The following is a 55,895-nucleotide window of genomic DNA, read 5'->3' on the forward strand; positions in this document are numbered from 1 at the left end:
CGATACTTGCACAAGGTGGTCCAAAGAGCAAATATCGGATGCGTTCAGCCAGACGCTTTCGGTTATATGAACGGTCATGATCAGCCTCCTGCATTCATCTGCGCCCATGGCTTGTAGGCCGACGCACTGGCGAGCTGCGAAAACAGCTCGCGCTCATGGGGGGTCAGGGTCTTGGGCACATCGATGCGCACAACCGCATATTGATCGCCCTGGGCGCCGTTGGCGGAGGGCAGGCCCCGCTTGCTCAGGCGCAGTTTGCGGCCCGACGTGGTGCCGGGTGGGATGGTCATTTCCACCGGCCCGCCCAAGGTGGGCACCTGCACGGTGGCGCCCAATGCCGCTTCCCAAGGCGCCAGGGGCAAATCGATGTACAGGTCGCCGCCACTTACCCGATAGAGCTTATGGGGCTGTATGTTCATGACGAGATAAAGATCGCCGGGCCTTCCGCCGCGCACACCGGTGCCGCCTTTCCCGGGCAAGCGCAAGCGTTGCCCTTCGGTTGCGCCCTTGGGAATGCGAACGCGAAATGTCTTGGGAACATGATGCAACAGACCCTGGGCGTCATGCTCGGGGATAGACACGCTGATCTCGGTTTCGGCGCCACTGTATAGTTGATCCAGGGTAACGGGGACCGGTACTTCAAAGTCGGGTCCATGCATAGGTGACTGGGTCCGTCCGCGGCGATCCGGGTGTTGGGCGGCGGCGAATGCCGCCAATATGTCCGCCAAATCGACATCGGCGAAATTGCTGTTGCCTTCCTGGAAATGCTCCTGCCACTGATGGGGTGGAACAAAGTCCTCGCCAGGACGGTGACTGCCCAATTCGTCGTATGCCGCGCGTTTTTCAGGGTCTTTAAGGGTGGAGTAGGCGACGGAGATGTCCTTGAATTTCTCTTCGTTTTCCGTGCCGTTGGACATATCGGGATGATACTTGTGGGCGAGCTTGCGGTAAGCTTTCTTTATGTCGGCGAGCGTGGCATCGCGTTCGACGCCCAGCACCTTATAGTAGTCAACGTATTTCATCAAACCCCCGAAATGCCCCACGAACGGCTGGATTACAGCACAGCTTGGTGCCGCAGCAACTGATATGCCTATTCTAACGACGAAAAATTTCCTGGCAAGGAGGCAAAGCTGTCCAGGATGTCTTCGCGCAGTGCCTGTTCGGCGGCACGCACGTCGCGTGCGTTAAAAGCGTCCAGGATCCTGCGGTGGATCGGTAAGGTGAGATGCAGCTGGCGTTGTTCCTGCTCGCTCAGTTTGATGGCGGGTCCCAGTCGCAGCCACAACGGTTCGATAATGCCGGTCAGTACCGGGGATTCAGCCATGCGCACAATATGTAGGTGGAAATGCGCGTTAGCCTTCAAGAAGTGGTGCAGGTCATTGTTTCGAGCTGCGGCTTCCATCTGGCGATAATGACTGGACAGCGTTGCCAGTCCTTCGCTGTCTGCCTGTTTCACCGCCCGCACCACCGCCAGACCTTCGAGGGTCTGGCGGATGTCACGGATGTCCGCAAGTTCCCGTGGCGAGAGGGTGGGTACGCAAAGCGTGCGCTTGCCGACCAGGACACCCTGTGCGGCAAGGCGCTGGAGTGCGTCGCGCACAGGCATGGGACTCGTGCCCATGGCCGTCGATAACTGGCGTAGAACCAGTTGGTCGCCAGGACGCAATTCGCCGGTGATCAACTTCTCGGTGATCTGGCGGTACACCTGCTCCTGGAGTAGAGCGGGTGACGCGAGGTTTTCAAACTGGTTTTGGCGAGTCTCCGGGAGCACGCCGTCAGGCCGAGAGGGAGGCTTGGACTTCATCGAGCGTCTTTGCGAACCGTGCCACCATGTCGGTGACCTGCTCGGGAGTGATGATCAGTGGTGGGCAAAACGCGATGGTGTCTTGAATGGCCCGGACGATCAGGCCGTTCTCGTGGGCACGCCCGTAAACGGCGGCGCCGGCCTTGCCAAGTGGATCGAAGGGGCGCCGGCTTTCTTTGTCGGCCACGAGTTCCACGGCGGCAATCAGGCCTATCCCGCGTACTTCGCCAACCAGCGGATGTCCGGATAGCTCACGCAATGCGGCCTGCATGATGGCTCCTGTTGTCGCCGCATTTTCGACAAGTTTTCGCTCTTCGATGATGTTCAGGTTCTCGATGCCCACCGCGGTGGCGACCGGGTGGCCACTTGCCGTGTAACCGTGCCCGAAGCTTCCCAGCTTGCCGCTGTGGTCCGAAATGACCGACGCAACGGTATCGTTGAGCATGACGGCGGCCAGCGGCTGATACGAAGATGTAATCTGCTTGGACAGCACCATGATGTCAGGTTCGATTCCAAAGGCATCGGAACCGAAACGCTTGCCCAGGCGCCCAAAGCCGGTAATGACTTCGTCGGCGATGATGAGCAGGTCATACTTGCGGCAGACCGCCTGAATCTTTTCCCAGTAGGTATCGGGCGGCACGATGACGCCGCCGGCGCCCATGACGGGCTCTCCGATGAACGCCGCTACGGTTTCAGGGCCTTCCTCGATAATCAGGGCTTCCAGGTCGGCGGCCATGCGGCTTGCAAAGTCGATTTCGGATTCGCCGGGCCGACCTTCCCGATAAAAGTGTGGGCAGCTGGTGTGCTTCATTTGCGGCAAGGGAAGGTCGAAATCGCGATGGTTGCCAACCAGCCCTGTCATGCTGGCTGACGCCACGGTAACGCCGTGATAACCACGCTGGCGTGAAATGATTTTCTTCTTATTAGTCCGTCCCAGTGCATTGTTGTAGTACCACACCATCTTGACCACAGTGTCGTTGGCCTCGGAGCCTGAGTTGGTGAAGAACACCCGGGACATACGGCCTTGGGTGTAGTTCACCAGCTTTTCGGCCAGCTCGATGGAAGGTGTGTGGGATTTGTGGGTGAAGGTATGGTAATAGGGCAGCTTTTGCAGTTGCCGGGTGGCGGCATCGACCAGCCGCGGTTCCCCGAAGCCCACCGCCACACTCCATAAGCCGGCCATGGCTTCAAGGAATTTATTTCCCTGGTCGTCATAGACGTAGATGCCTTCGCCGCGTTCAATGATGCGGGGCCCGATGGTTTTATGGGCGACGTCATTGGTATAGGGGTGCATCTGGTGTTTGATGTCGCGGCTCTGGGCGGGGGAAAACGAAGGCATGGCGGCTCCTGACGGGTGAAATAACGTTTGATATATCATATATTAATTCATCATCTTTTTTCTTTAGTGAGTTGCTTGCGTGAAGATTATTTTTGCCTCCGCCCATGATGTGGACCCCGATACCTGGATAAATCCATTGAAAGCGTTGATTCCGGATGCGGAAATTCACCCATGGGTCGACAACGGCCCGACGATCGATGCGCAACTTGCCATCGTATGGAATCCTCCTGCCGATATTTTCTTGCGTGAGCCGGCACTTAAGGCGGTGTTCAATCTCGGCGCCGGGGTAGACGCCATCATCAAGCGGCCGGGTTTGCGAGACGATGTCGCGGTAGTCCGGCTGGAAGATGCGGGAATGTCCGCCCAGATGGCGGAGTATGCGGTGTATGCACTTGTACGCGCCTCGCGCCAGTTTGACCAGTACGAGAAACAGCAGGAACAGCAGGTCTGGCAACCTTTACCCGATATCCAAAGGCAGAAATGGACGGTAGGCGTGATGGGCTTGGGTGTCATGGGAACCCGGGTAGCGCAGACGTTGGCCGGACTCGATTATCCGGTCGCAGGATGGTCGCGCAGCGCTAAAGAGATAGCGGGAGTGGAGAGCTTTTCCGGAACGGACCAATTGCCTGCGTTCCTTGCCCGGACCCGCGTATTGATCAATACGCTGCCGCTCACCGCTGAAACGACAGGCATCCTGTGCCTCGACACACTACGGCAACTGCGTCCAGGAGCCTATCTTGTCAACGTTGGCCGAGGTGAACATCTGGTCGAGGCGGACCTGCTGGCCTTGCTGGATGCCGGACATATCAGCGGTGCGACCCTGGATGTGTTTCGCGAGGAACCTTTGCCGCAAGGACATCCGTTCTGGCAAGACCCTCGCATTACCATCACCCCTCATACTGCAGCGGCAAGCCTGCGCGAAGAGACGATCGCCCAGGTCGCCGGCAATATCAGGCGCTATATGCGCGGCGAACCCCTGACGGGAGTCGTGGTTCGGGATCGGGGCTACTGACCTCGATCCGGGATCCGGGCACGTGTTTTGCTGTGGTGAGCTCGCCCGCACGCAGTGATCGCATCATCTGGTTCTTGCGCGGGCCATGAAACCAGCCAAGCCCGAGGTATCGAGGAGTCGACCATGCAACGAGAACACACTGAACCTTTGCCCTACCAAGTAGCCCGCGGTCCCGCGGTACCTGCCCATGCTTCCGCCACCTCGTGGCCGGCAATCTTCGCCGGGGCGGCAGCGGCTGCCGCGCTTTCCCTGATCCTGGTGCTGTTGGGCATGGGCTTGGGCCTGTCTTCCATATCGCCGTGGTCATCGGAAGGCGCCAGTGCCACCACAATCGGCATTTCCACAGCGATATGGCTGGCTCTCACACAAATCATCGCATCCGGGATGGGAGGCTATCTCTCGGGGCGGCTGCGCGTACGTTGGGCTGATGCAGATCGCGACGAAGTGTATTTTCGTGATACGGCGCACGGCATGCTTAGTTGGGCGGTCGCCACCTTGGTGACGGCTGCCTTCCTCGGCTCAGCCATCGGGGGACTGGTCAGTGGCGGCGCCAAAGCCGTCGGGTCAGTCGCATCCGGAACCATGACTGCCGTAGCTACCGGCGGGTCCGCTGCGATGGCCGGCGGACAAGAAGGAGGCGGCGCCGGGGGTGGCCAGCTGGACTATTTCGTCGACAGTCTTTTCCGTTCCGACACGCCTGCGGGCGATGCAACTGGTAACCAGGGCCGCAACGAGGCGCTGACTATTCTTGTTAAAAGCGTAGGTAGCGGTGAGTTGACTCCAGAAGACAAAAGCTACCTCGCACGTCTCGTGGCGCAACGAACGAACCTGAGCGCACAAGAGGCGGAGGCCCGTGTTGATGAGATATATGCCAATGCTGTCCAAACACTCGAGAGTGCCGAGACAACGGCTCGGGAAGCCGCCGATACGGCGCGCAAGGCCGCAGCGGGTACAGCGCTGTGGACATTCGTTGCTTTATTGTGCGGTGCATTCTTTGCCAGCTTATTTGCTGTCTGGGGTGGCCGGCGGCGCGATGCGATAGACGGCTGATCAATCACGTTCAAACCAAGGAGTCTGATATGCGTTCATTGCTTCTGTTTTTCCTGGGTATACCTATCCCCATCATTATCCTGATTGCACTGCTGACGTAGCGCTATCGCAAAGGAAGCTGCAGCCCACTCTGAGGAGAGCGAAATGCATAAAAGAGAGTTTCTGGCCCAAGGGGCCTTACTGCTCGGCGGGGCTGCATTATTGATGTCGGGTTGCACCACAACGCCGATGTCGAGCCAACCTAAAAACGCCGCGGCTCGACGGCAAGAGATTGACGACGGCGTCAATGCAACGCTGGACCGCCTCTACAGCGTCGTTCAAGGCTCTCACGAATTGGTCAATAAAGCGGATGGCGTCTTGATTTTTCCGTCCGTACTGGCTGGCGGCTTTGTAGTTGGCGGCGAATACGGAGAAGGGGCCTTGCGGGTAAATGGCAAGACCGTCGATTATTACAGTACCGTCACCGGTTCGTTCGGCCTGCAGATCGGGGCGCAGTCCAAGGCAATCATTTTTTTATTCATGGCGCAGGAAGCGCTTAATAAATTCATTCAGAGCAAAGGGTGGACGGCGGGCGTCGATGCCTCCGTCGCCATCATCAAAGTTGGCGCCAACGGACAACTGGATCTACGCACGGCCACCGAGCCGGTAAGTGCGATCATACTGACGAACGCTGGCTTGATGGCGAACCTTAGCGTGGAAGGCACCAAAGTTACGAAGCTGCAGGACTAGCCCTTTCTGGACTGTTATTGACCTGCGTCATGGTTTTTCGCAAGATCCGGCCTGCCGCGGGGCAGAAAAGGCTTATAGTTGGTTTGGTATAAACGTCCAGCGCCAAGGTCGTTGCCAACAAGCCAAGGTAGTCCTACGTGAAAGAAGTCATCAGTCAGTCCCCGGTCGCCGACTGGGATCCCAGGGCGGACGCCGTCCTGAACGATCAAATTGCCGTTTATGATCAAATGCGCCGCACATGTCCCGTGGCGCATAGCGAATTTCTTCAGTGGTCTGTGTTCCGACATGCCGATGTGGTGGCAATACTGAATGATCACGAGACGTTCAGTAGCGAGGTATCGGCGCATATGTCGGTCCCCAACGGCATGGACCCGCCGACACATACCGAGTACCGCCGTATTGTCGACGCCTACTTCACGCCGGCCTATATCGATACCTATGCGCCGATTTGTCGCGACATCGCTTCCACGCTTGCCAGCACGCTGCCCCGTGGAGAAGTCGAACTCATGGGCGATTTCGCACAAACATTCGCACTTCAAATGCAAAGCGCCTATCTGGGATGGCCGCAAGACTTGCACGAACCTCTGCGAGCCTGGATACAGAAGAACCGCCAAGCCACGCTTGCCGGCGATAGGCCGGCGATGGCCGCCATTGCCTTCGAATTTGACGGCTACATCAGGGATATGCTGGATGTCCGCCGACGGGCCGGCGTCGACGCACCCGCCGACATCACCACCAGCCTTCTCAGCGACAAGGTGCATGGCAGGCCCCTTACCGACGATGAAATTGTGAGCATCCTGCGCAATTGGACGGTCGGAGAACTGAGCACCATGGCATCCTGCGTGGGCATCATTGCCTACTATCTTGCATCGAATCCTTCCGTCCAGGCGCAATTACGGGAACAGCCTTCGCTGTTGCCGGCTGCCATTGACGAAATACTGCGCATGCAGGCGCCGCTGATCGCCAATCGCCGAATTGCCACCAAACCGGTGAATGTAGGGGGCCGTCAATTGGACAAGGGAGACCGGCTTTCGCTGATCTGGGCATCCGCGAACCGCGATGAGGCAGTCTTCGGCGACCCTGATGAATTCAGGCTGGACCGGGACCCCGACGAGAATTTACTGTACGGCAGGGGAATACATGTGTGTCCCGGCGCGCCGCTCGCGCGGCTGGAACTGCACCATATTACCGAGCAATTGCTGCTTCATACGGACCACCTCAGCCTGGTGCCGGGAAAGCCGGCCCAGCTGGCGGTTTATCCGGGCGGAGGCTTTTCAGTGCTGCCCTTGTGCATAGCCTGAGGCCGGAAATCCTGATCATCGACGGCTTGGCTCATCCATGTTTCCCAGCCATTCAAGCCAAGTTGCCGTAGCGTTTCCTGGTTGCGCTCATAGATGACGGCCGCATCGGGAAACGCCGATATGCCGTTGGCGATGCTGGATTCCCGCAGCAGATGCAGAATGGGATAAGGGGCGCGGTTGGTGTAGTTCTCGATGTCGTCGGGTGCGCTGTCGGCGAAGCAATACTGAGGATGGAAGCTGGCGATTTGCAGCACGCCGGTCAGGCGCGTCCGTTTCAGGGCGCGATCGGCACGCGGCAGGAAACTGTTGTAGTCGTCGAAATCCCTGAAGGCATCAGGGACGACGAGCAAGGTGGTATCAAGTTGTGCCGGATCGGCGGCGTCAAGATACCGAAGTTCTGTTACAAGGAGGTCCAGTATGTCGGTATCTTCGCGGGCACGGCTCACCACGTAACGAATCTGGTTCTTGGCATAAACGCTTTTCGCGAATGGACAGAGATTCAGGCCGATAACGGCGCGTAGAAGCCAGTGCCTGGTGGCGTCTAGAATAGTCTTGTCGTCTGCTGAGCTGGGCATGGCTTATGTCAGTGAAAATCGTCGACTTTGGCGCGCATGCGCTTGACTTCGCCATGCAAGGTCTTGCGCTGGACACGTCGGCGTTGGGATGCACGGGTTGGACGGGTAGGTTTGCGTGCTGCCTGTTGTTGCAGTGCGCCACGTATCAGGGACAACAGGCGTTCGATGGCATCGGCGCGGTTCTTTTCCTGGCTCCGAAAAGACTGCGCCTTGATAATGATGACCCCTTCTTTGGACAAGCGTCGGTCGGACAGCGCATGCAACATCGCCTTGCTTTCATCGGGCAGGGAAGAGCGGTCGATATCGAAACGCAGGTGCACGGCGCTGGACACCTTATTTACGTTCTGCCCACCGGAGCCCTGGGCACGAATCATCGTGAACTCGATATCGCGTTCGTCAATGAATATATTGTCTTGTACATGCAGCATAAGCGTTTGTCAGCGGTATTCGCGATAACGCCGATCAGGGCGTTGGTTGAGCTGTCGTGTTCAAGCGCCGGTTCCCGGGCGCTTTCGAGTTCGGGAATGGGGCTCGATATGATAGTCCACTTTGGCGACAGGGCGCTTGTTCATGGCGTGCCTTCTTTCATGTCGCGACTTGATCTGCAAAAGGCATGCCGATTGCTGAATTGATGGTCTTGTGGGCCGCTGCATCGGTGGTGATGCAGTGATGACAGGAGATTCAACATGCATTTCAACAGCGTTGAAGAACTGGCAAGCCGTGTGCGTGGAGCGGCCTTGCCGCTGGATACACCTGACGACCTCGACCCGCTGATCCATGCCGTCGGTGACGCGCGCTACCTGCTTTTAGGCGAAGCCTCGCATGGAACGCATGAGTTCTATACATGGCGGGCCGAGATCACCAAGCGACTGATACTGGAGAAACAGTGTTCTTTTATTGCCGTCGAAGGCGACTGGCCCGATTGCTATCGGCTGAACCGATATGTGAAAGGCTTGGCAGAGTCGGGAGATAGTGCCGAACAAGTCCTGCGCACATTCGACAGATGGCCCACGTGGATGTGGGCAAATCGCGAGGTGGCTGCACTGGCGGAGTGGTTACGCGCACATAACGAGGCGCTGCCCGCCGACGACCGCGTGGGGTTCTATGGGCTCGATGTGTATTCCTTGTGGGATTCAATGACGGCGGTGGTTGAGTATCTGGAAACGGTGGATCCTGCGCTCGCCGGCTCGGCAAAGGCCGCCTATCTCTGTTTCGAACCCTATGGAGAAGACGCACAAGCTTATGCCCGTGCGACGGTGCTCGTACCGACCTCTTGTGAAGAGGAAGCGGTGGCGGTATTGCGCGCCTTGCAGGACAGGGAGCCGGAATACGGGAGGGACGGGCGGGAGGCCTATTACAACGCCGAACAGAACGCATTGATTGCGCGGGGAGCTGAAGAATATTATCGGGCGATGGTTCGTGGCGGTGCAATGTCATGGAACGTGAGGGATCGCCACATGGTCGAGACGTTGGAGCGGCTGATGAGCCATCATGGCGAAAAGTCGAAGGCGATCGTGTGGGAACACAATACCCATATAGGCGATGCACGCTATACGGATATGGCAGGCGCCGGCATGGTGAATGTCGGTCAGTTGCTACGGGAAAAACACGCGCAGGACGCAGAGGTTTTCCTGGTCGGGTTTGGCACCTACAGCGGCACGGTTCTCGCCGCGTCGGAATGGGGTGCGCCTATGCAGAAAATGCGGATGCCCGACGCCCGGGCGCACAGCCTGAAAGAGTTGCTTCATCGTGCGGGGCAAACGAGCACTGCAGACGCCAGGCGACGGAGCGCGAACATGATGTTGCTGTTTGACGGCGGCCCGGATGGCGGGATTGCCGGATTGGATGACCCGATACACCACAGGGCGATAGGGGTGGTCTACGACCCGCGGGCCGAGCGCCGGGGAAACTATGTTCCGTCCCGAGTCCCGCAGCGGTACGATGCCTTCCTGTTCGTGCACACTACGAGAGCACTCGATGCGCTCCATATGCCGGCTTCGAACGCGGCGGACATGCCCGAAACCTATCCCAGCGGGAAGTAGCCCGATTACTTCTTCTTTTCCTGTTCTCCTGAGCGATTGTCCACGGGTGCCGTCCCGGGGATCGCATTACCCGGATCGGCCGCCTCTTCCGGAGTAATTCCCGGTGGAAAATTGCCTTTATTCGGCCACGCATTGGGATCGACGGGGTGGTTGCCCAGCGTCCTTCGGTCCTTCTCTTTAGCGTCCTGGTCTTTCTGTGAAGACGAGGTGGCGGATTCTTGACCGGGACGGTGATCGGCTACATTCGAAACCTCTTTTTTTTGCCGATCTGTGGTCGGTACGGACGAATTGGCAGGAGTTTCGGGGAGTTCGGACATTTGAGATCCTCATTGAAGCAACATTAACGATAGGGTATTAACAGCCAGCAAAATCAATGCCTGCCTGACAAGATGGTGCCGCGGCATACGGGTTGCTTGCATGTCTCGTCCACCCCGTGTTCGCATTTAACAGAGGAGTCCAACGATGCGCTTTGATCCTAGTGAAGGAATAAATGCCCATGTACCCGCTGAACCGCCCGACATGCCGCCTTCAATGCCGCCGGAGCGTCCTCCGGAAATAGAGCCGCCAGGACCCGACGATGTGCCTCCGCCTGGGGATCCGAATGACATACCTCCTGGCGAACCGGATCGCGGAATAGAGCTTCCACCGCGGGAAATACCGCCGGATGAGCGGGTGGCCTAGCCGCTATATAAATCCCCTTTCATCAAGCTATCAGATAGCTTTCAATTTGCTTTCACCGATTAATGGCTGTCGTCGGAAATAGCATCAATTTTGTAAAAAAAAATATAGATTTAGGGGGAAAACCCTGGGGAACCAAGGGGAAACCAGGGTTTTTTGTCGCGCTCGAGACTATTACCATTCTGGTCTCACGATGCTCTTGCTTGTTGATCAGGCCACGAGCATTGTCTTTATTGTGCGCGTGGTTATGTCGCGGACACCCGTTACCTAAAATTGAGGAGGAGATTTCATCCCTATGCGGCTTCAAAACAAACAGGACTTCTGGTCCGGAATCATGTTCATCGCGTTAGGCGTGGGATTTGCAGTAGGAGCAACCAGCTACTCCATGGGTACGGCTGCCCGCATGGGCCCCGGCTATTTTCCCTTTTGGCTAGGTGTCTGCCTCGCCGTATTAGGCGCAGCCGTCATGCTCGGCTCCATGTCCAAAAAGGCGGAAGAGAATGAAGTCGAGAAATTCGACTGGAAAATTACCTTCGTGGTCATTGGATCGGTTGCGCTGTGTGGCAGCGTACTGGACTTCCTTGGTGTCTATATCTCGGTTTTCCTGCTGGTGTTCCTCAGCAGCTACGCCAGCCACGTATTCAATTGGAAAGTCGCGGCGATCAACGGACTTTGCATAGTCCTGTTCGTCTGGGGGGCGTTTATCAAGGGTCTAGGTTTGATCTTCCCCTTGTGGCCTAGTTTTCTAGGCAATTAAAGGGGATTTGAAAAATGGAACTCATTGAACATTTATCGTTGGGCTTTTCCGTCGCGCTCTCGTTCGAGAACCTGGCGTATTGCCTCCTGGGCTGCCTGTTGGGCACATTGATCGGCGTGTTGCCGGGTATCGGCCCTGTGCCTACCATCGCGATGCTGCTGCCCATTACGTACGTGCTACCCCCCGTGGCCGGCTTGATCATGCTGGCCGGTATTTATTACGGCGCCGCCTATGGCGGATCGACCACCGCAATTTTGGTGGCGCTGCCGGGAGAAACGGCCGCGGTGGTAACCGTGCTGGATGGCCACCAGATGGCGCGCAATGGGCGTGCCGGCGCGGCCCTGGCCATTGCCGCACTGGGCTCCTTCTTTGCCGGTTGCGTGGCCACCCTGGTTATCGCCGCTTTCGCGCCGCCCTTGGCCGAAGTCGCATTCAAGTTTGGCCCTGCGGAATACTTTTCGCTGATGGTATTGGGTCTGATCGGTGCGGTCGTGCTGGCATCCGGTTCGCTGCCCAAGGCCATCTGCATGATATTGCTGGGCCTGTTGCTGGGCATGGTCGGCACCGACGTGAACTCGGGCGTTGCCCGTTACGACTTCGGCATTCCTGAACTGCAGGATGGCATCGACTTTGCCGTGGTCGCCATGGGTGTGTTCGGTTTCTCCGAGATCATGAACAACCTGGAACTTAAAGACCAGCGGGTAGACCTGACCGGTAAAGTCGGTAGCCTGTATCCCAACAAGCAGGAGTTCAAGGAATCCTGGCCCGCCGTCGTACGCGGTACGGCCGTCGGGTGCTCGCTGGGCATCCTGCCCGGCGGCGGCGCGGTGCTTTCGTCCTTTGCCTCCTACACCTTGGAGAAAAAGCTGTCGAAAAACCCTGAGCGCTTCGGCAAGGGACACCCCGCTGGTCTTGCCGGCCCGGAATCCGCCAACAACGCCGGTTCGCAAGCGTCTTTCATTCCGTTGCTGACCCTGGGTATTCCAGGTAATGCGGTCACGGCCCTGATGATTGGCGCCATGACGATCCACAACATCCAGCCTGGCCCCCAGGTCATGACCAGCCACCCCGACTTGTTCTGGGGCCTGATCGTGTCGATGTGGCTCGGCAACCTGATGCTGGTGGTTCTCAACCTGCCGCTGGTGGGCTTGTGGGTCAAGCTGCTGAACGTGCCTTACCGCATCCTGTTCCCGGCCATCCTGGTGTTCTGCACGATCGGTGTGTATTCGCTGAACTACAACGTCTTTGACATCTGGATGACGGCGGCCTTCGGCCTGATCGGATATATCTGGAGCAAGCTCAAATGCGAAGGCGCACCTTTGCTGCTGGGCCTGGTGCTCGGACCCATGATGGAAGAGAACTTCCGGCGGGCCTTGCTGTTGGCCCGGGGTGACTACACCACGTTCGTGACCCGGCCCCTGTCGATGTCCTTGCTGATTGCCGCAGCAATCCTCGTGGTGCTGGTGGCCCTTCCTTCCATCAGGAAGAAGCGCGCCGAAGCCTTCGTTGAAGAGGACTGATATGTAGCCGGTGAACCCGCCACGCTAGCGGTAAGCCCGCCCCAAAGCCTGGAAGTCCATTCCGGTCTTTGGGGCTTTTTTATCGCTGGCCCGACTCAATTAAAAAAGCGCCCGCCTCCGGGGGGCAGGCATATCGATTGCTCGTTGTCACGACACGGAATAATGTTACGGAGAGAATGATGAGAGCACTCAGATGGCATGGCAAACACGATATCCAATGCGATACTGTCCCGGATCCCATTATTGAGCACCCTCGCGACGCGGTGATCAAGGTGTCGGCGTGTGCCATCTGGGGATCGGATCTCCATTTGTTCGATGGTTTCATGCCGGGCATGAAATCGGGCGACATCATGGGCCATGAATTCATGGGCGAGGTCGTTGAAGTCGGTAAAGACAATCGTGCGCTGGCGGTGGGCGACCGGGTGGTCATACCGTTCACCATCTTTTGCGGCGAGTGCGAGCAATGCAGGCGCGGCAACTATTCGGTGTGCGAGCGGAGCAATCGAAACCAGGATGCCGCGGCGAAAGTCTTTGGCCACTCTACCGCCGGCCTGTTCGGCTATACCCATCTGACAGGCGGCTATCCCGGCGGCCAGGCCGAGTATGTGCGGGTGCCGTTCGCTGATACGACGCACGTAAAAGTTCCGGATGGGCTGACCGATGAACAGGTGCTGTTTCTTGGAGATATTCTTCCCACGGGCTGGCAGGCCGCTGTGCAATGCGATATTGAGCCTACCGATACGGTAGCCATATGGGGCGCCGGACCCGTGGGGCAAATGACCATACGCAGTGCGGTATTGCTGGGAGCCAAACAGGTGATCGCCATAGACCGCGTTCCGGAGAGACTTGCGATGGCCAAGGCGGGGGGCGCGATTCCGATCAACTTCGACGAGGAAAGCGTCCTGGACCGCTTGAAAGAACTGACGGGAGGGAAGGGGCCTGAAAAGTGCATTGACGCCGTCGGCATGGAGTCGCATGCCACGCGTTCGGTAGACGCCGTTTATGACCGCGTCAAGCAAGCCGTCATGCTTGAATCCGATCGGCCTCATGTACTGCGGGAAATGATTTATGTGTGCAGGCCGGGCGGCACGCTTTCAATACCGGGCGTCTACGGCGGCCTGATCGACAAAATACCGTTCGGCGCCTCCATGAACAAGGGACTGACCTGGCGCATGGGACAGACTCACGTCAATCGCTGGACCGACGACTTGCTGAACCGGATAGTGCAAGGCCAGATAGACCCCTCCTTTGTCATCACGCATAGCGTGGGCCTGGAGGAGGGGCCGGAAATGTACAAGACGTTCCGCGACAAGAAAGATGGCTGCATAAAGGTGGTCCTCAAACCCGCTTTGGGCTAGAGCTTGCGGCTGGCCACTCCTGAGTTCCCGACCAGGCCGTTGGCGCCGCGCAGCGGCATGCGGGGCGGCCGGACGGCCTCATGGCCGGCCTGGATGCGCCAGAGTGCGCTGTAAAGTCCATCTCGCCCGCGTAGTTCCGCGGGACTGCCATCTTCGACAATCGTGCCGGCGCTTAACATGATGATGCGGTCGAAACCATCCAGCGTGGACAAGCGGTGTGCCACAGCGATGACCGTCCTGGCTTCCATGAGGCTCCGGAGAGCCTGCTGGACATCGCGTTCGGACCGGCTGTCCAGCGAGGCAGTGGCTTCGTCAAGAATCAGTATCGCTGCGTCTTTCAGAAAGGCTCGTGCAATGCCCAGGCGCTGGCGCTGTCCACCCGAGAGTGTCGCACCGCGTTCGCCCACGATGGTTTCGTAGCCGTGCTCCAGATTGCGCACGAATCCGTCGCAATGCGCATTGCGCGCCGCGGCATATACCTGTTCGTCTGTCGCGCCGGGCCGCCCGTATCGGATGTTCTCCATGATGGAGCGTCGAAACAGGCTAATTTCCTGCGGTACGACGGCAATACCTGCACGCAAATGGTCCTGGGCGAACTCCCCGACCGGGCGGCCGTCGATAAAAACGCAGCCTTGCTGTACATCATCCAGCCGCTGTATCAATCCAATAAGCGTAGACTTGCCGCCACCCGAAGGACCCGCTATGCCCAGGCGCTGGCCCGCCGGGATAGTGAGCGTGAAGTGGTCGAACACTTGGCTTGCGTCCGGGTATGTGTACGAGACGTCGCGAAATTCGATGCGGCCGTGTCGCGGCGCCAAGGGCACAGCATCGGCGCGATCATGCAGATCGTGCTTCTGACCGATGATGCGCAGCATCTCGGTAATCACGCCGAATTCCTGGGCTGTTCCAACCAGCGCCAGTGCCAGGTCGCGCGAGCCATGCAGAATGCGGAATGTGAGGGCGCTGATCAGTACGACATCGCCGGCCGAAAGGCTTCCGTGCTGCCAGGCTTGTAGCGCCCAGGTCAGCATGGATCCTGCCATCAGCCACAGGCACACGTCATGGATGACCCTGGCCTTTTCAAGATACATCCAGCTTCTGCGCTGAGCATACGCCTCTTCGCCAAAGGCGGCATTCAATCGTGCCCGCTCCCGCCAACGCGCGGAGAAGGCCTTGATGGCCCATACGTTGGACACAGTGTCCACCAGTTCGCCGCCCACTTGTGCTGCCTGCCGACCGTATGCCTGGTGAAGGGAACGCCCCCGTATGCCGAAAACGACAATAATCGTGGCGACCACGGCGACGAATCCGACCAACGCGATCGCCATCCGGTAGTCGATGATGGTCAGTACGACGACCGCGCCAATGAAATCCACACAGGGCGGCATGACGTTCCAGATGAAGGTGCTGAATATGGCACCGGAAGATCCCGCCGTGGCGGTGATACGACTTCCCAGCGAACCGGACAGCTGCTTGCTGAAATAGTGCATCGGGTGGCCGATCAGGTGATCGAACAAGTCGGTCCGGATGTCGACGCCGGTGGCGACCACCGTACGGCAGCCTAGCCAGCCGGATAGCCTCCAAAGCACATTCTCGACGGCAATAAGCGCGACGAACATCAGCAGCGGCGACCACACGTCGGCCGTTGCCCTTTCTGTGGCGGCCATGGCGTCCACGATCAGTTTCATCCCGTATTGCACCGCGACAGCACATGACCCTGCACCAATGACAAGGCCTGCTAGCGCCCCAAAATGCCAGGGCCTGGCTTTTACATAGACAAGCAGGAACGCCAAAGGGCTGTGCGCCCCGGACAGCGGCGTCATGGTCGGCACCTCCTGTTCTGTTATCCGCTCAGGCTGCGGCGACGATGGACTTGTATGGACGCTGTTGCTTTGTTTCCCGCTCGGCGATTCGAGCATAGACCGTGAGCGCCTGGGCCACGACCTGGTCCATGTTGTAGTAGCGGTAGGTTGCAAGCCTACCCACGAACGTTACGCTCGACGATGCATCGCCCAGCTCCTGGTACTTGCGGAAACGCTCGAAGTTCTCTGGGCGAGGTACCGGATAGTAGGGGTCGCCTTCCGAACTGGGGATCTCATAGGTAATGCTGGTTTTCCGATGTTGTTGTCCGGTGAGATATTTATATTCGGTTATACGAGTATGCGGGACATCTTCGCCCGGATAGTTCACGACTGCGGCGGGTTGGAATTGGGACTGGTCCAGTGTCACGTGGCGGAAATCAAGCGAGCGGTAGGGCAGCTTTCCATAGCGGTAATCAAAAAATTCGTCGATGGGTCCGCAGTAGATCAAGTGATCGTACTTTACCGAAGCGGGAATGTCCTTGAACGCCGTGCCGGTCGCCACTGTAATGTTAGGGTGATCGAGCATGCTGTCGAACATGCGCGTGTAACCGTGCAACGGCATGCACTGGATGCTGTCGGTGAAGTAGCGGTCATCGATCGACGTTCTGGCAGGCACGCGAGCAGTCACCGACTTGTCCAGTTCCGAAGGATCCAATCCCCATTGCTTGCGTGTATAGCCACGGAAAAATTTTTCGTATAGTTCGCGGCCGACCGTGCTGACCACAACGTCCTCCGAGGTATGAATCTCGGGAAGCTGCTCGGCGCGTGCCGCCAGAAACCGGACTGCCTCATCCTCGCTGAACTCGCCTCCGTACAACATCCGCAGCGTCGTCAGGTTGATCGGCATCGGTACCAGCATTCCATCCACCTGCGCCAGGACGCGATGCTCATAGGGCCGCCAGCTGGTGAAATGGGAAAGATACTGGAACACTTTTTCCGAGTTCGTATGAAAAATGTGCGGCCCGTATTTGTGGACCAGCAAGCCGTCGTCGTTATGGAAGTCGTAGGCGTTGCCCCCAATATGCGGGCGTCGGTCAATGATCAGTACTCGTTTGCCCAGCCCGCGCGCAAGCCGCTCTGCGAGAACGCTGCCGGCGAAGCCTGCGCCCACTATAAGATAATCGTACTCGGCGGATTTGGTTCCAGGCGTACCATATCGGGTCTGCGATGTCGACACGCTTTACTCCATGAGGCGTCGCATCTGATGCCATGTGCGATCCCACGACATCCCGTCAAGGATCAAGTCGGCTTCGTGCAGAAGGTTTGTGCGGTCGCCGGCTTTCTGCAGGGCTTGCTGGATGGCGTCGGTAAAGTCGTGCGCAGTTCGTGCAATACTTACCATCGAACTGCCGCCATAGCTGCGCACCACATCGCTGATTAGCGTTGATACTACCGCTCGGCCACCGGCCAAGTATTCCGGAGTTTTTGTCGGGCTGATGAATCGGGTAGCTTCATTCAGCGCAAACGGCATCAACGCGACATCCCATCCTGCCAGATAGTGAGGCAGCTCGTCGTAGGTTTTAGCCCCAAGGTAATGAATATTCGGCCCCCGAGGCAAGCTGTCGGAGTCGATTTTTACTACCGGCCCTACTAGGACCAAATGCCAGTCCGGCCGTAGTGCTGCCAACTCATCGATAAGGACAATATCCAGCCGTTCGTCCAGGACACCGTAAAAACCCAGGCGAAGTCGGGGTATGTCGGCCTGATCGATGGGGTCGGGAAGTTGTCCGCGCGCCCGGGCGAAGTGCGCGACATCGACACTGCTCGGAAAGGCGTGGGCATTGCCGTGCAACAGACGCTTGGCTTCATACAAGCTGTGGCCGCCCGTAAATACGATATCGGCGCGCTCCATCAGGCGCCGCTCGAGTTCGACCAGACGGGGAGGGGCTCCGCGAAAGGCTGATAGTTCGTCCATGCAGTCATAGACAACGAGGCGTGCATGCAAGTGCTCCGAGAACGTAAGGCTCATCGGCGTGTAATACCACAGGATGATGTTACTGCCGGTTCCCAGGCCGAGATGCTGATCCAACAGCCGGCGCTGCTCCTGCTCGGGGTGTGCTTTTGCGTCAATGCCCAACTGTGGGACGAGCACCTGGATACCTTCTGCTACGTGGCGAACCTCAAGCCATGAATCCGCCTCATCCGTATAGATAGGCTCTTCAACGTACTGCACGTTGAACTCTTTTGCGTAGCGGGACATCAGGTGTTGGGGACGTTGGTAGACGAAATCCCAACGTAGATGGGAGAAGCATATGAGCGTCGGCTGATCGCCAGCGTACGCCGGAGAGATAGCGGAGGGGAACATGTCAAGAGCCTTATTAGCGCTGCGAAGGAGGAGAACAACAACCCATGAGCTTGGGAGCAGCATCGGCCTGCAGATAGCAACTGGCGTGCCGATAAGCGCGCCATGCGGCGTATAAATTGCTGGCGCGCAAGATCACAGCACTGTTATAGGATCGGTCTCGGACACCGTCCCGGTGGCGTACCCGATAGCTGAAAGGAGGCGTATTCAATGAACCGCAACACTTTGCCGATAAGCCTACAAGGCGTACGCATCATGGCTGTTACCACCTTGATTGGCTTTGCAATTTTTACGACAGCCGTGGCACAAACGGTCGATAAGGCGGTTCCGCCGGGATCCGATGAGACCGCGAAGACCAAATTGCTTGAAGCGGGCGCCAAGGTGCTACAGGGAAACCAGCCACTGGACTCGATGGACGTTTACCTGGTGGGTTTCCATCCCATGAAGGACGATCCGGAACATCAGATGGAGGCTCATCACTTCTGCAACCAGGTGAATCAGGACTTCGCGCAGTGTGTACTTTTCGATGGCAACGAGGCCGGCTCCAACTTGAACGGTGTCGAGTACATCATTTCGCAAAGTCTGTTCGATGAATTGCCCGACGACGAGAAGAAGTACTGGCATCCCCATAATGGAGAAATATTGTCTGGCCAGCTGATCGCGCCGGGCATACCGGACGTCGCCGAGAAACAGCTGATGAAGGACAAGATGAACAGCTATGGCAAGACCTGGCACTTCTGGCAAAGTGCTGCGTTCGGCATGACCGCCGATAAACTACCTCTGGGAGAGCCCATGCTCGCATGGTCGTTCAACCGCGATGGGGAAGCGATCCAGGCATTGATCGAGCAACGTGACCAACGTCTGGGCGTGCGCACGGATGAAACCCGCGACAAGCGTCGCGATCTGGTCGAACTGGCAAAGCCGCAATCGGGCGTGGATGCGTTAAAAGATGCATTCTCGCATCCTACGTCGGCTATTCCCGGTGTGACCGACCAGGATCACGGTACGAGTCCTTGACTCGCCGTTTGGATTTTGGCAAAAGCCCGTGATTCTTCAAAGCGGGCCGTCTGAATGAGCAATTCTGTCGCCAGCGGCTCGTAAATGGGCCGCTGGCCACGCTCGTCGGCATAGCCCAGCAAGCCGGTGGGGCAATGACGGTTATTTGACCAGCCGGGGTAGTCCGTGACGGGATACAGGCAAATGCCACCTACTGGCACACCGCTCTCCCTTGCGGCGTTCACTTCATCGCATACATAGCGCAGCCACGGTACCCGGTGCTCGGCTTCTGCTCCGGTTTCAGCAATGAATAATGGTCGGCCGTATCGTTGCCAGTTCTCTCCCAGAATATCCTGTAAGGGGCGGTACAAGGGTTCGCCGCGCTTGATGCCGGCACCATTGAGAAACCACTGATTGTGGGGGTAATAGTTGATACCCAAAATATCCAGATAGTCGGGCTTGCCGCCGAGTTCTGGCATCAGGTGGCCGGCGACCATATCGAAGGCCTGGTACTGTGCCAGGCGGGCGTTTTCGGCATGAACGCGCTGGCGAGGTCCTTTGGGCAATATGTGTATGGCCGGGTCCACGCTGACGAACCGGGCGCGCGAATCCACTGCCCGTATCGCTTCGATTGCCGCGATGGTTGCCCTGACCAATTGTCGCTTCAACTCCATGCCGCGCCGACGCGCAAACGGACCGATCTGGCCAGTGTCGCCGCCCGCCCAGGCCCAAAATGAAATCTCATTGACCGGGCAGTAATACGGCACTTCGCGGCATTCGTCACGCACGACCGCAGCCAAGGCGCCGGCAAACCGGGCGAACCGGTCAACAAAAGCAGACGACCAAATATTGATATCGTCAGGCCACCCATAGTGGCAGACATCCCAGATCGGCTGCACGCCGGCGACCTTCGCCGCCCGCAATTGCGGAAGAAAGCTGGACCAGTCATACAGACCTGCGGATTGTTCGACCAGATGCCATCGCAGGCCGTCGCGTACCGTGGTGATCTTGTGCCGAGCCATGGACTGGTAGTCGTTTTCGGCGAATCTGTCATGGCGGGTGCCGCGCAGCAAGTCCAGGCGGCGACCGTCAGCTCGCCGATGCGTGGAGCATTCAAATCCGCCTATAAAATAGCTGCTGAATAATTGCGCCATGCCGTCGATTTGTTCTTGCATAGGGCTCCGTCCTGTGCCGCCGGCGCAAGCGGGTACGATTATCGATCAGTGTTTCGCAGTCGTGTCCGGAGCGGCGTCACGGGCCAGGAACTGTCGGGTAATCTCGGCAAGGTGGTCGCTTAACCATTGTGCCATCGCTTCTTCCTGCGGCAGAATAATTTCGCAGACACGCTTGGTTTCGGTGTCGCCGGCCAGTTCGGCCGCGACGATCAGCGACTTGTAGGATGCGATCTCCATATGCTCGAAGGTATAGCTGGCCATGGTTGCCTTGACCACTTCGTCTGACACGAACATCCCGCTCAGTCCTTGGGCTGTCGCCATGGCCTTGGCAGCCATGTCTTTCATCGTGGAGCTATCGTCGCCGAGGCGATCCAGGCATTCCCGTATCATGATCGCCTGCTGCCGTGTTTCCTCACAATGAGCCTGAAGTTTTGCACGCAGCTGCGGGTAGTTTTCCAGCCGCTCGGCCGTTTTTGTCAGCATGGTTTCAGCCTGCTTTTCCATGGCATGGGCGTCTCTAAGCCAGTCCAATAGGTTCGCTTGTACGTCGTTCATTTGATTCCTCCGGAGGTAAGGGTTTTGCGATACATCCAACGGTGTGTACCGTCGATATTCAGCAAGCGACATGCCGCTGCCGCCACGATTGCCCTGCTGACAATTCTTGCCCGGCAACCTCGGCGATAACGACTAGCCAGTCCTCGATAAACCGCTCGATCCCGAAACGCTGAACCGCTGTCCGTCGTCCGGCCTCACCCCATCTTCTTGCCAACTCGGGTTCGTCAATGAGTTGGCGCATTACATCGACAAGAAGCCTTTTGTCGTTATGTACGTAGCCATTTTTCCCATTGACAATAACGGTGGGCAATTCCGTTGCCGCCACTCCAACGACCGGCATGCCAAGCAACATGGCTTCCACCAGCGCCAGGCCCAGGCTTGTGTATCGGATAGGCGTGAAGAAAAACCGATATTGCGCCATGGTCGTTGCCACATCAAGATTCGATACTTCCCCCAAGCCGCCCATTTCTTCGCTTTGCATCCCGATCAGGTCCAGCGGTACTTGTTGGCGAGACCATTCGAACAGGTCTGCACCCATACGCCTGCCTCGTTTACGGAGACCGTTGATGACGGTAATTCCCGCCGGTTTTTGCCCGGAATACTGGATCGAGCGATTCGTGGGGATGCCGTGCTCAACCACCCTGGTCGGCATGCCGCCGGCATCCCAGTTCAGCTCGTTGTAGTGAGTGACATGGACCAATAGCCCACGGTCGTGACGAAACCAGTGTTCAGTATCGACAGGAAATGGGCGGGGTGGGTCGTGTTCGATGTAGATGGATGGGAGTGCTCGCTGCGCTGGTGTAAGCAGACACAGGGCGTCCTCCTCGTAGGCGGATTTTGACTGGTAGATGACGCAGTCGAAATGCTGCCGCGCGATATCTTCGGGGCGAATCTGAGCGACATTGTCCGGCCAGGGGATTTTGCTGCCCAGCGGTGCATAGCCTGCGCGTCCATCGGGCTGTACCGGAATGACGAATTCGTGGGGGACCTGCGTTAACGCATACAGGTAATTTCCGTGAACATGCCAGGTCAGTATGCGCAGCTTGCGAGGTGATTCTGTAACGGTCTGGTCCACACTTGCCTCCGGTCGGTTTATTCCTTCCATGGGGAAGTGCCGAGCAAGTTCCATACCGAATAATTGCAACAAGGCCCGGGCTGCTGCCTGGGCCTTGTTCGGGAATCAGATTACCTGGATGGACTTGGCCTGGGGACCTTTGGGACCTTCCGCCGCCTCATAGGAAACCCGTTGATTTTCTTCGAGTGACTTATAGCCTGAACCGAGAATATCGGAGTGATGGACAAACAGATCTTTGCCGCCGCTTTCAGGTGTGATGAAGCCAAACCCCTTCTCGTTGTTGAACCATTTGACCGTGCCCGTTTGTGTTTGCATCTTTACGTCCTTGAAGTAAAAGGGAACATGCCCCATCAAAAATGCCAGTTTCCAGTCGAATATGTTCGTCGAACGCGGCGGAGAGCGCTATTCATCGTCGGTCGGATAGACCTTCAAGGAGAAATCGAGTAGGCACATGCATGACGCAAAGGGAGCCACGGAACCCGGCTCAACCGCCAAGCGTGCGATCCTGTTGACGGAACCACTTAAGGGCCTCGTTTATATGAGAGGGTTCGAAGTCGGGCCAGTAGGCATCGATCACAAAGATATCGGCGTATACCGACTGTACCGGTAAAAAACCGCTAAGGCGACGACCGCCTCCCCAACGCACAATGAGATCAAGGCGTGAAACGTCATGGGAGCGGAGCTCCCCAGTCTTCAAACCGTTCAAGTCCCACTCCCAGCCGTAATTGACAAGCAGGTTGACCTTTATACCTTTGCCCTGGCGCCGAGCATAGCGCTTTAGCTCTGCAGGAAACATCCGGGACTCATCGTCGCCCACCACCAGCAACGCGACGTCTGTTTGCGCGACGGCCAGCGCGAAATCAATACAGGCTTTGCTGAAACTTTCCCGTTGAGTCGCCGGGCGCCGGGTGTTGTCTTGAGTGAATCCGTAGATCGAAATTTCTTCTATTCCGATTTTTTGACAGATATCGATGAGCGCGAATCCTGGTTCGACGCCAAACGCATAGCCCTCTTGCTTTCCGAGCCCGCGCGCGAGCGCCCAGCGCCGGTTGCCATCCGGGATGAAACCTATGTGCCGAGGGACTCTCCCATTTGTGGTGATACTCATTTCTTTGGTCGCTATGGTGGCGGAGCCGTGAAACTACCCGCAGTGCTTGGAAGACGTGTAGGCCGTCCTTATCAGCCCGGAGCAAACGCTGTGCCCTGTAACGGTCGTGTACGGGCAGTGGGCCTTCTTGGGCAACATCATGGGTCCCCATGCGGGCGCGCATCTTGCTGAAAAAAGGTGACTTTCAGGAGGAACGACATGGGACCGATAAACAACCTATGGGATAACGCCGGCACGCCGCTGGACCAGCAACGATTTACATGGCGTGACATGGTGGGTAACCCTATCAGCAAGCTCGATGATGACGCTTTTACACGTGTCCGCATTATTTTATTGAACGGTCTCGAGCTTGATGCGCTGCGTCTCAAGCACATCGCGGCGCGCTTTAACGACGAGCTGCGCGTACCGTTGGCCAAACTGCGGCGCGTTGAGCAGCACCAAGCCACAATGATCAACTGGCTTTTGTCTGCCGACCATTCGCCATTGGAAACCACCATTGCCTACGAGCAAGTAGCCATAGAGGTCACTGCCGCGGTGGCTCAGGCCGAGCCTGATCCGTATCAGGCGCAAACGTACCGGTTTGGCCTCCTGGAGGACTTCGACCATCTTTATCGCTATAGTGCGCTGCTGGACAGACTGGAAGGGAAAGACGCCAACAACATCTTGCAGGGCTATACCGACATCGTGCCCGGGCGGCCTACGGTAGACGAGCACCGCGCGCCCCAGGACGATGTGCGGCGCCACTACGAGCGAGGTAACACGGCACTCATCACAAAGCTGCATACCACGCTGATTACCGCTGCTGAATACCAGACCCATGACTATTACATGAACATCGGCCCACTGTTTGCCGATCCCATGGCTCGACAACTGTATGCCGAAATCGCTTCGATAGAAGAACAGCATGTCACGCAATATGGGTCGCTCCAGGACCCAGGTGAGTCATTGCTGGAGAAAATTCTTATTCATGAAGCCACCGAAGTCTATACCTATTACAGCTGCGTGGAGCAGGAAACGAACTCGCGGATAAAGGCAATATGGGAACGCTTTCTTGATTATGAGTTGGGCCATCTGGCTATGGTCAGCGAGCTATTCAAGCAATACGAACGGCGGGATCCCGCCGAAGTATTGGGGCAGGTGATTCCGACGTCGCTGCAGTTCGCGTCGCAACGCGAATTTGTCCGCACAGTGCTGTCTACCGAAGTACCGCTGCGTGCGAATGGCACTGCCTTCGTCGACCAGCAAGATGAAAGCCAGGCATCGATCCGGGCCAGGACCATATTGAACGCCGAAGGATCGCCCAGTGATAGCGTGGCGGCCGGATATCAATGGTCGCCGGGCACCGAGCTTAGCCGTAACCACGATAATCCCATCCGAAGGAACTGACATGGAAGACAACACAAAAATCGGCATGAACCGCACTGGCATGCAGATGTCGCCGGTAGAAGGTCCCTCGCAGGCGCAGTTTGCATTGTCGCAGCCCCCCAGCTCGGAGGGTGGTGCCTCGGCCTTATCGGAAGTACGGGCTCAGTACGTTGCACAATCGCTGCGTGTCGGCTCGGTGCCGTTGCCCGGCACGGGAAAGGGAGTGTTGGCAACGACGGTGGACAAGATAAAGGGCAAGAACCCGGAAGTGCTGATCAACAAGCTGGGCCAGCGCCTCGCGTTCGAAAGATCAGGCGTGCGGCTGTACCAGGCGCTGATCACAAAGGTGGAAGCGTCAGGGCATATCCGCCGCGCCGAACTTCGTACTGACCTCTTGCATATCTGTAGTGAGGAAGCGGCACACTTTCATCTGCTGACAGGCGTGATGGAAAATTTGGGTGCGGATCCCACGGCACAGACGCCCTGTGCCGACGTAAGTGCCGTCGCATCCCTGGGCCTGCTGCAGGTCATTACCGATCCGAGAACGACAATTGCCCAAAGCCTCGAGGCCATCCTGACGGCCGAGCTGACCGATAACGCCTGTTGGGAGTTGTTGTGTGACCTTGCGGCAGAATCAGGACATGGCGACCTGGTCCAGCTATTTCAACAGGCGGTGCAGAGCGAAGCGGAGCATCTGGTTCTGATCAAGAAATGGCTGCGCGAGATGGTCCTGAGCGAAGCTGCGTGACAGCGAGTCAGGCCGGGTGCAGATGCGCTGCCAGTGGGATCATGGCAGCGCATGGCCATGCTGCTATCAGAGTCCCAGGGTCGTCAACATAAGGAAAGTGGCAAACAACACAAAGTGCGTCATTCCATCGATTGCATTGCTTTGGCCATCGTTCAAGTTAATAGCCGCCGCAATCAGCGTGATCGCGATCATTACTGTCTGCACGGGTGTCATGGCCATCTGGAACGGAGTCCCGGTGAACAGGGCCAGTGCTTCCATCACGGGGACGGTAAGAATGACGGTAGACAGCGAGGCGCCCATGGCGATGTTTACCACCGACTGCATTCGGTTAGCCAGAGCAGCGCGAAGCGCCGTCATAATTTCGGGGCACGCCGAGATGCAGGCCACAACCAGTCCGATAACCATCGGCGGCGCCCCTAAGCCGCTTAGTCCCACATTCAACGACTTGGACATGATCTCGGCGATTGCACCAATCACCACAATGCCGGCTGCCAGCAGCACCGCGGACTGGATGACTGTGGTGGCCGGACGCTTAACCAGGCGGGATCCAGCACGCTTTTCAGGGTAGCTATAGCTGAAAAAATAGCTATGCGTACCGACTTGCATGCGCAGGAACAGGCCATACAGCATCAGCATGGCCACAATGGTGAATGCTGAATAGAGGTGCCAACTGGCATGGGGAATGAATTCGGGCACCACCATCGAAATTCCCATGGCGGTGAGTATCATCACGCCGTATGTCTTGCCGGAGTCGTCGTTATAGGCTTGCTCGCCGTGCTTCAGGCCACCCAGTAGGGCGGCCAAGCCAAGGATGCCATTGATATCGAGCATAACAGCGGCATAAATTGTATCTCGCACCAGAGTGGGCGACGGCTCATGGTTCATCATGATCCCCAGCACCACGACCTCAACCAGTACGGCGGAGGAGGTGAGAATCATGGTGCCGTAGGGGTCCCCGACTTTTTCGGCCAACACTTCCGCATGATGGGCAACGCGTAAGGAAGCACCGACAATAGCCAGGATCAAAACCGCCGCTACCGTAAGCGCGATAAGGCGTCCTCCGCTCAGCAACGGTTCCTCGAACCAGTAGGTCACGGCACCAGTCAGAAGCGCCAGCACTACAAGCCGTTCGTTTTTGATTGTTAGAGTGAGCTTCTGTACTGATGACGCCTCTTGCACTATCACTTCCCCTGGCTTCTTGTATCCGGCGCCGCGGCCAGACCGCCAGTTGACAGCAAATGGCGTTCCTTGCTGAACGGCGCCCAAGCGAGCATGTGCTGGAAGGTGAAACGCTTATACAATCGTGGACTCAATGTCCAATACCCAGGCGACCGTGCCGGAAGAACCCTCCAGACCCTCAGAAACCACAGACAGCCCTCGGGCGCTCATCACAGCGTTGGGCATCGGCCAAATCTGCGCATGGGGATCGCTGTACTACAGCTTTCCCTTGATTGCGGAGGCGATGATGGCTGAACTGGGCTGGTCCAAGACGGATGTATATGGCGCAGCCACGATAGGCCTGGTTCTGGCCGGGTTTCTCGCCTATCCCGTCGGTGTCGCTGTTGATAACGGGCACGGCCGGGCACTCATGGGGGGAGCGTCGCTCATGGCAGGCGTGTTGCTGGCCTGTTGGTCGCAGGTCGACGGCTTATTGGGTTTCTACCTGGTTATCGCCGGCATCGGGGCCCTGCAGGCGGCGGCGCTCTACGAACCGGCCTTTGCCGTGATTGCTCGAAGGGTCGGAACAAGCAAGGCCAGGGCAGGCATTACCGCGATAACGCTGTGGGGGGGATTTGCCAGTACCGTTTTTATTCCCCTTGTGCAATTCTTATTGGATCATTGGGGGTGGCGCGACGCTCTGCTTGTGTTGGCGCTGATCAATGGCTTGGTGTGTGCGACCGCATATTTCGGCTTTATCCGGCCCGACAAAGATGCTGTCCATTTCATACATTCCAGCCACGGACCAGCACTGACCACCGACAAGCAAGAAGTCAGGGCCACGTTCCATAAGCCGGTTTTCTGGTTATTGATGCTGGCGCTTACTGCTTACGCGGGCGCCTTCACGGCCTTTACCTTTCACATGTACCCATTGCTGCTTGAAGGGGGGCTGTCGACCAGCGATGTGGTCTGGGCCATTGCCACCATCGGTCCCGCCCAAGTGGCGGGTCGAATCCTGATCAGCATCTTTGGCTCGCGAATGTCCATGCGGCGCATCGGCACCTTTGTGGTGGCTGTATTTCCCTTGGTATTTTTAGTCTTGGCGCTACGGCCCTCCAGCATGTTGATTGTCATAGCCGTATGTGTCGTCTATGGCGCGAGCAACGGTATCTTTACCATCGTGCGTGGATTGGTAGTGCCTGAAATGCTAAGCCGCCGGGCCTATGGCGCGATCAACGGCTTGCTGACGTTTCCCAGCACGCTGGCCAGAGCCTTTGCGCCTGTAGCCGCCGCACTGCTCTGGTCCAGCACTATGTCCTACGGTGTGGTGGTCTGGTCCATCGCCGCATGCGCCGCACTCTTGACCCTCAGTTTTTGGCTGGCGGCCTGGACTAGTCATTCCATGTCAAGGGGCCACCGCTAATCGCAGCGCGAGCGCGGCGAGCGTTAAAAGCAAAACAGGCAAGGTCAGCACGATGCCTACCCGGAAGTAGTAGCCCCATGTAATCGTCATGCCCTTGCGCGCCAGGACGTGCAGCCACAGGAGTGTCGCGAGGCTGCCGATGGGCGTGATCTTCGGACCCAGGTCGCTGCCGATAATATTGGCGTAGATCATGGCTTCTTTAATCACTCCCGTCGCCTGGCTGGCGTCGATGGAAAGCGCGCCCACCAGTACGGTGGGCAGGTTATTCATGATGGAGGAAAGCAGGGCGGTCAACACGCCAGTGCCCAGCGTGGCGGCCCATAAGCCATGGCTGGCAAAGTAGTCGAGCAAGCCGGCGATCATTTCGGTCAAGCCGGCATTGCGCAGGCCATAGACGACCATGTACATGCCCAGGGAAAATATCACGATGGCCCATGGCGCCTCCCGCAAGACTTTGCGGGTGCTGATCACATGTCCGCGTCCGGCGACGACAAGCAATGCTGCGGCGCCCAGCGCCGCGATCGCACTGACCGGTACACCAAAGCCTTCAAGGGTGAAGAAGCTGACCAGCAGCAGCCCCAGCACCACCCAGCCGGCCCGAAAGGTTCCGATATCCCGAATTGCGGTACTGGGCAGCTTGAGCTGATCGTCGGTGTATCTCGCCGGGATGCTCTTGCGAAAATACAGCAAGAGGACAAGCAGGGTGGCGGCAACGGAAACGACATTGACCGGGACCATTACCGCGGCATATCGTGCAAAGCTGATATCGAAAAAGTCTGCGGAAACAATGTTGACGAGATTCGAAACAATAAGCGGAAGGCTGCCCGTGTCCGCAATAAAGCCCGCCGCCATCACAAAGGCCAGGGTGGCCGCCGGGGTGAACCCAAGCGCCAGCAGCATGGCCATGACGATAGGCGTCAGGATCAATGCGGCACCGTCGTTGGCAAAGAAAGCGGAAACGGTGGCGCCCAGCAAGATGATCAAAGCGAACAACAGACGTCCCTGGCCGCGGCCCCATCTGGCGACATGCAGTGCCGTCCATTCAAAGAAGCCGGCTTCATCCAATAGCAGGCTGATAATGATGATGGCGACGAAGGTGGCGGTGGCATTCCAGACAATGTGCCAGACGACGGGTATATCGGACAGGTTCACCACGCCGAAAACCAGCGCCAGCATGGCGCCGATTAGTGCGCTCCAGCCTATGTTCAAGCCGCGCGGCTGCCAAATGACCAGAACAATGGTGACAACAAAAATCAATAGCGCTGCAAGCACGTTGGGGTTCTCTTTGGCTAGCGGGTTTTTGGGGTGGCAGCACATGGATCGCCGCCGCAGCAGTTTTCCGTAAGGTATGCAAGAAGTGAGTTCATCGTCTCAAATTGAACTGAATAGAAGACGAAACGTCCCTCTTGACGGGACGTTAACAAGCCGGCATTGACCAATTCCTTCAAGTGAAAGGAAAGCGAAGAGGGAGGGATCTGCACCAGTTCCGACAGGCGCCCGGCCGCCAGGCCAGCGGGACCGGCCTGGACGAGCTGGTGATATGTTTCCAATCGGGCTTCATGGGCAATAGCTGCCAACGCCCGTACTATGCTTTTGGTTTCCATTAATCGATAATACTCGAAATATTGAAATGATAGAATTACTGCTGTACCAAAAGGAGTTCCATGAGTACCGTAACGATTTACCATAATCCCGATTGCGGGACTTCGCGAAACACGCTGGGCTTGATTCGCAATGCAGGCATAGAGCCTACCGTAATCGAATACCTGAAATCGCCACCCTCATCCGAGGTGCTTGCCGATTTAATCCAACGCGCGGGGTTGACGGTGCGTCAGGCGTTGCGCGAGAAAGGCACGCCGCTCCTTGAATTAGGCCTCGACAATGCGACGCTTACGGATGCCCAACTGCTCGATGCGGTCCAGGAGCATCCCATCCTGATAAACCGGCCTTTCGTCGTTACCCCGATCGGCGTACGTCTATGCCGACCTTCGGAAGTGGTCCTGGATATTCTTCCCAAAGCGCAACAGGGGCCCTTTACCAAAGAGGATGGCGATGTTGTCGTGGGATCGGGCACTTATTTACCACCCCAAGACATGACGTTGCCTGTGCTCGACGAGGCGCTGCTCGATACGCCCACTCACGGCAAGCTATCGCTGCACAGCGGGGCGACGCATCCGCCACGCATACTGTTGTTGTATGGGTCATTGCGTGAGCGGTCGTTCAGTCGCCTCCTTACCGAAGAGGCCGCGCGCATCCTGACACGCTTGGGGGCGGAGACTCGAATTTTCGATCCACATGGCCTGCCGCTGCCTGACAGCGTTACCGCCGACCATCCCAAGGTCGCCGAGCTGCGTGCCTTGTCCACCTGGTCGGAGGGGCAGGTATGGTGCAGTCCCGAACGCCATGGCACATTGACGGGAGTGTTCAAGAGCCAGATCGATTGGCTGCCGCTGGAAATTGGAAGCGTGCGCCCGACGCAAGGCCGCACCCTGGCTGTAATGCAAGTCAGCGGCGGGTCCCAGTCCTTCAATGCGGTCAATGCACTGCGTGTACTGGGCCGTTGGATGAGAATGGTCACCATCCCCAACCAGTCGTCCGTCGCGAAGGCCTTTCAGGAGTTCGATGAGGCGGGGCGAATGAAGCCGTCTCCCTACTATGACCGTGTCGTAGACGTGATGGAAGAGTTGATAAAGTTCACCTTACTGGTCCGGGATCGCAGCGATTACCTGACTGACCGGTACAGCGAGCGCAAAGGCGTCGCGGCAGAGGTGGCACGCCTGGCATCAGCTGCGATGGATCAAGAACGCTGATTCGCCGGCGCTTTTATGCGTCATTTGCCGTGACTCAGCACACCTGGTTGACCGGCTTGGTACCCGTTGCCCACGCTTCCAGGCCTGTGCACAGGATTTCGCCCATCGCAATTCGGGTGTCTAGCGTACTGCTGCCGATGTGCGGTAAACCGAAGACATTGGGCATCGTGCGGTAAGCAGGGTGGATGTTTGGTTCGCCCGCAAATACATCGAGGCCGGCAGCGGCGATAGCTCCACTTTCCAGCGCCTGGATGAGGTCTTCGTCTTGAATGATGTCACCGCGCGATACGTTGCATACGATCGCGTTGGCAGGCAGGCGCCCAAGTATGTCGGCATTGATGATTCCTCGCGTGGAGCGGCTTGCCGGGCACGCAATGCAAAGGAAATCGCTGTGCGCGGCGAGCGTTGCCAGGTCGTCGTGATAGCGGGCACCTGCCTCGATATCGGCCGCTAAGCGACTTCGATTGTGATAATGAATCTGCATGTTGAAGCCGCGAGCCCGTGTGGCGATCGCGCGGCCGATACGGCCCATGCCAAGTATGCCCAGCCGTTTTCCCCAGACGTCATGGCCGATCAGTTGTTGCGGGCTCCAGCCCGTCCAGCGGCCTTCACGAATGAGGGCACTGCCTTCGATAACCCGCCTTGCGGCGCCCAGCATCAGCAGCAATGCCGCATCGGCGCATGATTCGTTAAGCACGTCAGGCGTGCTCAGCACTGAAATGCCTTTCTCGCGCAGGGCGTCAAGGTCCATGTGGTCTGTTCCTACCGAGTAGGTGCAGACCACTTTGACGGAGGAAGGCAGCTGCGCGACGACGTCTTTGTCGACGCGGTCTGTTGCGGTAATGATAATCGCGTCCATGCCCTCGGCGCGCGCGACCAGTTCCGCTGCGGTCAAGATCCGGCCTGTCCCATTGTAAGTTGCACGGAATCGCTGGACGAACAGATCCAGGACTTCCGGTGGAAAACGACAGGCGACATAGACGCGCAAGCTTTTATCCATCATGGAATTAATTTGCCTTGGCTCCGGAGGCTTCGACGATAGGACCCCACTTCTTGTGATCGCGCGCGATGGTCGCTGCGAACTCCGCTGAGGTGCCGCCCAGCGGTTCAGCGCCCTGAGCGTTCATGGCTTTCTTCAACTCGTCGGATGACAGGACTTTATTCATTTCCGTATTGACCTTTTGCACGATATCGTCAGGAGTGCCGGCAGGTGCAAGAAGCCCGTACCAAACCGTGACGTCGAAGTCTTTGTATCCCAGTTCCGCGACTGTCGGTACATCGGGCAATATGGTGCTGCGTTCGCTCGACGTAACAGCCAGGCCCCTGATCGTGCCCGCACGCAGTTGCGCGAAGGCCGACGGGATCGACGTGAACAGGATAGGCACTTGGCCGCCTAGCAGGTCCGCCATGGCCGGAGCGGAACCTTTATAGGGGACATGCTGCAACGTGACTCCGGCTTTCTCCTGGAACAACACGGCCGCGAGGTGCGTAATGGTGCCCGCGCCCGGTGATGCGTAGTCGATGCTATTGGGCTTTGCCTTTGCCGCCTTGGTGACGTCTTCCAGCGTTTTGTATGGAGAATCAGCGCGGGTGACGATGATGACTGACGTGCCAGCTACATTCACAATAGGGGAAAAATCCTTTACCGAGTCGTATGACAGGTTCGGATACAGCCACGGCGCCACGGCCAGGTTATCGACCTGGCCCATGACAAGGCGATAGCCGTCAGGAGTGGCCCGTGCCGCGGTGGCAAGGCCGATGGTGCCGCCGGCGCCTGCCCGATTCTCTGCAATCACATTCCACCCCGTCTGTTCCGACAGTTGGTTGCTGACCAGCCGGGTCATGCTGTCAGTGCCGCCACCCGGGGTGAAGGGGACGATGATGCTGATCGGATTAACGGGATAGGTCTGCGCCATGGTTGGTGTCACGAACGCTAAAGACGCCAAGGCGAGAAGAAGTTTTCGAGTCATTGTTTTTGTCTCCATCTTTCTGTTATGAACTGCTCTCAGGCAGAAGTGCAACGGGTTGTTGAAATAACGCCAATGTCCTGCAAATGCTCGATTTCAGCGGCCTTTAGCCCTATGGACATCAGAACGTCTTGGGTGTCGGCGCCCAGCTCGGGCGCGGGGAGCCGGCACGAACTTTGTGCTTCGGTAAATTTGATTGGAAAACCCAGCATGCGAACGTCGCCGTGTCCAGGGTGGTTGACAGTTATAGTCATTTCCTGGTCCTTGACCTGAGGATCATTGAAGACATCGGGCAGGCCAAGCACCGGCCCGCAAGGCACGCCGAATTCGTTCAGGCGCTGTATCCAGTACTCGCTCGAGTGCTCACGCGTGCGCGTCTCGATAATCTCCTTGATCTCTTGCCGGCGCTCCATGCGTAGCGCATTGGTGTTGAACTCGGGCCGCTCGCGGATATGCGACAGGCCGGCCGCGTCAAGCAGCTTGTGATAAACGCCGTCATTGCTGGGCGCAATGGCTACCTGGCCGTCGCTGGTCTGGAACAGGCCATAAGGCGCAGCGATGCCATGGTCGTTGCCGCTGCGAGGCGGCACGACGCCACTGGCCAGGAAGTTGGACGCGTGAAAGCTCAGCATGCTTACCATGCTGCTGAGCAGGCTGACGTTGACGGAGTCGCCGCGTCCGGTCTGCTTGCACCGCAAAAGGGCGGCCGTAATGCCTAGCGCTCCATGCAAGCCGGCAATCAGATCGCTGATGGGCGGACCTGCTCGTAAAGGCGGGTCGTCTTCAGCACCATTCAAGCTCATGAAGCCGCTCATTGCTTGTGCCACGAAATCGAAAGCCGGTCGGTCGCGATAAGGTCCGGTGTCGCCGAAGCCGTTGATGCTGCAATGGATAATGTCTGGACGGAGTTCCTTGAGGCGTTCCGGTCCAAAGCCCATTTTTTCCATGACACCGGGTCGGTAGTTCTCGACCACGACATCGCAGGCGGAGATCAGGCGGGCCAGCAGGGCTTTGCCTTCCGGGCTGTATAGGTCTATTCCCAGGGATTTCTTGTTGCGGTTGTAATTGGCGAAATACCAGCTGATTCCGTCGCGAATGACGCCTTGTTCGCGGACGGGATCGCCCGATTCAGGCGACTCGATTTTCAACACCTCGGCGCCAAGATCGGCAAGCAAGGCTGTGCAATAAGGACCCGAGATAATGCGGGTCAGGTCGAGGATGCGGATTCCAGAAAGTGGCATGGCTTCAACCCATTGCGCAGGCGGCGTCTTCGTAGCCGTGCAGGCGTAGTCGCGGCCCGGCTTTCATCACCTGCCCCGGCAGGCTGCGGCCCAGGATGGATTCCATACGGCTTGCCACGTCAATGAGCTTCCCGAGGTCGATACCAGTCTGTATGCCCATTTCGTTGAGCAAATAGACAAGGTCTTCCGTGCAGATGTTGCCGCTGGCGCCAGGCGCGAAGGGGCAGCCGCCAAGTCCGCCCAATGACGATTCGTAGCTGTCGATACCTGCGTTGAGGCCGGCTACGACGTTGACCAGTCCAATGCCACGGGTATTGTGGAAATGCAGCGTGAGCTTCATTTCCGGGAAGGCATCGCGCAGTGCCAGGACCGTGCGTGTGACCAGCCTGGGTGTCGCCATGCCGGTTGTGTCGCCCAGGGTGAGCGCCCGGAAGCCGAGTGCGTGGAAATTGCCCGCAATTCGCATGAGCGTATCGAGGTCGATGTCGCCCTCGAAAGGACAGCCGAACGCGCAGGCAATGGCACCTTTCTTTATGATGTCCACGTCCTTGACACGTTGTGCGATGGCGGAGATATCTTCCAATGACCGGTCAATCGAGCGATTCAGGTTTTTCTCGTTGTGGCTCTCGCTGCATGACAAAAACACGACGATTTCATCAGCCTTGGCGGCGATGGCGCGCTCTACGCCTTTCAAGTTGGGCGCGAGCACGGCGAACCGCGAACCCGCCGGACGATGGGCGCCGGCCAGAACCTCAGCGGCGTCCGCCAGTTGCGGCACTGCCCGTGGAGAAACGAAAGAAGTGGCCTCAATATGCCGCACTCCAGCAGCCATCAGGCCGTTGATCAACTCCACTTTGGTGCCGGTATCGATGAATTGGTACTCCATCTGCAGTCCGTCACGCATGCCGACTTCAATTACCTCGACGCTGGCTGGTATGTTCATTTCCTTCTCCATGGTGCTGGAATCGCAAGCCTGTTACCGCTGTGCGCGTATGGCTTGTATCGTATCGAGCTGGATGTATCGCAACAACCCGCATTTATTCATGGAGACATCGCGTTTCGCGATGATTCATTTCTGAATCAAATGATCAAGAAGACTTTGCGCAGCGGCTGACAGGGTTTCGCCCGGCCGCACGCAGAGCTTTAGGCGTCGGGAGGCCCAGGCATCGTTGAGCGGCACGATCCGTATTCCGCTACAAGCATACAGGGTGGTGGCCTTGACGGGCATAATGCCAATGCCCAGCCCGGCGTCCACCATCGAAATCAGCGCGTCATAGGACGTTACCTGGAATGCCAGCTTCAGTGTCCGGTCTGCCGCAATGGCTTCGCGCGCCAACAGGATGTTGGCAGCACTGCCGCGATGCATGCCGACATGGTCGTATGCCAGGGTGTCGATGAAATGAACCGACTTTCTCGACGCAAGGGGGTGGTCGCACGGAGTGACCAACACCATGCGATCCTCGTGATAGGGAAACGTAGTGAGGCCATATTGATCATCCGCCTGGCTATAAATACCGATGTCCGCGGTGTTTTCGGCCACGGCGCGCATGACTTCAGTACTTACCATTTCATTCAAATCCACCGTCACGCCGGGATGTTGATTAAGAAATAGGCGCAATGCCTGGGGCAAAAATTGAGCAATCGATGAAAGATTGGCGGCGAGACGGACGCGGCCGAATGTGCCTTGGGCATGCCCGTTCAGCTCGCTGGACAAATCATCGGCATGATGCAACAGATTGCGCGCCCCGCGAACCAGGGTATGGGCCGCCTTCGTCGCCTCGACGCCTCGCGGGCGCCTGATGAACAGATCCATGCCCAGCATCCGCTCCAGTTCCGACAAGCGCTTGCTCAACGCCGACGCCGCAATATGCTCGCGCTTCGCGGCGGCTGCAATACTGCCTTCTTCAACGACAGCAATAAACAGCTGGAGGGTATACAGGTCAAACCGATAGGGCATGCAAAGTCTCGGAAGGAATGCCGCGGCAGGCGAGCCCCAAGGTTATACAACGTAGTGTATCCAGGCGCCAACTATCCGGCATCGGGCATAGTCGTACTCTGGCTTATTTGCTGACCGCCTTCCATTTGCCGTCAACCTTACAGAAAACGGCCTCGGTCGCGTTGTGCATGGCTTGATGTCGATTCTCGACGCGAGCCTTGCGGCAATGGCTTCGACCTTGTGGGTCTTTTGACGGTGTGATGCTCCCGCTGTTGCCGGCACTGCGATTTTCCCATGTGACAGGAGTGCCATCCGTTCCATTGTCAAGTGCCTGGTTCAGGGTCTTGAGCAATAGATCGGTGTCGGCTTTCTTGAATTTTGTGATCGGAGATTCGTGGAGAAAGCGAAGATCGGACTGTGCTTGTGCCGATGTTGCAGCGCAACCGAGCAGAACCATGGTCAGGAATAGCTTCATATTCATCTTTCTCTCCCGTGCAACGCTAGTTTCATGTCCATTATTTCCCTTTGCGAAGGCAACGTCAACGCCGACGTAGCACGCCGGACCCTTTATTGATCTGTCACTCAACCGGTTCGATCTCACCCGGCTTCCAGGTCTTGTCAAAACAAGCCTCCAGTGGGCCATAGAGTCGCAAGAGTGTTCCATCCCTTGCCGGGTAAGCTGTGCGCAATTGTCGGGCGTGTCGGTGTCGTGTGTTATGGCCGGACTCTTCTTGAAATAAGAAATAACCACACGCAGCAACGATCTGAGCCAGAATCCGAGCAAATCTGCCGGTTTTATTTGATTTTTAGTTTTTGAAATCTAGATGCAGAGTCGGGCCAGTAGCTTTGCGTATGACATGCTTTTTTCTTCTTGAAAGTGGAATGAGGGCTTGATCAATGATTGACAGCAAATCGTATGGTGAGTCCGCTAGGCCCGATACGGACACGGGATTGATGGGTGATAGCAGCGACATGGTGTTTATCAAAGGCGGATCTTATCTAATGGGATCTGATTTGCACTACATCGAGGAAGCTCCAGCACATCAAGTAACTGTAGGCGATTTTTGGATAGGTCGTACATTGGTCACCAATCGCCAGTTCATGGCTTTTGTCCAAGAGACCGGATATACCACTGTCGCAGAACAGTCTCCAAATCCTGCTGACTACCCAGGTGCTTTACCCCACATGTTGCGGCCTGGTTCATTGGTCTTCGCCCCTCCTTTGTGCATAGATGGGCTGGAGAATGCTTCTCAGTGGTGGCGCTATGAATTCGGTGCAGACTGGCAGCATCCCAGAGGACCCATGAGCTCGATCAAGGATCAGTTGGACCATCCTGTTGTACACGTCGCATATGCGGATGCCATGGCGTACGCCCTCTGGGTCGGCAAGGATCTGCCTACCGAGGCTGAATGGGAGTTTGCCGCCCGAGGAGGGCTTGAAGGAGCAGACTTCGCCTGGGGCGATGCTCTGATGCCTGGCAAGCAGCATATGGCCAATATCTGGCAGGGATGCTTTCCGCTGGAGAACCGTTTGGAGGATGGCTACTATCGCACATCACCAGTTGATGCGTTTCCCGAAAACGGCTATGGCCTTTTTGACATGATAGGCAACGTGTGGGAATGGACAAGCGATTACTGGACCCGACACCATCCGGAACCAGCCAAAAAATCGTGCTGTATTCCGAGCAATCCACGAGCAATGGATGTACAGGCGAGCTATGACCCATCGGAGCCCACAATCAGAATCGCGAGACGTGTACTGAAGGGTGGTTCGCATTTATGCGCTCCCAATTATTGCCGGCGCTATCGGCCGGCGGCCCGCCACCCCGAGCCGGAAGATACGTCGACCAGCCATGTTGGTTTCCGTTGTGTGAACAGGTCGGGGACACTAGCATGAACACAGACCGCTACATACACTCTTGAGTAAAGGATTATCAAATGAAGATGAATCGTTATTCTCTCTTGCTCGCAGCTTTTGTATTGGCAGCACGACCTGGTAACGCTGACGTATGCCCAAGCTATTGCCATGGAACTTAATAAAGTCAAGGGCACAGGAATACGCGAGCGTGACGAATCGACGCGGACCATGCGTACCGATACGGGACAGAAGCCCGGAGGCGCCATCGAGAAAACGGTTCGCATGATTGCCGATGTGGTCGCCGTCAATCGTTCCGCCCCTACCGTTACCTTGCAAGGTGCCCAACACACTGTCGAGCTATTGGTTAAAGATCCTGCTCAACTTAAAGAAATCGAGGTTGGCAATCGGGTCGAAGCCGTGTACGTCGAAGCAGTTGCCTTGCAGGTGACAGGATCAGGTAAGTAAACCCAAACAGCATCACACCGACTGGTTGATGCGATCGAAGCGGCCAGCGTTGAAGTCATTGATCGCTTCGACGATTTCGGCTTGCGTGTTCATCACGAACGGGCCATGCCCCACGATGGGTTCATCGATCGGTTCGCCCGTCAACACCAGAAGGGTGGCCTCGTTATTGGCTTCCAGGTAGAGGCGGTCGCCTTCACGTTCCAGGAGCGCCATCTGGGCGTCGCGTACGACCTCGCCGTTAACCAGCACCGTGCCGTGCAGTACCACGACGGCCGTGGTGTGGCCTTCGGGTAGCGTCAATCGCGCTTCCTTGCCTTGGCCCAATCGCATATCCCAGACATTCATGGGAGTGAAGGTCTGGGCCGGCCCCTGATGGCCGTCATAATTGCCGGCAATCACACGCACGCTGCCAGCGCCGTCAGGCAATGCAACGGATGGAATTTGTTGGGCGACGATGCTTTGATAATGCGGCGCGCTCATCTTGTCTTTCGCCGGCAGGTTGACCCATAGCTGCACCATCTCGAACTGTCCGCCCGATTGCGTGAACGCCGGCGAATGAAACTCCTCGTGCAGGAGCCCGGAGGCTGCCGTCATCCACTGTACGTCCCCGGGGCCAATGGTGCCGCCGCTGCCGGTCGAGTCCTGATGCGTCACCTCGCCCTTGTACACAATGGTCACAGTTTCAAAACCCCGGTGTGGATGTGAGCCTACGCCGCGCTTTTCAGTCGGCGAGCTGGCGGGCTTGAATTCCGTTGGTCCCGCGTAGTCGAGCAGCAGGAAGGGGCTCGCGTGTTGGCCCAGCGTGTCGTACGAGAACAGCGAACGCACAGGAAAGCCGTTGCCGACCCAATGCTGGCGTGGGTTGCTGTAGATGCCAAGAACTTTCTTCATGACTTGCTCCTTGAAGGATTTGCAGTAAGAACTGCCATGGAGAGAAGATAACTTATGAACGATAAGTCTGGTAGTCGGATTGCGGCATCCCAGTTGCTGGGCCAAGAAGTGGCCTCGCGTAGCGTGGGCACTGGTAACCACACTCTTTTATACTGGAGATCAACATGTCCCATGAAAAGTTTCAATCATGCATCGACGCTTGCTATGCCTGCGCCACCGAGTGCGACCACTGTGCTGCTTCATGCCTGCAGGAACAGGACGTTAAAAGCATGGCGCGCTGCATCAGGCTGGACATGGACTGCGCGCAAATTTGCCGTCTTGCCGCCAGCTATATGGCTAGAGGAAGCGAGTTTGCCCAGGCGCTCTGCCGCCTGTGCGCAGATGTATGCCAAGCGTGCGCGGATGAATGCGGCAAGCACCATATGGAGCACTGTCAACGCTGTGCCGAGGCCTGCCGCAAGTGCGCCGAAGCGTGCAGGCGGATGGCCCAGGCGGCCTGACTGCGAGTGCGTGGGGCTCTACTCCACGCTGATCTTATTGTCCGACACGATCTTGCGAAACAGCGCCGTTTCTTGTGCGTAGAAGGCATCAGCCTGTTCCACGTTCAGTGGTTTCGCCACGCCGGAACCGCTGCCTTCGATACCGGCTTTGACTTTGGGGTCGGCCAAGACTTTGGCAAGTGCGGCTTGCAGTCGGGCGACTTCGGCATCGGGGGTGTCGGCCTTGACAAGCAAGCCGGCCCAGGTCGGATAGAGGAAATTTTTCAGTCGCGGGTCGACTTCAGCCAGTGTCGGGATGCTGGGCGCCAAGGGGTTGCGTTCGGCTTGCGCCACACCCAGAGGTTTCAGCTTCCCGTCCATGATCAGGCCAAGCACGTTCCCGGCCAGGGGAAGGAAGGAGATATCCACTTGCCCGCCCATCAGGTCCTGGACCAGCGGTGCAGCGCCGCGGTATGGAACGTGGAACATATCGGTGCCCGTTTCCGACGCGAGGACGGTGCCTGTAACGTGGTAGAGCGATCCAATCCCGACGCTGCCGTAGCTGATCGGTTTGGCGGACGAGGCTTTGGCGTTGTCGAGCAGTTCTGTGATCGTGGCGGCTTCAAGGCTGCTGCGGCCGACCAGTACTTGGCTGGTCGTGGTCACCGGCCCGACGAGACGAAAGTCTTCCGCCTTGTAGCTCAGCGCCTTGTTGACCGCTGGAGCGAGAATGACTTCGTTGGGCGAGCCCAGCAGCAGCGTATGTCCGTCGGCGGGACGTTGCAGCAGGCGATTGCTGCCAACAGCGCCGCCGGCGCCGCTCAGATTCTCGACGATAATGTTCTGACCCAGGGCTTCGGCCAAGGCGGGGGCCACCGTTCTGGCGATGAAGTCGGAGCCCCCTCCGGCCGGGTAGGGCACCACGATGCTGGTTTGTGTGGAAGATTGTGCGACAGCGGGCTGAGTGAAGGAAAACAGGGCGCTGCCGGCGATGCCGAAAGCGAGTAGCGGCTTGATCATGAGGTCTCCGTTGGTCTATTTATAGAGTGGGGGTTATCGAGCTATGGGGTCAGGCGACAGGCGATGCTCGACCAGGGCTGTCCAAAAGCTGGCCGCGGGGGCCAGGCACTCGTCGTTGAAGTCGTACCCCGGGTTGTGCACCATGCAATGCGTCAGGCCGGTTGCAGCGTCGTGAGCACCAATGTGGCCATTGCCGATCAGCAGATAACAGCCGGGGCATTCTTGCAGCATGTAGGCAAAATCTTCGCTGCCCATAAGAGGGTCGATGTCGGTGACGACCTTGTCGTCGCCGAATAGCTGCCGGGCCACTGCCACGGCGCTTTGCGTTTCGGCCGCTGTGTTGACCAGGACAGGGTAGCCGCGCTGGTAATCGACTACTGCCGTTGCGCCGAAACTTTCGGCTTGCAGTGTGCAGATACGGGTGATGAGCGCTTCCAGCTGTTCGCGCACCGGGGCCGAAAAGGTGCGCACGCTTAATTCCATGTATGCGCTGTCCGGGATGACGTTGTAGGTAGCGCCTGCATGCAGTTTTCCGACGCTGATGACTACGCTTTGCAGAGGGTCGATAGTACGCGAAACGATGGTTTGCAGCGCCATGAGCGCGCTGGCGGCCGCAATGGTGGGGTCGATGGCTTGATGCGGAACCGCGCCGTGGCCGCCCTTGCCGCGGAATGTGACGATGACCCGGTCGGCCGACGCCATCATGACCTCGTCCTTGAACATGAACTGACCGACAGGCCAGCCCGGCATGTTGTGCATGGCGAACACCGCATCGCAGGGAAATCGCTGGAACAGGCCTTCCTCCAGCATCCGGCGTGCGCCGCCACCCCCACCGAGTTCTTCGGCGGGTTGGAAAATAAGATGAACCGTGCCGTCGAAGGAGCGGCGCCGGGCGATGGCGTCGGCCGCTGCCAGCAAGATGGCCGTATGGCCGTCGTGGCCGCAAGCGTGCATGGTGTTGGGTGTGCTGCTGGCCCAGGCGAGGTCGGTGGTTTCCTGGATGGGAAGGGCGTCCATGTCGGCGCGTAATCCTATGCTGCGCGTCGATGTGCCATGGCGCAACGTGCCGACGAGTCCCGTACCGGCAATGTTTTCAGTCACGGTGTACCCAAGCGCTTTCAGGCGTGCCGCCACAAGCCCTGCAGTGCGATGTTCTTCGAAGCCCAATTCCGGATGGCGGTGGATGTCGCGCCTAAGCGCGATATAGTCATCCCAGTCGTTGGGGGGCAGTGTTTTAGTGTCCATTGCTCAATTATTGATGAGTGCCCGCAGTTCGCTATACTGACAAATTGTTTTCGATGACAACCTCCAGTTATCACGCCAAGAAATGAAACAACATCACCTGAAGGCACTCCTGGCGGCCGCCCAGACTGGGACCATACGTGCGGCAGCGCGTCAACTTAACCTGTCCCAAGCGGCGCTGACGAAATCCTTGAAGGAGCTCGAAGGCGAAGTTGGGGCAGAGCTGTTAATCAGAAGTTATCGCGGCGTGCAATTGACGGCCGCCGGCAAGATTTTGCACGACCGGGCCAAGGTCGCGCGACAGCAACTCGATATCGCCCAGTCGGAAATTCACGCATTGACCGGTCAGGGACAGATAAAGTTGTCGGTGGGTGTGACACCGATGGTAGTCCTGTCCGTGCTGCCCGATGTCTGGGCCCATTTTCGACGTTTGAGGCCGCTGGTAGCGCTGAACCTTCGCGAAGGCTTGCCGTCTATCGTTGCACCGGCCCTGGTGGAAGGTGAAATGGATTTCGCCGTCATCATGGCCGAACCCGCCCTGGTTCCCGAGGCGCTCAGCTTCGAGCCGCTGGTGCGCACGGCTTTTTACGTGGTGGGCCGCAAAGGCCACCCCATGGCCGGTACCGGGGACGTCCAATCGCTCATGGACTATGAGTGGATTCTAAGTATGCACGCGGGCAGTTATAGCGAGCGCGTGGTGAATTGGATGATCAGCCGCGGGCTGGCACCGCCTCGCCGCATCCTGGACACCAATTCCACTCTGATCAATTGGCAACTGGTATCCAGCACCGATATGCTCACGGTATTGCCTGCCGTGTTCTTCGAGGATCCGTCGATAGGGGCGCAGACAGCAGGGCTGGTCCGCTTCGACGTCGACCTGCCCGATGCGGTACTGGGCATCTTGCGTCTGAAGCACGCGCCACCGTCGACGGCGGCGGCTACCCTGGCCGACCTGTTCAGGCATTATTTGCGGCAGCAGCAATCAGGCGGCGGGGCCGCCTTGGGCGACATCAAGCCGCTTTGACGCGCGAACAGCCCAACTGGCGTGAACGCATGCCTAATGGCAAACTGCCCGCGCGCGGTCTTTATCGTTGTTACGAGAAACTCAACTTTTTTATTTTGCTGGAGCAGGTTTCATGAAATTATGGTTAGCAGCGGCGGCCTTGACTGCCGCATCATCCTTTGCACTGGCTGCCGGTACCGCCATCACCGTCTGCCAGGATCCCAATTGCGGCTGCTGCTCCGGCTGGGTCGAGCACATGCGAGAGTCCGGCTTTGACGTTACGGCCATCAAGACCGTCGACATGGCGTCAGTCAAGCAAAAACTCGGGGTGCCCGCGCATCTTGGTTCGTGTCATACGGGCGTGGTGGAGGCGACCGGCCAAGTCATAGAAGGGCACGTGCCGGCCAGCGCCGTCAACAAGCTGCTTGCAGACTCTTCAGTGAAAGGAGTTTCGGCGCCTGGCATGCCGCTGAATGCGCCAGGCATGGGCGAGCTGGACGGCAATCTGGTTACCGTCGACTTTACCGGTAAACCGTTTTCCAGGGACTAGCACGGCTGAAAAAAATGGCTCGTGTGTGAATGACGCAGGCAAGGTCGTCGACGTTCAGAAAAACGCCAGCCACACGCCTGCGATGACAACCAGGATTACCGTAGCCCATCCGATACGATCTACATAGCGGTGGAGCAGGGCCTCCATGCGGGGGCCGCCACGGGCCAGCAAGCCCGCGACCATAAAGAAACGCATTCCACGGCCAATAAGGGAAGCGAGGACAAATGTCGGCATTGCCATTGCCATGGCTCCTCCCGCAATGGTGAACACCTTGTACGGAATTGGCGAGAAGCCCGCCACGAATATGGCCCAGAAACCATAGTCCTTGAACCATGCGACTGCCGTCTCGTAAGCCGGCCAATAGCTGGTGGTCTGTAGCCACGGCTGGATGGCATCGATGGCGTAGTACCCAATCAAGTATCCCAAGACTCCGCCGAGCGCCGAAGCAAGCGTGGTGATGAAAGCGAACCACCAAGCTCGTTTCGGATTAGCCATGCACATGGGCGCAAGCATGACGTCGGGCGGAACGGGAAAGAATACCGATTCGCAGAAGCTCAGCGCCCCAAGGAAGATCGGGGCCTTTGGGTGGCGCGACCAAGCCATTGCGCGAGCGTAAAGCGGGGAAAATATTTTCATGTGGGGGTAGTGGTTCGCTGCGGTGCGTGCAGGGCGTCTATGGTAGCAGAAGCGTCCTTGACATAATGAATTCCATGGCTACCTGCTCAGAAATATCTGCATACGAAATCGTCCTTAGCGGAAACGATGTTATAGGTGAATAATAGTGCACGATACGGCGCGAAGCCGTTACCTGCAACGACAATGGCTTTGCAGGAACGAGCCTGCAACTCACCTATTTGGCGTACGCCATGAGTTAACAATAAGCGGCGATTTTTCAGCCAGCTATTCGATGGATAGGATAACTATCAGGAAATCGATCATGGGAATTGCGCGCTTAATTGTCTCGGTTTCGGTCGCCATGCTGCTCGTTGCTTGTGCGAGTAGGCCAATCAATGTGCCTATTACGCAGGTCGATCCACAAAGCGGCTACCGTCCCTATCTTCTACTACCAGAGCGTAAGAATAACGACCTGACTACGTTAATGATACTGTCATTCTCGGGTGGCGGAACCCGGGCCGCTGCATTCTCTTACGGTATGCTGGAAGAACTGCGGCGAACCGAGATCGTTGTCCAAGGTGAGCATCGCCGGCTGATTGATGAAGTTGACATCATCACGGGCGTATCGGGCGGAAGCTTCACGGCGCTGGCTTACGCGTTATATGGCGAGCGGTTATTTTCAGAGTACGAGACGCGTTTTCTTAAGCGTGATGTCGAGGGCGCGCTCATTGCCCGTATGATCAATCCGTTTAATTGGTGGAAATTCATCGGAGGTAGCGCCGGGCGCTCGGAGCTTGCCGCTGAATACTACGATGAGATCCTGTTCGAAGGCGCGACATTCGCCGACTTGCTTGATAAGCCCGGCCCGGTTGCCCTGGCAACAGGCACCGATCTGTCAAGCGGATCACGCCTGATCTTCTTTCAGAATGATTTCGATCTGCTCTGCTCTGATCTGAACAAAGTCCGCCTCTCGCGTGCCGCGGCAACGTCGTCTGCCGTCCCTGTCGTGCTATCTCCTGTCACGTTCAATAACTATGGTGGAACGTGCAATTTCCAGTACCCCTTATGGGTCAAGGAGGTTTCCGATCCTGAAACGCGGGCGCGTCCTTCAGGTCGCGCCTACCAACGTTATCGCGAAATGCAAAACTTTCAGAACAGTAAAGATCGTCCCTATATTCATTTGGTCGATGGCGGCGTTTCCGACAATATCGGAGTGCGCGCTGCGCTGGAGTTTCTCGAGGAGTTGGAGGCCAGTTCAGCCTACGCGGAGCAGCTCCGCTTTGGCGATATTCGACGGATCGTTTTAATGGTCGTCGACTCTAAATCGGCGCCACACACCGACTGGGATAAAAGGGAAACCCCACCCGGTTTTGTTACCCAACTTTTGCAGTCCACGAGTGTACCGATCGAAAAATACTCTTTTGAGACGGTCGAGATCATGAAAGACATGGCCGAAGTGATGCTATGGAAGCGCCAACTGAAAGTGGCGCAAGCCCGGCTTGCGGGTTCGAGTGAGTCGCAAGCTGAAGCCAGTGTGCCGACCCTCAGTCTTAAGGTAATTGCGGTGAGTTTCGACGAGATTGACGATCCTGTGGAGCGTGCCTATTTCATGGAGCTGCCGACAAGCTTCGTGCTTGAACCGGAAGAGATCGACAAGTTGCGCAATGTGGCGGGCCAGATTCTAAGAGAGTCCAACGACTATGCGGATGTAGTGCGATCTTTTAATGTAATTCCCCAATAGAGGTGTGAAAATTGCGCTGGAATGCCGAGACCGCGCAACCGATAGCATCTCGCTAAAGCGAAAAGGCACCTTCAGATCATGACCGCCATGCGCTCGTGGAACGGACTGAAAGGGTGGAAAGGCTCAGTGCCGGTGGACATCCTTGCGCTCATTCTGCGCACCCGGCTCCTGCTGATTGCTGCGCTTTGCCTTAGCGGTTGCGTACAACTCGGGCCCGACTTCGAGCCTCAGCGCGAAGCATGGGCCGGGCAATGGAACACGCCGGCGCTCCAACAAGCCACCCAAGCGCGCCTGCAACCGGATTCCCGACAGTGGTGGCAGGTGTTTGATGATGCGGTCCTGGATTATCTGATGGCCCAGGCCGATGCGCACAATGCGGGCCTGCGGATTGCGGGCTTGCAGATCATGGAGGCCCGCGCGCAGCTCGGCATCGCCAGGAGTGGTCGCTACCCGCAAACGCAGCTTGTTGGCGCAGATGCCTTCTACCAACACCGATCATCGCGCTCGGCGGAAGGAAACGCTCGCCCGAGTAACTTCTGGCAGTACAGCGCCGGCTTCGATATCGGCTGGGAGCTGGATTTCTGGGGACGTTTCAGCCGCGCCATTGAGTCGGCGGATGCGTCGTATTTCGCGGCCCAGGCCAACCGGAACGATGTGCTGGTGCTGCTGCACGCACAAGTGGCCGAGAGCTACTTTTCGCTGCGCACCATCGAGGCGCGCCTGCGCATAGCCCGCGCCAACGCGTCAATCCAGAAACGCAGCTACGAGATCACGGAGCGGCTATTCAAGAGCGGCGAGACCGACGAGCTCGACCTTCAACAGGCGAAGACGCAATACCTGAGCACGCTGGGCACCATCCCCGGGTTTGAAAGCCAGATCATGCGGACGCGAAATGCGTTGGCTGTCCTGATTGGCCGGCCTCCCGGGCCTATGCCGGAATTGCCGGCACTGTCGGCCAAGGCGGAGAGCCTTCCCTTGATCGACCGGGCGGTCCTGCAGGATGTGCCCGCCAACCTGCTGCTTCGTCGTCCCGATATCCGCGCCTCGGAATTGCGGATCGCGGCGCAGTCCGCGCTGGTCGGCGTGGCCGAGGCAGATCTCTATCCATCGCTGGCCTTGCTGGGCAGCATTGCGTGGTCCGCCACGTCGTTGGCGGGCACGGGTGGCAGCATGGCGCTGCTCGCCGGCCCCACCCTGAGCTGGAATGTGTTCGACCATGGCCGTCTGAAGAATAATGTGCGAGTCCAGGACGCCCGGCTTCAGCAACTGATCGTCGCCTACCAGGACGATGTGCGCCAGGCGGCGCGTGAAGCCGACGATGCGGCCAGCAGCCTGATCAAGGCGCTGGAGCGCGACAGCATCCTGCGTGACTCGGCGCAGGCCGCCGGACGGTCATTGACGCTGGCCAACGCGCTTTATCGCGAGGGTTATTCTGACTTCCAGCGCGTGCTCGAGGCCCAGCGCGCCCTGGCCACCCAGCAGGACGCCTACGTGGTGAACCGTGGCGCCGCCGTAAGCGAGCTGATTGCTTTGTACAAGGCCCTGGGCGGCGGCTGGCAAAGCGAACAGCCGCTGCTGGACCCGCCCACCCTCGACCAGATGCGGCGGCGCACCGACTGGGGCGATCTGTTGTCCGAGTCGAACCATTCTTCCGCCGCCTTCCCTGTGGAAAAGGTGCGATCCAATGAGTGAAACCCCGCGTCCCCCCGCCGCGCCTCCGCCGCCCGAGCAACCCGCACCGACGCCCGCACCGGCACCTGCCGCCGACCCAGCAAAGAAGGGGCTCAGGTGGGTCTTGCTGCTGATAATACTGAGCCTTGTCTGGTATCTGCTGGCTGACCGGTTCACGCCCTATACCCAGCAGGCGCGGGTGCAAGCCTTTGTCGTGCCCGTAGCCTCGGAGGTGTCGGGCCGCGTGACCAAGGTGCACGTGCGTAACAATCAGGACGTTCGGGCCGGCGCCATCCTGTTCGACGTTGACCCCGAGCATTACCGGATCGCGCTCGATCGCGCCCGCGCGGACCTGGAGGCGACACGCCGGCAGATCGGCGCCAGCACGGCCGGCATCGATTCGGCGCAGGCATCATTGCGTGCCGCGCAAGCCAATGAAGTCAGGGCGCGCCAGGACAGCAGCCGGCTCGAGCGCCTGTACCGCGAAGACCGGGGCACGATTTCGCTACGTCGGCTGGAGGTCGCGCGGGCAAACCTGGCGCAGGCCGTCAGCCAGGTCGCGGCCGCGCGGGCGGAGGTGCAGCGGGCGCGCGAGCAGGAAGGGGGCAACGAGCAAGACAACGCCAAGCTCCGCAGCGCCGCCTCCGCCGTGCAAAAGGCCGAGCTCGACCTGGCCAATACGCAGGTGCGCGCGCGCTCGGCCGGCCTGATCACCGACTTGCGCACCGATGCAGGCCAGTTCGCCGCCGCCGGCAACCCGGTCATGACGCTGATCGCCATCCACGATGTCTGGATCAGCGCCGAGATGACCGAGAACAATCTTGGCCATGTCGAACCCGGCACTGCGGTGGCAATCGTCCTGGATGCGCTACCGGGAAGAGTCTTTGAGGGCCGCGTGCGCAGCGTGGGATATGGCGTCAATGTCGGGCCGGCAGCGCCGCCCGGCAGCCTGCCGACGGTACAAAACAGCCGCGATTGGCTGCGCCCCGCCCAGCGTTTTCCAGTCGTTGTCGAAATCAACCCGGGAGAATTGCCTACCTTGCGCGGCGTTCGCGTGGGCGGCCAGGCAGAAGTCATGGCATTTCCAACCCCGGGCAATCCGCTCAATTTGCTGGGTCGCTTGTACCTGCGCCTGATGAGTTGGCTTTCTTATGCCTACTGACGCTTATGCCTGCTGATTCCGATCCCCGTAGCCAGCGCGCGTTGCGCTTGGCCGTCGGCACCGCGCTCTGCCTGGCCATCGGTTTCGGCCTGGACCTGCCGATCCCCATGGTCGCACCGGTGCTCGGCGTGTTCCTGCTTGCCTCGATGAACCGGCCCCTATCCTTCAAGGCCGGACTGGGCCTGACGCTGGTCGTGTTGTTCACTACGGCAAGCGGCCTGGTGCTAAGCCCTTTGCTGCGCTACTACCCAGTCAGCGGTGTACTGCTGATCGGCGTGGGCCTCTTTCTCGCCTTTCGTTACGGTGTGCGCGGTGGCAACAATCTGGTGTCCATGTTCCTGGTCATCGGCCTGACCATGATTTCCGCGGCCGGGACAATCGATTTCAGACTGGCCGCCACGGTGATAGAAGCCCTGGTCAAGGGATTGCTGGTCGCCGTCCTGGTGCTGGGTCTCTGCCACTGGCTGCTTCCAGAGCCGTCGGAGGCGCCGGCACCGCCACCGCCCGTGGCCTTGCCTGAGCCCGAGGCCAGCCGGATGGCGTTGCGCGCCGCACTAGTCGTGCTGCCGGCGTTTCTGCTGGCGCTGACCGACCCACTGGGCTACATGCCCATCATTCTGAAGTCGGTCAGCCTGGGCCGGCAGAGCTGCGTCACCGCGGCGCACGGTGCCGCACGCGAGCTGCTCGGCTCCACGCTGCTGGGCGGCGCGCTTGCGATTATCTTCTGGTGCGCCCTGAGCCTGTTCGTGAGCCTTTGGATGTTCTTCCTGTGGATGCTACTGTTCGGCCTGCTGGCCGCTCGCAAGCTCTATCGATTAAGTCCGACGCGGCATCCGCCCAGCTTCTGGCTGAACACGCTGGTGACGCTTGTCATCCTGCTTGGCCAATCGGTGCAGGACAGCGTTGCTGGCAAGGATGTCTACACCGCCTTCGCGGTGCGCATGGGATTATTCATTGCCGTCACGCTTTATGCCTGCCTGATGCTGCACCTGCTCGAGCCGCGACCCTGGGCGCCGCGCAAACACGGATTTTTCCGCCGCCATTCGTTTGGATCACTCAAGAGGAGCTAGCCATGTCAACACTAGACAATCAAGCAGAACTCGTCCCCGCAAAGGGATGGCGCTTCAAATGCGGGATCGGGATTTTCATCTTGGCGCTTTTGCTGTGGTGTCTCATTCCGATCGCGGCCAGCTTGGATGTGCCCGGTTCACGCATTGCGGCCCTCAGCGCCACCGTGTTCATCGCCAACAAGATTCTGTTGATCGGCTGTATCGCCGTCATGGGCAAGGAAGGATTTCAGCAGCTCAAGGCAATCCTGTTTGGCCACGCGAAGCGGCTGGCGCCCGTCTCGAAGGTCGGCCCAGTGCGCCACACCGTCGGATTGGTGATGTTCGTCCTGCCGCTGCTAACGTCGATTCTGGAGCCTTACGTCGACCACATCCTGCCGGGCTTCAGGCCCAACCTGTGGCAACTTCAGGTCCTGGGCGACATCATGTTTATCGCGAGCTTCTTTGTGCTGGGCGGCGACTTTTGGAACAAACTGAGAGGGCTATTCGTTCGCACCGTCTAGGGAGGTTATAAGCTGTAGTGTTGCCTGAGCTTCGCGATCGATAGTTGAACTGGCGCTGGTCGTGGTGCCGGAGACTGTCGGTGAAACTCACAAGCCGGCCATTTATTAAGTAGATAGTACGAGAGCTGGCGATGTGATATTGGCGTTTTATTGCCCAGGATTTCTTTGAATTCCAGGTGCCCGGCGTGCACTGCTTATTGTGTTTTTGCCTGGCTGATTTGCTAACTTGAAGAGGTGGCAAAGTGAATGTCCAGATAGCATCCATAGTATTGAGTGGAATAATCCTTGTTCCAGTTGTCCAAGCCCAGCAGTTCGTCTATCCCGCAAAAGGACAGTCTTCGGAGCAGCAGAAAACCGATGAGTCGAAGTGCTATTCATGGGCCGTCGATCAAACAGGTTTTGATCCAGCCAAGTCCTCCCCCCAAGCAGCGTCACAGTCGCCACGGACAGCCACAGGGGTCACTCCTGGTGCAGGCATTCGTGGTGCAGCCAGAGGCGCCGTTGTTGTAGAAGTGATTGGTGGCGAGGCCGGTGCGGGAGCTGCGGCAGGAGCGGTTGCAGCACGCGGCGAAAACCGCCGCAGGAATGCTGCCGAGAACAATCAAAACGCAGCGGCCGCATCCAGTCAGCAGCAAGCGTTCGCAAAAGCCAAAAGTGCATGCCTCGAAGGGCGCGGCTACACCGTAAAGTAATCTCGGGTTGCGGTTATCAGGTATTGGGCCACACTTCCTCCAAAGCCATTAGCGCAGCGGCGACGGGTGGGTCATTCATGCGTTCGCGCAAGCATACGAAGCTCAGGGAGCAACTTAAACTCACCATGTCGGCAATGGCGAGCCCGTGCGCCTGGGCTTCGCGCAGGGCGATATGGTCGCGTACCAAGCTCAGGCCAACTCCCGATTTGACCAGATCTATCATTGAGGCTTCCTGATCAACCAGGGCCACGTAGTTCACATCCAGCCCGGTCAATGATTGCGGGCCAAACACCAGCGCAAGCAGCCGATGGTGCGCCGACGCTGGTGGCGTTGCGAGCCAGGGCAGTGCGGCCAACTGGTGCCAGTCTTTGTCGCGAACCTGAGATTCCCAGCCGGTGGGCGCCAGGACCTTGTAGGCAAACTGATTCAGAGTCTTGCACAGTATGGTGTCGGGAAGCGCCTGGACGCTGTCGGGAATACTTAGGTAGAAGCCGGCATCGAGCTCTGCGTCCATGACCCGTTGCAGCACTTCGCCGCTCATGCCATGGGCGAGAACGATCTCCAGATATTGGTTGCGGCTTAGTAGTCCTTTTAATAATACGCCCAGGCGAATGAACTCGGGATCCAGAATAGTCCCGATCCGCAGGCGTCCACGAATTTCCTTGCTGAGTTGGTGCGCGGCAATCTTGAAGCTGGATTGGGACTGCAGGACTTTTTCTGCAAGAGGCAGCAAGGCAGAGCCGTCGGGCGTGAGTTCCATGCCTTGGGCTGTACGCATCAGCAGACGCAAGCCAGTCTGTTCTTGCAGCTTCTTTATATGCAGGCCAACGGCGGGCTGGGTGATGTGCAGTTTCTGCGCGGCTCGAGTCAGACTGCCTTCGCGAGCCACCGTAACAAAAACTGTCAAAGTCTGGATATTCATAAAGCATTATTAGTTATTCTAATAATTGATGCAAGAAATACTCGGTGGCTTTCTCCTGGCGCGATTGCTACAGTAGCCTGAATTAGAAGGAGGAGAACATGTCCGACGTGGAATTTGATTATGTCATCGTAGGGGCTGGGACGGCGGGCTGCCTGCTCGCCAATAGACTCAGCGCAAACTCGTCCAACCGCGTGCTATTGATTGAAGCTGGTGGTAAAGATAACTACCACTGGATACACATACCGGTTGGCTACCTGTATTGCATCGGCAACGCGCGGACCGATTGGCTATATAGCACCGAGCCGGATCAGGGACTCAACGGCCGTGTACTGCGCTATCCCCGGGGTAAGGCGTTGGGCGGCTGCTCAAGCATCAACGGGATGATATACATGCGTGGCCAGGCCCGCGATTACGATCATTGGGCGGCTCTGTCTGGCGATGACGCCTGGTCCTGGAAAAGCTGCTTGCACGACTTTCAGGCGCATGAAAGCCATTATCGGCTGGATGGTGTAGGACCTGGCGCGGCTGGTAATGACCAGTTTGCCAAGTTTCACGCCGCGGGCGGCGAGTGGCGTGTGGAAAAGCAGCGCTTGCGCTGGGACATCCTTGAAGCATTTTCGAAAGCGGCGCAACAAGCGGGTATACCTGCAACCGACGACTTCAATCAAGGGGATAACGAGGGTGTGGGTTATTTTGAAGTGAATCAGAAGAATGGTTGGCGTTGGAATGCAGCCAAGGCTTTCCTACGGCCTGTATGCATGTCGCGGCCTAATTTCACCCTATGGACGTTGTCCCAGACCGATCGCTTGCAACTGGAGCGCTTGCCCGATGGTCGGCTCAAGTGTGTCGGTCTTACTGTGCGCCGTGGCGGACAGGTGGTCGCTGTCAAAGCGAGGAAAGAAGTTGTATTGAGCGCAGGAAGTATTGGTACGCCCCAGTTGTTGCAATTATCGGGCATTGGTCCTGGCGAGCTTTTGCAGCGGCATGGGATTGAGGTGCTTGCCGACCGGCCTGGAGTAGGTGCGAATCTGCAAGACCATCTACAGATTCGCACCGTGTTCAAGGTGCACGGAGTCAAGACATTGAATGTCATGGCGGCCAGCCTGTGGGGAAAAGCCATGATCGGGTTGGAGTACGCCGTCAAGCGTAGCGGACCCATGAGCATGGCGCCCTCCCAATTGGGCGCGTTTACCCGCAGTGATTCTTCACAGGCCTTTGCAAATATCGAATACCATGTTCAACCTTTAAGCTTGGAAGCCTTCGGCGAACCATTGCACGGCTTCAATGCCTTCACCGCCAGCGTTTGTAATCTCAATCCGGGTAGCCGGGGCACGGTGCAAATTAAAAGTCCGCGCGCAGAAGATGCGCCAGCCATTGCACCCAATTACCTAAGCACAGAAGAAGATCGCAAGGTAGCAGCGGATTCCCTGCGGATTACTCGCCGTATCGTTGCCCAGCCGGCCATGTCGGCGTATTTGCCCGAAGAATATAAACCGGGAGTCCAGTTCCAGTCCGACGAAGAGCTGGCCCGGCTGGCGGGTGATATTGCCACGACGATTTTTCATCCCGTGGGTACGGCAAAGATGGGGAGGCCGAATGATCGGGAAGCAGTGGTCGACGCCCATTTGAAGGTGATTGGTGTAGAGGGGCTGCGGGTCGTCGATGCCAGCATCATGCCTACCATTACCAGCGGCAATACCAACAGCCCGACGCTCATGATTGCTGAAAAGGCTGCACGTTGGATATTGGCTGGCGTTTGATTGCAGGTGGTTAGCAGGCGGGGCGCGTATCTTCGTTGTCTAGCCGCCTGACTGCTTTACTTGTAAAAGAGGTGATCGCAGAATGATCTGCGTGGTCACCGACAGGTGCCGCTCCAGTTCTTGCAGGGCTGCAGGCGTATCGCGGCGCAACACCGCATCCATAATGCGCCTGTGCTCTTCGCGAACGTCACGATTGTCGGTATCCAGCGGGACGGATAGTCGGCGGTAGCGTTCGCTCTGCTCGTAGAGCAGCTTACGCAAGCGGTGCAGCCAGGCGCTGGGGCATGCGCTGACCAGTGCCTCGTGGAATTCTCCATGAGCCTGGTTCCAATTATCGGTCACTCGGGCTACAGGATCCGATGGGCTGTGTTGCAGGCGCTCCATACGGTGTGCGGCGCCCACTATTCTGGTTTCCCATTCCACATCGCCCTGTGATATGGCTTTGCTCAGGCACAGGGATTCGATTTGAATCCGGGTTTCGGTCAGATCGATTAAATCTTCCGCGCTAATAGTGCTGACGCGATACCCACGGTGTGCTTCAGCATCAACCATGCCTTCCGCGCTGAGGCGTGATAGGGCCTCGCGTATGGCGCCCAGGCTAACCTGAAGCCTATCTTCCAGCGACTTGATGTTCAGTTTTGCGCCCGGAGACAGGCGGCCATCGAGAATCTCCGTGCGTATCAGATGGCGAGCGGTCTCGGCTTGGGTCAATTTAGGTGTCGTGCTCATAGAATCTATATTTTATACGGGTTTATTCTAATAAGATAATAATATATTATTTATCAATAAGTAGATACTTGATGATATAGTGCATCCATCTGCATAACAGGAGGGTCTACATGAAGGTTTCCCGTTTTTTGTCTGGCGGCCGCGAGGGTTGGGCTGTCAAGAATCCGGCAACAGGGCTATGGCACGGGTGTACGCAAGAAGATCCGCAATACCCGGGTTCGGTTGATTCGCTGATCAAAACAGATCCTGGCGCACTGGTATCCGCCTGCGAGTTTATGGTCCAGAAACCCGCTTTGGACTTGTCCGAAATGCAATTGTTGACGCCATTGGGACAGGCTCCCAAGATTATTTGCGTAGGGCTTAACTACACCGATCACTCCACTGAAAGTGGTTTCGAGCAACCCGACTATCCGACATTGTTTTCCCGTTTCAATACAAGCCTGATCGCTCATGACGAACCCATTATTTATCCGGCCCTTTCCAATACGCTCGACTACGAGGGCGAGCTGGCCGTCATCATCGGCAAGCCAGGCAAGTGCATCAGCCGGGCCCATGCACTGGATCACGTGCTCGGCTATTCGGTGTTTAACGATGGCAGTGTGCGCGAATATCAGTTCAAGACCCCACAATGGATAATGGGAAAGAACTTTGATGGAACAGGCGCGTTCGGCCCTTGCCTGGTCACGGCCGATGAACTCCCTGCGGGAGCGAGCGGCCTTAAGCTGGAAACGCGCCTGAACGGCCAGACGGTACAGTCGGCCAACACTCAAGATATGGTTTTCGATGTTGAGTCGCTCATTGTTACGATCAGTGAAGTCATGAGACTGGAGGCGGGTGACGTCATCGTCGCTGGTACGCCCGCTGGTATTGGGCATGCACGCGAACCAAAGCTGTACATGAAGCCCGGAGATGTATGCGAAGTTGAAATAGAAGGGATAGGGCTTCTAAGAAATCGGGTCCAGCACGCAGGTCTGGCCTAAAAAATGTAGTAACAATAATCAAAATACCAAGGAGACAAAAACATGAAGCTCAAGCGAATCGTCGCCACAGCCGTACTGTCCGCCGTAGCTGGCCTGGTGGTAGCCGGCAACACTTATGCCCAGGAATTCAAGGCGCGCAATATCCGTTTCGGCCACGGCATGGCCGACAACCATCCAGCGGGCCTGGCCGCCAAAGCGTTTTCTGCGGAAGTGCTCAAGGAAACCGGTGGGAAAACCAAAATATCCGTTATCGCCAATCAGGCTTTGGGTCCAGATCCACAAATGTTGGGTGCTTTGCAGGGGGGCGTGCAAGAGTTCTATACGGGCAGCGTCCTGGCCATGCTGGGGCAGGTCAAAGAGCTGGGGTTCCAGGATGTTCCCTTCCTTTTTGAATCAGAGGCCGAGGCGCATGTCGTTTTCGATGGCGCGGTGGGCGACTATCTGAACAATAAGCTTAGCGCAGTGGGGATACACGTGCTGGGATGGTGGGAGAACGGCTTTCGCCACATCACAAACTCCCGCCGTCCCGTCAATACACTGGCGGATATCGAAGGCTTGAAGCTGCGCACGCAACCCAATCCACTGACGCTGGATGCATTCAAGGCGCTGGGCGCCAACGCATCGCCGCTGGCATGGTCGGAATTGTTCGTTGCCTTGGAA

58 protein-coding genes and 1 pseudogene (2 of these 59 only partly in view) are annotated in these 55,895 nt (G+C 57.8%); 29 read left to right on the forward strand and 30 right to left on the reverse strand.

The genetic code is table 11. The features are described from left to right. From CR159_RS14930 to CR159_RS14945, 4 genes are all read right to left on the reverse strand, one after another. Nucleotides 1–78: the beginning of a chaperone modulator CbpM gene (locus CR159_RS14930; protein WP_102074760.1), read on the reverse strand. The gene continues 246 nt to the left of window position 1, outside the view; 78 of the gene's 324 nt are visible here — the first part of the coding sequence; the start codon lies at nt 76–78; its stop codon lies beyond the left edge, outside the window. Between the two features lie 2 nt (nt 79–80). After that, nucleotides 81–1,022 (reverse strand): DnaJ C-terminal domain-containing protein, encoded by a 942-nt coding sequence (locus tag CR159_RS14935; RefSeq protein ID WP_102074761.1) that lies wholly within the window; start codon nt 1,020–1,022, stop codon nt 81–83. Nucleotides 1,023–1,090: 68 nt separating this feature from the next. After that, entirely contained in the window at nt 1,091–1,804 is a 714-nt protein-coding gene (locus CR159_RS14940; protein WP_102074762.1) for a GntR family transcriptional regulator, read from the reverse strand. Then, nucleotides 1,776–3,143: an aspartate aminotransferase family protein gene (locus CR159_RS14945; protein ID WP_102074763.1), complete on the reverse strand. Its 1,368-nt coding sequence runs from the start codon at nt 3,141–3,143 to the stop codon at nt 1,776–1,778. Before CR159_RS14945 ends, CR159_RS14940 begins: the two co-directional genes overlap by 29 nt. A gap of 79 nt (nt 3,144–3,222) precedes the next feature. On the opposite strand from CR159_RS14945, the gene CR159_RS14950 reads away from it, so the two are divergent. From CR159_RS14950 to CR159_RS14965, 4 genes are all read left to right on the forward strand, one after another. Further along, nucleotides 3,223–4,155, forward strand: a complete 933-nt coding sequence (locus CR159_RS14950) for a 2-hydroxyacid dehydrogenase (protein WP_102074764.1) — start codon at nt 3,223–3,225, stop codon at nt 4,153–4,155. Nucleotides 4,156–4,278: 123 nt separating this feature from the next. Further along, complete coding sequence (locus CR159_RS14955; RefSeq protein ID WP_102074765.1) at nt 4,279–5,205, forward strand: hypothetical protein; 927 nt, start codon at nt 4,279–4,281, stop codon at nt 5,203–5,205. A 144-nt stretch (nt 5,206–5,349) separates the two neighbouring features. Then, on the forward strand, nt 5,350–5,934 hold the full coding sequence (locus CR159_RS14960) for a BPSL1445 family SYLF domain-containing lipoprotein (protein WP_102074766.1): 585 nt from the start codon (nt 5,350–5,352) through the stop codon (nt 5,932–5,934). Nucleotides 5,935–6,071: 137 nt separating this feature from the next. Continuing rightward, nucleotides 6,072–7,235 (forward strand): cytochrome P450, encoded by a 1,164-nt coding sequence (locus tag CR159_RS14965; RefSeq protein WP_233208334.1) that lies wholly within the window; start codon nt 6,072–6,074, stop codon nt 7,233–7,235. Here CR159_RS14965 and CR159_RS14970 read toward each other — a convergent pair. Further along, nucleotides 7,190–7,810, reverse strand: coding sequence for a DUF1415 domain-containing protein (locus tag CR159_RS14970; protein ID WP_102074767.1), 621 nt, complete (start codon nt 7,808–7,810; stop codon nt 7,190–7,192). The genes CR159_RS14965 and CR159_RS14970 overlap by 46 nt on opposite strands. A gap of 8 nt (nt 7,811–7,818) precedes the next feature. Next, the gene (gene arfB / locus CR159_RS14975) at nt 7,819–8,238 is read right to left on the reverse strand and encodes an alternative ribosome rescue aminoacyl-tRNA hydrolase ArfB (RefSeq protein WP_102074768.1); all 420 of its coding nucleotides are present in this window, start codon (nt 8,236–8,238) and stop codon (nt 7,819–7,821) included. Between the two features lie 258 nt (nt 8,239–8,496). Between arfB and CR159_RS14980 the strand changes: the two genes are divergently transcribed. Beyond that, entirely contained in the window at nt 8,497–9,852 is a 1,356-nt protein-coding gene (locus CR159_RS14980; RefSeq protein ID WP_102074769.1) for an erythromycin esterase family protein, read from the forward strand. Nucleotides 9,853–9,857: 5 nt separating this feature from the next. Here CR159_RS14980 and CR159_RS14985 read toward each other — a convergent pair whose 3' ends face one another. After that, entirely contained in the window at nt 9,858–10,169 is a 312-nt protein-coding gene (locus tag CR159_RS14985) for a hypothetical protein (RefSeq protein WP_102074770.1), read from the reverse strand. 145 nt (nt 10,170–10,314) lie between these two features. Between CR159_RS14985 and CR159_RS14990 the strand changes: the two genes are divergently transcribed. The 4 genes from CR159_RS14990 (at nt 10,315) to CR159_RS15005 (ending at nt 14,165) form a co-directional block, all read left to right on the forward strand. Further along, nucleotides 10,315–10,533, forward strand: coding sequence for a hypothetical protein (locus tag CR159_RS14990; protein ID WP_102074771.1), 219 nt, complete (start codon nt 10,315–10,317; stop codon nt 10,531–10,533). Between the two features lie 292 nt (nt 10,534–10,825). Beyond that, a complete protein-coding gene (locus CR159_RS14995) occupies nt 10,826–11,287 on the forward strand; it encodes a tripartite tricarboxylate transporter TctB family protein (RefSeq protein WP_102074772.1) in 462 nt (153 codons plus the stop codon). Between the two features lie 14 nt (nt 11,288–11,301). Continuing rightward, entirely contained in the window at nt 11,302–12,807 is a 1,506-nt protein-coding gene (locus CR159_RS15000; RefSeq protein ID WP_102074773.1) for a tripartite tricarboxylate transporter permease, read from the forward strand. A 179-nt stretch (nt 12,808–12,986) separates the two neighbouring features. Further along, complete coding sequence (locus tag CR159_RS15005) at nt 12,987–14,165, forward strand: zinc-dependent alcohol dehydrogenase (RefSeq protein WP_102074774.1); 1,179 nt, start codon at nt 12,987–12,989, stop codon at nt 14,163–14,165. Here CR159_RS15005 and CR159_RS15010 read toward each other — a convergent pair. The 3 genes from CR159_RS15010 to CR159_RS15020 are packed head-to-tail and all read right to left on the reverse strand — an operon-like array spanning nt 14,162 to nt 18,332. Continuing rightward, nucleotides 14,162–15,988: an ABC transporter ATP-binding protein gene (locus CR159_RS15010; RefSeq protein WP_102074775.1), complete on the reverse strand. Its 1,827-nt coding sequence runs from the start codon at nt 15,986–15,988 to the stop codon at nt 14,162–14,164. The genes CR159_RS15005 and CR159_RS15010 overlap by 4 nt on opposite strands. A 28-nt stretch (nt 15,989–16,016) precedes the next feature. After that, on the reverse strand, nt 16,017–17,204 hold the full coding sequence (gene glf / locus CR159_RS15015) for a UDP-galactopyranose mutase (protein WP_102074776.1): 1,188 nt from the start codon (nt 17,202–17,204) through the stop codon (nt 16,017–16,019). Nucleotides 17,205–17,207: 3 nt separating this feature from the next. Continuing rightward, nucleotides 17,208–18,332, reverse strand: a complete 1,125-nt coding sequence (locus CR159_RS15020; protein WP_102074777.1) for a glycosyltransferase family 1 protein — start codon at nt 18,330–18,332, stop codon at nt 17,208–17,210. 207 nt (nt 18,333–18,539) lie between these two features. Here CR159_RS15020 and CR159_RS15025 point away from each other — a divergent pair, with 207 nt between their 5' ends. Continuing rightward, on the forward strand, nt 18,540–19,346 hold the full coding sequence (locus CR159_RS15025) for an OBAP family protein (protein WP_233208335.1): 807 nt from the start codon (nt 18,540–18,542) through the stop codon (nt 19,344–19,346). Here the strand turns inward: CR159_RS15025 and CR159_RS15030 are convergent. From CR159_RS15030 to CR159_RS15050, 5 genes are all read right to left on the reverse strand, one after another. Then, nucleotides 19,328–20,500, reverse strand: coding sequence for a glycoside hydrolase family 1 protein (locus CR159_RS15030; RefSeq protein ID WP_233208336.1), 1,173 nt, complete (start codon nt 20,498–20,500; stop codon nt 19,328–19,330). The genes CR159_RS15025 and CR159_RS15030 overlap by 19 nt on opposite strands. 45 nt (nt 20,501–20,545) lie before the next feature. Beyond that, nucleotides 20,546–21,055, reverse strand: a complete 510-nt coding sequence (locus CR159_RS15035) for a ferritin-like domain-containing protein (RefSeq protein ID WP_102074778.1) — start codon at nt 21,053–21,055, stop codon at nt 20,546–20,548. Nucleotides 21,056–21,113: 58 nt separating this feature from the next. Next, nucleotides 21,114–22,130 carry a glycosyltransferase family 4 protein gene (locus CR159_RS15040; RefSeq protein ID WP_233208337.1) on the reverse strand — a complete coding sequence of 339 codons (1,017 nt, stop codon included), beginning with the start codon at nt 22,128–22,130 and terminating at the stop codon, nt 21,114–21,116. A 105-nt stretch (nt 22,131–22,235) separates the two neighbouring features. Beyond that, nucleotides 22,236–22,445: a cold-shock protein gene (locus CR159_RS15045; protein WP_102074823.1), complete on the reverse strand. Its 210-nt coding sequence runs from the start codon at nt 22,443–22,445 to the stop codon at nt 22,236–22,238. Nucleotides 22,446–22,614: 169 nt separating this feature from the next. Then, nucleotides 22,615–23,238: an undecaprenyl diphosphate synthase family protein gene (locus CR159_RS15050; RefSeq protein ID WP_102074780.1), complete on the reverse strand. Its 624-nt coding sequence runs from the start codon at nt 23,236–23,238 to the stop codon at nt 22,615–22,617. Between the two features lie 198 nt (nt 23,239–23,436). On the opposite strand from CR159_RS15050, the gene CR159_RS15055 reads away from it, so the two are divergent. Both CR159_RS15055 and CR159_RS15060 read left to right on the forward strand, forming a co-directional pair. Next, complete coding sequence (locus CR159_RS15055; RefSeq protein WP_102074781.1) at nt 23,437–24,624, forward strand: hypothetical protein; 1,188 nt, start codon at nt 23,437–23,439, stop codon at nt 24,622–24,624. A gap of 1 nt (nt 24,625) precedes the next feature. After that, complete coding sequence (locus CR159_RS15060; RefSeq protein ID WP_102074782.1) at nt 24,626–25,351, forward strand: ferritin-like domain-containing protein; 726 nt, start codon at nt 24,626–24,628, stop codon at nt 25,349–25,351. Between the two features lie 66 nt (nt 25,352–25,417). Here the strand turns inward: CR159_RS15060 and CR159_RS15065 are convergent, their stop codons facing one another. After that, nucleotides 25,418–26,446, reverse strand: coding sequence for a calcium:cation antiporter (locus CR159_RS15065; protein ID WP_233208338.1), 1,029 nt, complete (start codon nt 26,444–26,446; stop codon nt 25,418–25,420). Between the two features lie 217 nt (nt 26,447–26,663). Here CR159_RS15065 and CR159_RS15070 point away from each other — a divergent pair, with 217 nt between their 5' ends. Beyond that, on the forward strand, nt 26,664–27,932 hold the full coding sequence (locus CR159_RS15070; protein WP_102074784.1) for an MFS transporter: 1,269 nt from the start codon (nt 26,664–26,666) through the stop codon (nt 27,930–27,932). Here CR159_RS15070 and CR159_RS15075 read toward each other — a convergent pair. Beyond that, nucleotides 27,915–29,204: an arsenic transporter gene (locus CR159_RS15075; RefSeq protein ID WP_102074824.1), complete on the reverse strand. Its 1,290-nt coding sequence runs from the start codon at nt 29,202–29,204 to the stop codon at nt 27,915–27,917. The two genes, CR159_RS15070 and CR159_RS15075, sit on opposite strands and share 18 nt — an antisense overlap. Before the next feature lie 17 nt (nt 29,205–29,221). Next, complete coding sequence (locus CR159_RS15080; RefSeq protein ID WP_102074785.1) at nt 29,222–29,536, reverse strand: ArsR/SmtB family transcription factor; 315 nt, start codon at nt 29,534–29,536, stop codon at nt 29,222–29,224. Nucleotides 29,537–29,596: 60 nt separating this feature from the next. On the opposite strand from CR159_RS15080, the pseudogene arsC reads away from it, so the two are divergent. Both arsC and arsH read left to right on the forward strand, forming a co-directional pair. After that, a pseudogene (gene arsC, locus CR159_RS21905) lies at nt 29,597–29,932 on the forward strand (arsenate reductase (glutaredoxin)); the annotation flags it as partial. Between the two features lie 93 nt (nt 29,933–30,025). After that, the gene (gene arsH, locus CR159_RS21910; RefSeq protein WP_233208345.1) at nt 30,026–30,742 is read left to right on the forward strand and encodes an arsenical resistance protein ArsH; all 717 of its coding nucleotides are present in this window, start codon (nt 30,026–30,028) and stop codon (nt 30,740–30,742) included. Between the two features lie 34 nt (nt 30,743–30,776). On the opposite strand, the gene CR159_RS15090 is transcribed toward arsH, so the two are convergent. The 6 genes from CR159_RS15090 to CR159_RS15115 form a co-directional block, all read right to left on the reverse strand. Continuing rightward, nucleotides 30,777–31,745 (reverse strand): 2-hydroxyacid dehydrogenase, encoded by a 969-nt coding sequence (locus CR159_RS15090; RefSeq protein WP_102074787.1) that lies wholly within the window; start codon nt 31,743–31,745, stop codon nt 30,777–30,779. Nucleotides 31,746–31,749: 4 nt separating this feature from the next. Beyond that, a complete protein-coding gene (locus CR159_RS15095; RefSeq protein WP_102074788.1) occupies nt 31,750–32,712 on the reverse strand; it encodes a Bug family tripartite tricarboxylate transporter substrate binding protein in 963 nt (320 codons plus the stop codon). A gap of 35 nt (nt 32,713–32,747) precedes the next feature. Then, nucleotides 32,748–33,950: a CaiB/BaiF CoA transferase family protein gene (locus tag CR159_RS15100; RefSeq protein ID WP_102074789.1), complete on the reverse strand. Its 1,203-nt coding sequence runs from the start codon at nt 33,948–33,950 to the stop codon at nt 32,748–32,750. Between the two features lie 4 nt (nt 33,951–33,954). Further along, nucleotides 33,955–34,893 (reverse strand): hydroxymethylglutaryl-CoA lyase, encoded by a 939-nt coding sequence (locus tag CR159_RS15105; RefSeq protein ID WP_102074790.1) that lies wholly within the window; start codon nt 34,891–34,893, stop codon nt 33,955–33,957. Between the two features lie 126 nt (nt 34,894–35,019). Continuing rightward, nucleotides 35,020–35,907, reverse strand: a complete 888-nt coding sequence (locus CR159_RS15110) for a LysR family transcriptional regulator (protein ID WP_102074791.1) — start codon at nt 35,905–35,907, stop codon at nt 35,020–35,022. 103 nt (nt 35,908–36,010) lie between these two features. Continuing rightward, a complete protein-coding gene (locus CR159_RS15115) occupies nt 36,011–36,367 on the reverse strand; it encodes a hypothetical protein (protein WP_233208339.1) in 357 nt (118 codons plus the stop codon). A 416-nt stretch (nt 36,368–36,783) separates the two neighbouring features. Here CR159_RS15115 and CR159_RS15120 point away from each other — a divergent pair, with 416 nt between their 5' ends. After that, nucleotides 36,784–37,782 (forward strand): formylglycine-generating enzyme family protein, encoded by a 999-nt coding sequence (locus tag CR159_RS15120; RefSeq protein ID WP_102074792.1) that lies wholly within the window; start codon nt 36,784–36,786, stop codon nt 37,780–37,782. Nucleotides 37,783–37,911: 129 nt separating this feature from the next. Beyond that, nucleotides 37,912–38,208 carry a hypothetical protein gene (locus CR159_RS15125; RefSeq protein WP_143705470.1) on the forward strand — a complete coding sequence of 99 codons (297 nt, stop codon included), beginning with the start codon at nt 37,912–37,914 and terminating at the stop codon, nt 38,206–38,208. A 12-nt stretch (nt 38,209–38,220) separates the two neighbouring features. Here CR159_RS15125 and CR159_RS15130 read toward each other — a convergent pair whose 3' ends face one another. After that, nucleotides 38,221–39,099 carry a pirin family protein gene (locus CR159_RS15130; protein ID WP_102074794.1) on the reverse strand — a complete coding sequence of 293 codons (879 nt, stop codon included), beginning with the start codon at nt 39,097–39,099 and terminating at the stop codon, nt 38,221–38,223. A 164-nt stretch (nt 39,100–39,263) separates the two neighbouring features. Here CR159_RS15130 and CR159_RS15135 point away from each other — a divergent pair, with 164 nt between their 5' ends. Continuing rightward, entirely contained in the window at nt 39,264–39,599 is a 336-nt protein-coding gene (locus CR159_RS15135; protein WP_102074795.1) for a four-helix bundle copper-binding protein, read from the forward strand. Nucleotides 39,600–39,617: 18 nt separating this feature from the next. On the opposite strand, the gene CR159_RS15140 is transcribed toward CR159_RS15135, so the two are convergent. Then, nucleotides 39,618–40,598 (reverse strand): tripartite tricarboxylate transporter substrate binding protein, encoded by a 981-nt coding sequence (locus tag CR159_RS15140; protein WP_102074796.1) that lies wholly within the window; start codon nt 40,596–40,598, stop codon nt 39,618–39,620. Between the two features lie 33 nt (nt 40,599–40,631). Beyond that, nucleotides 40,632–41,843 carry a M20 aminoacylase family protein gene (locus CR159_RS15145; RefSeq protein WP_102074797.1) on the reverse strand — a complete coding sequence of 404 codons (1,212 nt, stop codon included), beginning with the start codon at nt 41,841–41,843 and terminating at the stop codon, nt 40,632–40,634. A gap of 82 nt (nt 41,844–41,925) precedes the next feature. Between CR159_RS15145 and CR159_RS15150 the strand changes: the two genes are divergently transcribed. Together CR159_RS15150 and CR159_RS15155 are read left to right on the forward strand one after the other, a co-directional pair. Next, a complete protein-coding gene (locus CR159_RS15150) occupies nt 41,926–42,864 on the forward strand; it encodes a LysR substrate-binding domain-containing protein (protein ID WP_102074798.1) in 939 nt (312 codons plus the stop codon). A 112-nt stretch (nt 42,865–42,976) separates the two neighbouring features. Continuing rightward, nucleotides 42,977–43,393, forward strand: a complete 417-nt coding sequence (locus CR159_RS15155) for a DUF411 domain-containing protein (protein ID WP_102074799.1) — start codon at nt 42,977–42,979, stop codon at nt 43,391–43,393. Between the two features lie 54 nt (nt 43,394–43,447). Here CR159_RS15155 and CR159_RS15160 read toward each other — a convergent pair whose 3' ends face one another. Next, a complete protein-coding gene (locus tag CR159_RS15160; RefSeq protein WP_102074800.1) occupies nt 43,448–44,029 on the reverse strand; it encodes a YqaA family protein in 582 nt (193 codons plus the stop codon). A 301-nt stretch (nt 44,030–44,330) separates the two neighbouring features. Between CR159_RS15160 and CR159_RS15165 the strand changes: the two genes are divergently transcribed. From CR159_RS15165 to CR159_RS15190, 6 genes are all read left to right on the forward strand, one after another. Next, nucleotides 44,331–45,749, forward strand: coding sequence for a patatin-like phospholipase family protein (locus CR159_RS15165; RefSeq protein WP_102074801.1), 1,419 nt, complete (start codon nt 44,331–44,333; stop codon nt 45,747–45,749). A gap of 87 nt (nt 45,750–45,836) precedes the next feature. Continuing rightward, entirely contained in the window at nt 45,837–47,441 is a 1,605-nt protein-coding gene (locus CR159_RS15170) for an efflux transporter outer membrane subunit (RefSeq protein ID WP_102074826.1), read from the forward strand. Beyond that, nucleotides 47,434–48,582 carry an HlyD family secretion protein gene (locus tag CR159_RS15175; RefSeq protein ID WP_102074802.1) on the forward strand — a complete coding sequence of 383 codons (1,149 nt, stop codon included), beginning with the start codon at nt 47,434–47,436 and terminating at the stop codon, nt 48,580–48,582. The genes CR159_RS15170 and CR159_RS15175 overlap by 8 nt, the downstream gene beginning before the upstream one ends. A 5-nt stretch (nt 48,583–48,587) precedes the next feature. Further along, nucleotides 48,588–49,652, forward strand: a complete 1,065-nt coding sequence (locus CR159_RS15180) for a DUF2955 domain-containing protein (RefSeq protein ID WP_102074803.1) — start codon at nt 48,588–48,590, stop codon at nt 49,650–49,652. 2 nt (nt 49,653–49,654) lie between these two features. Then, nucleotides 49,655–50,152 carry a transporter suffix domain-containing protein gene (locus CR159_RS15185; protein ID WP_102074804.1) on the forward strand — a complete coding sequence of 166 codons (498 nt, stop codon included), beginning with the start codon at nt 49,655–49,657 and terminating at the stop codon, nt 50,150–50,152. A 242-nt stretch (nt 50,153–50,394) separates the two neighbouring features. After that, complete coding sequence (locus CR159_RS15190; protein WP_233208340.1) at nt 50,395–50,844, forward strand: hypothetical protein; 450 nt, start codon at nt 50,395–50,397, stop codon at nt 50,842–50,844. 16 nt (nt 50,845–50,860) lie between these two features. On the opposite strand, the gene CR159_RS15195 is transcribed toward CR159_RS15190, so the two are convergent. Further along, nucleotides 50,861–51,766 carry a LysR family transcriptional regulator gene (locus CR159_RS15195; RefSeq protein WP_102074805.1) on the reverse strand — a complete coding sequence of 302 codons (906 nt, stop codon included), beginning with the start codon at nt 51,764–51,766 and terminating at the stop codon, nt 50,861–50,863. 98 nt (nt 51,767–51,864) lie between these two features. On the opposite strand from CR159_RS15195, the gene CR159_RS15200 reads away from it, so the two are divergent. Further along, nucleotides 51,865–53,526 carry a GMC family oxidoreductase gene (locus CR159_RS15200; RefSeq protein WP_102074806.1) on the forward strand — a complete coding sequence of 554 codons (1,662 nt, stop codon included), beginning with the start codon at nt 51,865–51,867 and terminating at the stop codon, nt 53,524–53,526. Between the two features lie 39 nt (nt 53,527–53,565). On the opposite strand, the gene CR159_RS15205 is transcribed toward CR159_RS15200, so the two are convergent. Beyond that, nucleotides 53,566–54,255, reverse strand: coding sequence for a GntR family transcriptional regulator (locus tag CR159_RS15205; protein ID WP_102074807.1), 690 nt, complete (start codon nt 54,253–54,255; stop codon nt 53,566–53,568). Between the two features lie 110 nt (nt 54,256–54,365). Between CR159_RS15205 and CR159_RS15210 the strand changes: the two genes are divergently transcribed. Together CR159_RS15210 and CR159_RS15215 are read left to right on the forward strand one after the other, a co-directional pair. Then, the gene (locus tag CR159_RS15210; RefSeq protein WP_102074808.1) at nt 54,366–55,235 is read left to right on the forward strand and encodes a fumarylacetoacetate hydrolase family protein; all 870 of its coding nucleotides are present in this window, start codon (nt 54,366–54,368) and stop codon (nt 55,233–55,235) included. Nucleotides 55,236–55,277: 42 nt separating this feature from the next. Next, nucleotides 55,278–55,895 carry the 5' portion of a TRAP transporter substrate-binding protein gene (locus CR159_RS15215; protein ID WP_102074809.1) on the forward strand. 411 nt of this gene lie beyond the right edge of the window, so only the first 618 of its 1,029 coding nucleotides appear in the window; it begins with the start codon at nt 55,278–55,280; the stop codon falls past the right edge of the window.

The organism is Pollutimonas subterranea, assembly GCF_002849655.1.
Taxonomy (GTDB): Bacteria; Pseudomonadota; Gammaproteobacteria; order Burkholderiales; family Burkholderiaceae_B; genus Pollutimonas; species Pollutimonas subterranea.

What these genes read in the sequence shown, in the direction of transcription:
- CR159_RS14935 (WP_102074761.1), bottom strand. Translation starts at nt 1,022, where the DNA reads ATGAAATACGTTGACTACTATAAGGTGCTGGGCGTCGAACGCGATGCC.
- CR159_RS14940 (WP_102074762.1), bottom strand. Translation starts at nt 1,804, where the DNA reads ATGAAGTCCAAGCCTCCCTCTCGGCCTGACGGCGTGCTCCCGGAGACT.
- CR159_RS14945 (WP_102074763.1), bottom strand. Translation starts at nt 3,143, where the DNA reads ATGCCTTCGTTTTCCCCCGCCCAGAGCCGCGACATCAAACACCAGATG.
- CR159_RS14955 (WP_102074765.1), top strand. Translation starts at nt 4,279, where the DNA reads ATGCAACGAGAACACACTGAACCTTTGCCCTACCAAGTAGCCCGCGGT.
- CR159_RS14960 (WP_102074766.1), top strand. Translation starts at nt 5,350, where the DNA reads ATGCATAAAAGAGAGTTTCTGGCCCAAGGGGCCTTACTGCTCGGCGGG.
- CR159_RS14970 (WP_102074767.1), bottom strand. Translation starts at nt 7,810, where the DNA reads ATGCCCAGCTCAGCAGACGACAAGACTATTCTAGACGCCACCAGGCAC.
- arfB (WP_102074768.1), bottom strand. Translation starts at nt 8,238, where the DNA reads ATGCTGCATGTACAAGACAATATATTCATTGACGAACGCGATATCGAG.
- CR159_RS14980 (WP_102074769.1), top strand. Translation starts at nt 8,497, where the DNA reads ATGCATTTCAACAGCGTTGAAGAACTGGCAAGCCGTGTGCGTGGAGCG.
- CR159_RS14985 (WP_102074770.1), bottom strand. Translation starts at nt 10,169, where the DNA reads ATGTCCGAACTCCCCGAAACTCCTGCCAATTCGTCCGTACCGACCACA.
- CR159_RS14990 (WP_102074771.1), top strand. Translation starts at nt 10,315, where the DNA reads ATGCGCTTTGATCCTAGTGAAGGAATAAATGCCCATGTACCCGCTGAA.
- CR159_RS14995 (WP_102074772.1), top strand. Translation starts at nt 10,826, where the DNA reads ATGCGGCTTCAAAACAAACAGGACTTCTGGTCCGGAATCATGTTCATC.
- CR159_RS15000 (WP_102074773.1), top strand. Translation starts at nt 11,302, where the DNA reads ATGGAACTCATTGAACATTTATCGTTGGGCTTTTCCGTCGCGCTCTCG.
- CR159_RS15005 (WP_102074774.1), top strand. Translation starts at nt 12,987, where the DNA reads ATGAGAGCACTCAGATGGCATGGCAAACACGATATCCAATGCGATACT.
- CR159_RS15010 (WP_102074775.1), bottom strand. Translation starts at nt 15,988, where the DNA reads ATGACGCCGCTGTCCGGGGCGCACAGCCCTTTGGCGTTCCTGCTTGTC.
- CR159_RS15020 (WP_102074777.1), bottom strand. Translation starts at nt 18,332, where the DNA reads ATGTTCCCCTCCGCTATCTCTCCGGCGTACGCTGGCGATCAGCCGACG.
- CR159_RS15025 (WP_233208335.1), top strand. Translation starts at nt 18,540, where the DNA reads ATGAACCGCAACACTTTGCCGATAAGCCTACAAGGCGTACGCATCATG.
- CR159_RS15030 (WP_233208336.1), bottom strand. Translation starts at nt 20,500, where the DNA reads ATGCAAGAACAAATCGACGGCATGGCGCAATTATTCAGCAGCTATTTT.
- CR159_RS15035 (WP_102074778.1), bottom strand. Translation starts at nt 21,055, where the DNA reads ATGAACGACGTACAAGCGAACCTATTGGACTGGCTTAGAGACGCCCAT.
- CR159_RS15045 (WP_102074823.1), bottom strand. Translation starts at nt 22,445, where the DNA reads ATGCAAACACAAACGGGCACGGTCAAATGGTTCAACAACGAGAAGGGG.
- CR159_RS15050 (WP_102074780.1), bottom strand. Translation starts at nt 23,238, where the DNA reads ATGAGTATCACCACAAATGGGAGAGTCCCTCGGCACATAGGTTTCATC.
- CR159_RS15055 (WP_102074781.1), top strand. Translation starts at nt 23,437, where the DNA reads ATGGGACCGATAAACAACCTATGGGATAACGCCGGCACGCCGCTGGAC.
- CR159_RS15060 (WP_102074782.1), top strand. Translation starts at nt 24,626, where the DNA reads ATGGAAGACAACACAAAAATCGGCATGAACCGCACTGGCATGCAGATG.
- CR159_RS15070 (WP_102074784.1), top strand. Translation starts at nt 26,664, where the DNA reads ATGTCCAATACCCAGGCGACCGTGCCGGAAGAACCCTCCAGACCCTCA.
- CR159_RS15080 (WP_102074785.1), bottom strand. Translation starts at nt 29,536, where the DNA reads ATGGAAACCAAAAGCATAGTACGGGCGTTGGCAGCTATTGCCCATGAA.
- arsH (WP_233208345.1), top strand. Translation starts at nt 30,026, where the DNA reads ATGACGTTGCCTGTGCTCGACGAGGCGCTGCTCGATACGCCCACTCAC.
- CR159_RS15090 (WP_102074787.1), bottom strand. Translation starts at nt 31,745, where the DNA reads ATGATGGATAAAAGCTTGCGCGTCTATGTCGCCTGTCGTTTTCCACCG.
- CR159_RS15095 (WP_102074788.1), bottom strand. Translation starts at nt 32,712, where the DNA reads ATGACTCGAAAACTTCTTCTCGCCTTGGCGTCTTTAGCGTTCGTGACA.
- CR159_RS15100 (WP_102074789.1), bottom strand. Translation starts at nt 33,950, where the DNA reads ATGCCACTTTCTGGAATCCGCATCCTCGACCTGACCCGCATTATCTCG.
- CR159_RS15105 (WP_102074790.1), bottom strand. Translation starts at nt 34,893, where the DNA reads ATGAACATACCAGCCAGCGTCGAGGTAATTGAAGTCGGCATGCGTGAC.
- CR159_RS15110 (WP_102074791.1), bottom strand. Translation starts at nt 35,907, where the DNA reads ATGCCCTATCGGTTTGACCTGTATACCCTCCAGCTGTTTATTGCTGTC.
- CR159_RS15115 (WP_233208339.1), bottom strand. Translation starts at nt 36,367, where the DNA reads ATGAATATGAAGCTATTCCTGACCATGGTTCTGCTCGGTTGCGCTGCA.
- CR159_RS15120 (WP_102074792.1), top strand. Translation starts at nt 36,784, where the DNA reads ATGATTGACAGCAAATCGTATGGTGAGTCCGCTAGGCCCGATACGGAC.
- CR159_RS15125 (WP_143705470.1), top strand. Translation starts at nt 37,912, where the DNA reads ATGGAACTTAATAAAGTCAAGGGCACAGGAATACGCGAGCGTGACGAA.
- CR159_RS15130 (WP_102074794.1), bottom strand. Translation starts at nt 39,099, where the DNA reads ATGAAGAAAGTTCTTGGCATCTACAGCAACCCACGCCAGCATTGGGTC.
- CR159_RS15135 (WP_102074795.1), top strand. Translation starts at nt 39,264, where the DNA reads ATGTCCCATGAAAAGTTTCAATCATGCATCGACGCTTGCTATGCCTGC.
- CR159_RS15140 (WP_102074796.1), bottom strand. Translation starts at nt 40,598, where the DNA reads ATGATCAAGCCGCTACTCGCTTTCGGCATCGCCGGCAGCGCCCTGTTT.
- CR159_RS15145 (WP_102074797.1), bottom strand. Translation starts at nt 41,843, where the DNA reads ATGGACACTAAAACACTGCCCCCCAACGACTGGGATGACTATATCGCG.
- CR159_RS15150 (WP_102074798.1), top strand. Translation starts at nt 41,926, where the DNA reads ATGAAACAACATCACCTGAAGGCACTCCTGGCGGCCGCCCAGACTGGG.
- CR159_RS15155 (WP_102074799.1), top strand. Translation starts at nt 42,977, where the DNA reads ATGAAATTATGGTTAGCAGCGGCGGCCTTGACTGCCGCATCATCCTTT.
- CR159_RS15160 (WP_102074800.1), bottom strand. Translation starts at nt 44,029, where the DNA reads ATGAAAATATTTTCCCCGCTTTACGCTCGCGCAATGGCTTGGTCGCGC.
- CR159_RS15165 (WP_102074801.1), top strand. Translation starts at nt 44,331, where the DNA reads ATGGGAATTGCGCGCTTAATTGTCTCGGTTTCGGTCGCCATGCTGCTC.
- CR159_RS15170 (WP_102074826.1), top strand. Translation starts at nt 45,837, where the DNA reads ATGCGCTCGTGGAACGGACTGAAAGGGTGGAAAGGCTCAGTGCCGGTG.
- CR159_RS15175 (WP_102074802.1), top strand. Translation starts at nt 47,434, where the DNA reads ATGAGTGAAACCCCGCGTCCCCCCGCCGCGCCTCCGCCGCCCGAGCAA.
- CR159_RS15180 (WP_102074803.1), top strand. Translation starts at nt 48,588, where the DNA reads ATGCCTGCTGATTCCGATCCCCGTAGCCAGCGCGCGTTGCGCTTGGCC.
- CR159_RS15185 (WP_102074804.1), top strand. Translation starts at nt 49,655, where the DNA reads ATGTCAACACTAGACAATCAAGCAGAACTCGTCCCCGCAAAGGGATGG.
- CR159_RS15195 (WP_102074805.1), bottom strand. Translation starts at nt 51,766, where the DNA reads ATGAATATCCAGACTTTGACAGTTTTTGTTACGGTGGCTCGCGAAGGC.
- CR159_RS15200 (WP_102074806.1), top strand. Translation starts at nt 51,865, where the DNA reads ATGTCCGACGTGGAATTTGATTATGTCATCGTAGGGGCTGGGACGGCG.
- CR159_RS15205 (WP_102074807.1), bottom strand. Translation starts at nt 54,255, where the DNA reads ATGAGCACGACACCTAAATTGACCCAAGCCGAGACCGCTCGCCATCTG.
- CR159_RS15210 (WP_102074808.1), top strand. Translation starts at nt 54,366, where the DNA reads ATGAAGGTTTCCCGTTTTTTGTCTGGCGGCCGCGAGGGTTGGGCTGTC.